51 protein-coding genes and 1 riboswitch (2 of these 52 cut by a window edge) are annotated in these 55,186 nt (G+C 69.4%); of the genes, 21 read left to right on the top strand and 30 right to left on the bottom strand.

The genetic code is table 11. The features are described from left to right. The 3 genes from AVAK2825_RS10435 to AVAK2825_RS10425 all read right to left on the bottom strand — a co-directional run. Positions 1–121: the start of a PepSY domain-containing protein gene (locus AVAK2825_RS10435; RefSeq protein ID WP_284397673.1), read on the bottom strand. Its footprint begins 2,477 nt before the window's first position; only the first 121 of its 2,598 coding nucleotides appear in the window; its start codon is at positions 119–121; its stop codon lies beyond the left edge, outside the window. Positions 122–549: 428 nt separating this feature from the next. Next, complete coding sequence (locus tag AVAK2825_RS10430; protein WP_092742468.1) at positions 550–1,104, bottom strand: adenine phosphoribosyltransferase; 555 nt, start codon at positions 1,102–1,104, stop codon at positions 550–552. Positions 1,105–1,235: 131 nt separating this feature from the next. After that, positions 1,236–3,221 carry a monovalent cation:proton antiporter-2 (CPA2) family protein gene (locus AVAK2825_RS10425; RefSeq protein ID WP_284397626.1) on the bottom strand — a complete coding sequence of 662 codons (1,986 nt, stop codon included), beginning with the start codon at positions 3,219–3,221 and terminating at the stop codon, positions 1,236–1,238. A gap of 58 nt (positions 3,222–3,279) precedes the next feature. Between AVAK2825_RS10425 and AVAK2825_RS10420 the strand changes: the two genes are divergently transcribed. From AVAK2825_RS10420 to AVAK2825_RS10405, 4 genes are read left to right on the top strand one after another with little or no spacing between them, the layout of a single operon-like run. Next, positions 3,280–4,281, top strand: coding sequence for a KpsF/GutQ family sugar-phosphate isomerase (locus AVAK2825_RS10420; RefSeq protein ID WP_284397622.1), 1,002 nt, complete (start codon positions 3,280–3,282; stop codon positions 4,279–4,281). Next, entirely contained in the window at positions 4,281–4,892 is a 612-nt protein-coding gene (locus AVAK2825_RS10415) for a KdsC family phosphatase (RefSeq protein WP_284397619.1), read from the top strand. The genes AVAK2825_RS10420 and AVAK2825_RS10415 overlap by 1 nt, the downstream gene beginning before the upstream one ends. Further along, the gene (gene lptC, locus AVAK2825_RS10410; protein WP_284397617.1) at positions 4,889–5,506 is read left to right on the top strand and encodes an LPS export ABC transporter periplasmic protein LptC; all 618 of its coding nucleotides are present in this window, start codon (positions 4,889–4,891) and stop codon (positions 5,504–5,506) included. The genes AVAK2825_RS10415 and lptC overlap by 4 nt, the downstream gene beginning before the upstream one ends. A gap of 47 nt (positions 5,507–5,553) precedes the next feature. Beyond that, positions 5,554–6,345, top strand: a complete 792-nt coding sequence (locus AVAK2825_RS10405) for an SDR family oxidoreductase (RefSeq protein WP_284397614.1) — start codon at positions 5,554–5,556, stop codon at positions 6,343–6,345. A gap of 126 nt (positions 6,346–6,471) precedes the next feature. Here AVAK2825_RS10405 and rbp (AVAK2825_RS10400) read toward each other — a convergent pair whose 3' ends face one another. Both rbp (AVAK2825_RS10400) and rbp (AVAK2825_RS10395) read right to left on the bottom strand, forming a co-directional pair. Then, positions 6,472–7,041, bottom strand: coding sequence for an RNA-binding regulator (rbp, locus tag AVAK2825_RS10400; RefSeq protein WP_284397612.1), 570 nt, complete (start codon positions 7,039–7,041; stop codon positions 6,472–6,474). 250 nt (positions 7,042–7,291) lie between these two features. Further along, positions 7,292–7,675 (bottom strand): RNA-binding regulator, encoded by a 384-nt coding sequence (gene rbp / locus AVAK2825_RS10395; RefSeq protein WP_284397609.1) that lies wholly within the window; start codon positions 7,673–7,675, stop codon positions 7,292–7,294. A 229-nt stretch (positions 7,676–7,904) separates the two neighbouring features. Next, a riboswitch (yybP-ykoY riboswitch) is annotated at positions 7,905–8,097 on the top strand. Positions 8,098–8,106: 9 nt separating this feature from the next. Here rbp (AVAK2825_RS10395) and AVAK2825_RS10390 point away from each other — a divergent pair. The 7 genes from AVAK2825_RS10390 to AVAK2825_RS10360 all read left to right on the top strand — a co-directional run bounded on the left by AVAK2825_RS10390 (position 8,107) and on the right by AVAK2825_RS10360 (position 16,970). Continuing rightward, positions 8,107–8,673: a TMEM165/GDT1 family protein gene (locus AVAK2825_RS10390; RefSeq protein ID WP_272566381.1), complete on the top strand. Its 567-nt coding sequence runs from the start codon at positions 8,107–8,109 to the stop codon at positions 8,671–8,673. A 160-nt stretch (positions 8,674–8,833) separates the two neighbouring features. Further along, on the top strand, positions 8,834–10,033 hold the full coding sequence (gene metX, locus AVAK2825_RS10385; RefSeq protein WP_284397605.1) for a homoserine O-acetyltransferase MetX: 1,200 nt from the start codon (positions 8,834–8,836) through the stop codon (positions 10,031–10,033). Continuing rightward, positions 10,030–10,614 carry a methionine biosynthesis protein MetW gene (gene metW, locus AVAK2825_RS10380; RefSeq protein WP_284397602.1) on the top strand — a complete coding sequence of 195 codons (585 nt, stop codon included), beginning with the start codon at positions 10,030–10,032 and terminating at the stop codon, positions 10,612–10,614. The genes metX and metW overlap by 4 nt, the downstream gene beginning before the upstream one ends. A 373-nt stretch (positions 10,615–10,987) precedes the next feature. Beyond that, positions 10,988–12,964 (top strand): methyl-accepting chemotaxis protein, encoded by a 1,977-nt coding sequence (locus AVAK2825_RS10375; protein ID WP_284397600.1) that lies wholly within the window; start codon positions 10,988–10,990, stop codon positions 12,962–12,964. 160 nt (positions 12,965–13,124) lie between these two features. After that, complete coding sequence (locus tag AVAK2825_RS10370; RefSeq protein ID WP_284397597.1) at positions 13,125–14,345, top strand: GGDEF domain-containing protein; 1,221 nt, start codon at positions 13,125–13,127, stop codon at positions 14,343–14,345. 79 nt (positions 14,346–14,424) lie between these two features. After that, a complete protein-coding gene (locus tag AVAK2825_RS10365) occupies positions 14,425–15,921 on the top strand; it encodes a M20 family metallopeptidase (protein WP_284397595.1) in 1,497 nt (498 codons plus the stop codon). Between the two features lie 152 nt (positions 15,922–16,073). Then, a complete protein-coding gene (locus AVAK2825_RS10360) occupies positions 16,074–16,970 on the top strand; it encodes an alpha/beta hydrolase (RefSeq protein WP_284397593.1) in 897 nt (298 codons plus the stop codon). A gap of 60 nt (positions 16,971–17,030) precedes the next feature. On the opposite strand, the gene AVAK2825_RS10355 is transcribed toward AVAK2825_RS10360, so the two are convergent. The 8 genes from AVAK2825_RS10355 to AVAK2825_RS10320 form a co-directional block, all read right to left on the bottom strand. Then, complete coding sequence (locus AVAK2825_RS10355; protein WP_284397590.1) at positions 17,031–17,786, bottom strand: SOS response-associated peptidase; 756 nt, start codon at positions 17,784–17,786, stop codon at positions 17,031–17,033. Continuing rightward, positions 17,783–18,874, bottom strand: coding sequence for a GGDEF domain-containing protein (locus AVAK2825_RS10350; RefSeq protein WP_284397671.1), 1,092 nt, complete (start codon positions 18,872–18,874; stop codon positions 17,783–17,785). Before AVAK2825_RS10350 ends, AVAK2825_RS10355 begins: the two co-directional genes overlap by 4 nt. Before the next feature lie 297 nt (positions 18,875–19,171). Further along, positions 19,172–19,615, bottom strand: coding sequence for a GNAT family N-acetyltransferase (locus AVAK2825_RS10345; RefSeq protein WP_284397588.1), 444 nt, complete (start codon positions 19,613–19,615; stop codon positions 19,172–19,174). A gap of 14 nt (positions 19,616–19,629) precedes the next feature. After that, on the bottom strand, positions 19,630–22,464 hold the full coding sequence (locus AVAK2825_RS10340; protein WP_284397585.1) for an ATP-binding protein: 2,835 nt from the start codon (positions 22,462–22,464) through the stop codon (positions 19,630–19,632). A gap of 23 nt (positions 22,465–22,487) precedes the next feature. After that, positions 22,488–23,168 (bottom strand): hypothetical protein, encoded by a 681-nt coding sequence (locus AVAK2825_RS10335; RefSeq protein ID WP_284397582.1) that lies wholly within the window; start codon positions 23,166–23,168, stop codon positions 22,488–22,490. Between the two features lie 8 nt (positions 23,169–23,176). Next, positions 23,177–24,589 carry a hypothetical protein gene (locus AVAK2825_RS10330; protein ID WP_284397579.1) on the bottom strand — a complete coding sequence of 471 codons (1,413 nt, stop codon included), beginning with the start codon at positions 24,587–24,589 and terminating at the stop codon, positions 23,177–23,179. Positions 24,590–24,613: 24 nt separating this feature from the next. Next, positions 24,614–25,348 carry a 16S rRNA (uracil(1498)-N(3))-methyltransferase gene (locus tag AVAK2825_RS10325; protein ID WP_284397576.1) on the bottom strand — a complete coding sequence of 245 codons (735 nt, stop codon included), beginning with the start codon at positions 25,346–25,348 and terminating at the stop codon, positions 24,614–24,616. Positions 25,349–25,407: 59 nt separating this feature from the next. Beyond that, on the bottom strand, positions 25,408–26,550 hold the full coding sequence (locus tag AVAK2825_RS10320) for an aminoglycoside phosphotransferase family protein (RefSeq protein ID WP_284397573.1): 1,143 nt from the start codon (positions 26,548–26,550) through the stop codon (positions 25,408–25,410). Between the two features lie 82 nt (positions 26,551–26,632). Here AVAK2825_RS10320 and AVAK2825_RS10315 point away from each other — a divergent pair, with 82 nt between their 5' ends. From AVAK2825_RS10315 to rsmA, 3 genes are read left to right on the top strand one after another with little or no spacing between them, the layout of a single operon-like run. Further along, complete coding sequence (locus AVAK2825_RS10315) at positions 26,633–29,101, top strand: LPS-assembly protein LptD (protein ID WP_284397571.1); 2,469 nt, start codon at positions 26,633–26,635, stop codon at positions 29,099–29,101. Positions 29,102–29,120: 19 nt separating this feature from the next. After that, entirely contained in the window at positions 29,121–30,542 is a 1,422-nt protein-coding gene (locus tag AVAK2825_RS10310; RefSeq protein WP_272566365.1) for a peptidylprolyl isomerase, read from the top strand. A 37-nt stretch (positions 30,543–30,579) separates the two neighbouring features. Continuing rightward, positions 30,580–31,347, top strand: coding sequence for a 16S rRNA (adenine(1518)-N(6)/adenine(1519)-N(6))-dimethyltransferase RsmA (rsmA, locus tag AVAK2825_RS10305; RefSeq protein WP_284397523.1), 768 nt, complete (start codon positions 30,580–30,582; stop codon positions 31,345–31,347). Between the two features lie 112 nt (positions 31,348–31,459). Here the strand turns inward: rsmA and AVAK2825_RS10300 are convergent, their stop codons facing one another. From AVAK2825_RS10300 to AVAK2825_RS10250, 11 genes are all read right to left on the bottom strand, one after another. Further along, positions 31,460–31,672: a hypothetical protein gene (locus AVAK2825_RS10300; protein ID WP_217640151.1), complete on the bottom strand. Its 213-nt coding sequence runs from the start codon at positions 31,670–31,672 to the stop codon at positions 31,460–31,462. Continuing rightward, positions 31,651–32,076 carry a barstar family protein gene (locus tag AVAK2825_RS10295; RefSeq protein WP_092742419.1) on the bottom strand — a complete coding sequence of 142 codons (426 nt, stop codon included), beginning with the start codon at positions 32,074–32,076 and terminating at the stop codon, positions 31,651–31,653. Before AVAK2825_RS10295 ends, AVAK2825_RS10300 begins: the two co-directional genes overlap by 22 nt. Before the next feature lie 137 nt (positions 32,077–32,213). Next, on the bottom strand, positions 32,214–32,618 hold the full coding sequence (locus AVAK2825_RS10290; RefSeq protein ID WP_272566361.1) for a guanyl-specific ribonuclease: 405 nt from the start codon (positions 32,616–32,618) through the stop codon (positions 32,214–32,216). A 156-nt stretch (positions 32,619–32,774) separates the two neighbouring features. After that, positions 32,775–35,087 (bottom strand): NADP-dependent malic enzyme, encoded by a 2,313-nt coding sequence (locus AVAK2825_RS10285; RefSeq protein ID WP_284397513.1) that lies wholly within the window; start codon positions 35,085–35,087, stop codon positions 32,775–32,777. 188 nt (positions 35,088–35,275) lie between these two features. Continuing rightward, positions 35,276–36,745 carry a M81 family metallopeptidase gene (locus tag AVAK2825_RS10280; RefSeq protein WP_284397510.1) on the bottom strand — a complete coding sequence of 490 codons (1,470 nt, stop codon included), beginning with the start codon at positions 36,743–36,745 and terminating at the stop codon, positions 35,276–35,278. Continuing rightward, complete coding sequence (locus AVAK2825_RS10275) at positions 36,742–37,995, bottom strand: Zn-dependent hydrolase (protein ID WP_284397668.1); 1,254 nt, start codon at positions 37,993–37,995, stop codon at positions 36,742–36,744. The genes AVAK2825_RS10280 and AVAK2825_RS10275 overlap by 4 nt, the downstream gene beginning before the upstream one ends. A gap of 62 nt (positions 37,996–38,057) precedes the next feature. Continuing rightward, positions 38,058–38,762 (bottom strand): ABC transporter ATP-binding protein, encoded by a 705-nt coding sequence (locus tag AVAK2825_RS10270; RefSeq protein WP_272550174.1) that lies wholly within the window; start codon positions 38,760–38,762, stop codon positions 38,058–38,060. Beyond that, positions 38,759–39,532, bottom strand: coding sequence for an ABC transporter ATP-binding protein (locus AVAK2825_RS10265; RefSeq protein WP_284397504.1), 774 nt, complete (start codon positions 39,530–39,532; stop codon positions 38,759–38,761). The genes AVAK2825_RS10270 and AVAK2825_RS10265 overlap by 4 nt, the downstream gene beginning before the upstream one ends. Further along, on the bottom strand, positions 39,529–40,524 hold the full coding sequence (locus tag AVAK2825_RS10260; protein ID WP_284397501.1) for a branched-chain amino acid ABC transporter permease: 996 nt from the start codon (positions 40,522–40,524) through the stop codon (positions 39,529–39,531). The genes AVAK2825_RS10265 and AVAK2825_RS10260 overlap by 4 nt, the downstream gene beginning before the upstream one ends. An 8-nt stretch (positions 40,525–40,532) precedes the next feature. Then, positions 40,533–41,393, bottom strand: coding sequence for a branched-chain amino acid ABC transporter permease (locus tag AVAK2825_RS10255; protein WP_284397499.1), 861 nt, complete (start codon positions 41,391–41,393; stop codon positions 40,533–40,535). Between the two features lie 91 nt (positions 41,394–41,484). Further along, positions 41,485–42,690 (bottom strand): ABC transporter substrate-binding protein, encoded by a 1,206-nt coding sequence (locus tag AVAK2825_RS10250; RefSeq protein WP_284397495.1) that lies wholly within the window; start codon positions 42,688–42,690, stop codon positions 41,485–41,487. A 243-nt stretch (positions 42,691–42,933) separates the two neighbouring features. Between AVAK2825_RS10250 and AVAK2825_RS10245 the strand changes: the two genes are divergently transcribed. From AVAK2825_RS10245 to AVAK2825_RS10230, 4 genes are all read left to right on the top strand, one after another. Beyond that, positions 42,934–43,743, top strand: coding sequence for a FadR/GntR family transcriptional regulator (locus AVAK2825_RS10245; protein ID WP_284397492.1), 810 nt, complete (start codon positions 42,934–42,936; stop codon positions 43,741–43,743). 214 nt (positions 43,744–43,957) lie between these two features. Next, positions 43,958–44,539: a hypothetical protein gene (locus AVAK2825_RS10240; RefSeq protein WP_284397489.1), complete on the top strand. Its 582-nt coding sequence runs from the start codon at positions 43,958–43,960 to the stop codon at positions 44,537–44,539. Continuing rightward, entirely contained in the window at positions 44,530–45,018 is a 489-nt protein-coding gene (locus tag AVAK2825_RS10235; RefSeq protein ID WP_284397486.1) for a hypothetical protein, read from the top strand. The genes AVAK2825_RS10240 and AVAK2825_RS10235 overlap by 10 nt, the downstream gene beginning before the upstream one ends. Before the next feature lie 77 nt (positions 45,019–45,095). Beyond that, positions 45,096–45,563 (top strand): OmpA family protein, encoded by a 468-nt coding sequence (locus tag AVAK2825_RS10230; protein WP_272566442.1) that lies wholly within the window; start codon positions 45,096–45,098, stop codon positions 45,561–45,563. Between the two features lie 100 nt (positions 45,564–45,663). Here AVAK2825_RS10230 and AVAK2825_RS10225 read toward each other — a convergent pair whose 3' ends face one another. Continuing rightward, on the bottom strand, positions 45,664–47,190 hold the full coding sequence (locus AVAK2825_RS10225) for a CoA-acylating methylmalonate-semialdehyde dehydrogenase (RefSeq protein WP_272566443.1): 1,527 nt from the start codon (positions 47,188–47,190) through the stop codon (positions 45,664–45,666). Positions 47,191–47,281: 91 nt separating this feature from the next. Beyond that, entirely contained in the window at positions 47,282–48,643 is a 1,362-nt protein-coding gene (gene aptA, locus AVAK2825_RS10220) for an omega-aminotransferase AptA (protein WP_284397480.1), read from the bottom strand. Between the two features lie 174 nt (positions 48,644–48,817). Here aptA and AVAK2825_RS10215 point away from each other — a divergent pair, with 174 nt between their 5' ends. Beyond that, positions 48,818–49,840 carry a LysR family transcriptional regulator gene (locus AVAK2825_RS10215; RefSeq protein ID WP_502870524.1) on the top strand — a complete coding sequence of 341 codons (1,023 nt, stop codon included), beginning with the start codon at positions 48,818–48,820 and terminating at the stop codon, positions 49,838–49,840. Between the two features lie 124 nt (positions 49,841–49,964). After that, a complete protein-coding gene (locus tag AVAK2825_RS10210; RefSeq protein WP_284397477.1) occupies positions 49,965–50,498 on the top strand; it encodes a HEPN family nuclease in 534 nt (177 codons plus the stop codon). Between the two features lie 106 nt (positions 50,499–50,604). On the opposite strand, the gene AVAK2825_RS10205 is transcribed toward AVAK2825_RS10210, so the two are convergent. From AVAK2825_RS10205 to araD, 3 genes are all read right to left on the bottom strand, one after another. Next, positions 50,605–51,579: a Bug family tripartite tricarboxylate transporter substrate binding protein gene (locus tag AVAK2825_RS10205; protein ID WP_284397474.1), complete on the bottom strand. Its 975-nt coding sequence runs from the start codon at positions 51,577–51,579 to the stop codon at positions 50,605–50,607. An 89-nt stretch (positions 51,580–51,668) separates the two neighbouring features. Then, entirely contained in the window at positions 51,669–52,379 is a 711-nt protein-coding gene (locus AVAK2825_RS10200) for a ribonuclease activity regulator RraA (RefSeq protein WP_284397471.1), read from the bottom strand. Positions 52,380–52,396: 17 nt separating this feature from the next. After that, complete coding sequence (gene araD, locus AVAK2825_RS10195) at positions 52,397–54,142, bottom strand: L-arabinonate dehydratase (protein ID WP_284397465.1); 1,746 nt, start codon at positions 54,140–54,142, stop codon at positions 52,397–52,399. An 81-nt stretch (positions 54,143–54,223) separates the two neighbouring features. Here araD and AVAK2825_RS10190 point away from each other — a divergent pair, with 81 nt between their 5' ends. Continuing rightward, positions 54,224–54,916, top strand: coding sequence for a GntR family transcriptional regulator (locus tag AVAK2825_RS10190; protein ID WP_284397462.1), 693 nt, complete (start codon positions 54,224–54,226; stop codon positions 54,914–54,916). 93 nt (positions 54,917–55,009) lie between these two features. Here the strand turns inward: AVAK2825_RS10190 and AVAK2825_RS10185 are convergent, their stop codons facing one another. Then, positions 55,010–55,186, bottom strand: the 3' end of a protein-coding gene (locus AVAK2825_RS10185) for a DUF5666 domain-containing protein (RefSeq protein WP_284397459.1). 1,062 nt of this gene lie beyond the right edge of the window; the window shows 177 of its 1,239 coding nt (coding positions 1,063–1,239); its start codon lies beyond the right edge, outside the window; the stop codon is at positions 55,010–55,012.

Raw genomic sequence — 55,186 nt, 5'->3', positions numbered from 1 at the left:
CCAGGATTTCCTCATGGAAGGACAGCAGCGCCCCGGACAGGCCGATGGCCACGAGCACGGTCCCCGCCGTGATGCCCAGAAACCAGTGCACCTGGAACCACGCCTGCCGCAGCGACGGCAGCGCCAGCCGGCGCCATGGAGCACGCCGGGCCTCCGATGCCCCGCCCTGCGGCTGGCAAGCCCCGTCAGGGGCCAACGCACCAGCGCTCTGGGCCAGCGGCTGGGATGTGGCGCCGTCGCGGTTCACAGGCCTGCCCCTTCGCCAGGTCCGGCATGCGCCAGAGCCTGGCCGGGGGCGGAAAGAGAGACAGCCCGCAGGCCGGAGCGGCGCGGGTCGAACGGGACAAGGCGGGACATAGCGGACGGAACCCAGGAAAGAAGCGAACGAGAAAAGCCATTCCATCTGCAGCAGCGCCAACGCCCCACGCCGCGGCGGTCTCCAGCCGAACGCCGGAACGAATCCGCCGGATGAGAATGATTGCTAATTTTATCGCGCCTGCCCACCCAGGGGCCGTGGCGGGCCCGGCCAGCGGCTTTCCGTCCCCGCGCTCAGTGGCCGGCGAAGTCCACCAGCGTGTACAGCGGCAGGCCCGCGTCCCGCAGACGCTGCGAGCCACCCAGCTCGGGCAGGTCCACGATGGCCGCGCCCTCGGTCACCGTCGCGCCCAGCCGCTCCAGCAGATTCTTGCCCGCCATCATCGTGCCGCCCGTGGCGATCAGATCGTCGATGAGCAGCACGCGATCGCCCGGCTTCACGGCATCGGCATGCAACTCCACGGTGGCGCTGCCGTATTCCAGTTCGTAGGTTTCCTCGACCGTGGTGAAGGGCAGCTTGCCTTTCTTGCGGATCGGCACGAAGCCCACGTTCAGCTCGTAGGCCACGACCGCGCCCAGGATGAAGCCGCGCGCATCCAGCCCGGCCACCACATCGGGTCGCAGGGCCCGGTCCATGTAGCGGTGCACGAAGGCATCGATGAGCACGCGGAACACCTTCGGGTCCTGCAGCAGCGGGGTGATGTCCCGGAACTGCACGCCCGGCGCGGGCCAGTCGGGCACCGTGCGGATGTGCTGGCGAAGGTATTCGTTGACGCTGAGGGCTTGCATGGCGCGGAGAAGAAAGCTGGAAGGAAAAGGCCGCCCGCACACGGCCGCACAGGAGCCGCCAGGCCGGGGGAGGGAAAGAAGGGAAGGAATGCAGTGTATCGGCGGGGCAGCCGCTTGCGGCTGCCAGGCGTTCACACCCGCAGCAAGGCGTCTTCCGCCAGCGCCAGCGCCGTGGGGTGGCCCGAGAGCACCAGCGTGTCGCCTTCGGCCAGCACCATGGCATCGTCCGGCTGCGACATGCGGCCGTCCTTGTGGCGCAGGTTCACCACCCGCACGCCCATCGCATGCAGGGCCAGCGGCCCCAACGCCTGGCCCAGCGGCCGCACCCCGGGGGGCAGCGTGATGGACGCCAGCCGCTCCTGGTCGCGCTCGGACACGGTGTCGTCGTCCGCCCCGTGGAAGTAGCCGCGCAGCAGGTTGTAGCGGGCATCGCGCTGATCCTGCACCAGGCGCAGCACGCGCCGCATGGGCACGCCGACCAGCGCCAGCGCATGGCTGGCCAGCATCAGCGAACCTTCGATGGCCTCGGGCACCACCTCGGTCGCGCCCGCGGCCTGCAATTTGTCGAGGTATTGGTCGTCCTGCGTGCGCACCACCACCGGCACCTGCGGCGCGTGCTCGCGCGTGTTGGCCAGCACCTTGAGCGTGGCGGGAATGTCCAGGTACGTCACCGCCACGGCACTGGCGCGCACCAACCCGGCCGCCATCAGGGCCTGCAGCCGCGTGGCATCGCCGTACACCACGGAATCCCCGGCCGCCGCGGCCTGGCGCACCCGGTCGGGGTCCAGGTCCAGCGCCATGTAGGGAATGCCTTCGCGCTCCAGCATCCGCGCCAGGTTCTGGCCGCAGCGCCCATAGCCGCAGATCAGCACGTGCTTGCTGGTGTTGATCGACTTGCGTGCGATGGTCGTCATTTGCAGCGACTGCTGCAGCCAGTCGCTGGCGACCAGCTTCATCACGATGCGGTTGCTGTACAGGATGAGGAACGGCGTCGCCAGCATCGACAGCACCATCGCGGCCAGGATCGGGTTCATCAGCGCGGGCTGCACCAGCCCGTGCTCCTGCGTGAGCGAAAGCAGCACGAAACCGAACTCCCCCGCCTGCGCCAGATACAGCCCCGTGCGCAGCGACACGCCCGTGGTGGCGCCCATGCCGCGCGCCAGCACCAGGATCACGCCGGCCTTGACCAGCAGGGGCACCACCAGGAGCAGCAGCACCAGCGCCCAGCGCTCCAGCAGGATGTGCCAGTCCAGCATCATCCCCACGGTGATGAAGAACAGGCCCAGCAGCACGTCGTGGAAGGGCCGGATGTCCGTGCCCACCTGGTGGCGGTATTCGGTTTCGGACACCAGCACGCCGGCGATGAAGGCCCCGAGCGCCAACGACAGCCCCGCCGTCTCGGTCAGCCAGGCCAGCCCCAGCGTGATGAGCAGCAGATTCAGCATGAACAGCTCGTCGCTCTTGCGGCGCGCCACCAGCGTGAGCCACCAGCGCATCACCCGCTGGCCACCCGCCAGCAGCACGCCCACCAGTACCGTGGCCTTGAGCAGCGCCAGGCCCAGCGCGACGAACAGCTGGTCCGGCCGGGAGCCGAGCGCCGGGATCAGCACCAGCAGCGGCACCACGGCCAGGTCCTGGAACAGCAGGATGCCCAGGACGCGGCGGCCGTGCTCGCTCTCCAGCTCCGCCCGCTCGGCCATCAGCTTGACCACGATGGCGGTACTGCTCATCACCAGCGTGCCGGCCAAGGCCAGCGCCGTCTGCCAGCCCATGTCCCAGATGCCGCCCACGTAGCGCGACAGCAGCAGCACGCCCGCCATGGTGACCGCCATGGTCAGCGCCACCTGCATCAGCCCCAGGCCGAACACGAACTGGCGCATGGCGCGCAGCTTGGAGAGGCTGAACTCCAGGCCGATGGCGAACATGAGGAACACCACGCCGAACTCGCCCAGATGGCGCACGCCTTCGGAGTTCTGGGCCAGCGCCAGCGCATGGGGCCCGATCAGGATGCCCGCCGCCAGGTAGCCCAGCATCGGCGGCAGCTTGAGGCTGCGGCACGCCACCACCCCCAGCACGGCAGCCAGCAGGTAGAGCAACGTCAAGGCAAGTGAGGACATGCACGGATGCTAGCCCAGGCGCGGCGCAGGCGCATGGTCCGGCCGATAGAATCCGCGCATGCTTTCCGCCCCCGCCGCGCCTGCGCCCTTCCATGCCGACCAGGCGCTGCGCCTGGCCCGCGAAACCTTCGATATCGAGGCCGCCGCCCTGGCCGGCCTGTCGGCCCGCGTGGACGCGAGCTTCGCCAGCGCCGTCGAGCGCGTGCTCGCCACCACGGGGCGCGTCGTGGTGATGGGCATGGGCAAGAGCGGCCACATCGGCCGCAAGATCGCCGCCACCCTGGCTTCCACCGGCACGCCCGCCTTTTTCGTGCACCCTGCGGAAGCCAGCCATGGCGACCTGGGCATGGTCACGCCGGGCGATCTGGTCCTGGGCATTTCCAACAGCGGCGAAAGCGCCGAGCTCACCGTGCTGCTGCCCGTGCTCAAGCGCCTGGGCGTGCCGCTCGTGGCCATGACAGGGGGGCTTCAGTCCACCCTGGCGCGCCATGCCGATCTGGTGCTGGACTGCAGCGTGGACCGCGAGGCCTGCCCGCTCAACCTGGCCCCCACCGCCAGCACCACCGCGCAGCTGGCCATGGGCGACGCCCTGGCCGTCGCCCTGCTGGACGCCCGCGGGTTCCGGCCCGAAGACTTCGCGCGCTCCCACCCCGGCGGGGCCCTGGGCCGCAAGCTGCTCACGCACGTGAGCGACGTCATGCGCTCGGGCGAGGAGATCGCGCGCGTGGCGCCCGGCGCATCGTTCAGCGAACTCATGCGCGAGATGAGCGCCAAGCGCCTGGGCGCCTCGGCCGTGGTGGACGGTGCGGGCCGCGTGCTCGGCATCTTCACCGACGGCGACCTGCGCCGGCGCATCGAAGCCGGCGCGGAACTGCGCGGCGCCACCGCGGGCGAGGTCATGCACCCCGGCCCGCGCACCATCGCCCCCGACGCGCTGGCCGTGGACGCCGCCGAAATGATGGAGCGCCACGCCATCACCAGCGTGCTGGTGGCCCATCCGGACGGCCTTCTCGTCGGCGTGGTGCACATCGGCGACCTGATGCGCGCGAAGGTCATCTGATGGACCAGCCCCTCACCCGCGCCACGGCCGGTGCGGCAACGCCCGCCATCCAGCCGCTGCCGCCTCTGCGGCCCGCCCTGCAGTTCGATGCGCAACTGCTGCTGCGCGCGCAGGGCGTGCGCGTGGCGTTTTTCGACGTGGACGGCGTGCTCACCGACGGCGGCCTGTACTTCAGCGAAGCCGGCGAGACGCTCAAGCGCTTTCACACGCTCGACGGCCACGGCATCAAGCTGCTGCAAAAGGCCGGAATCACCCCCGCCGTGGTGACGGGTCGCGATGCCCCCGCGCTGCGCCTGCGCCTGAAGAACCTGGGCGTGGTGCATGCCCGCTTCAGCACCGAAGACAAGCGCCCGGCCGCCGAATCCATCCTGGCCGAACTGGGACTCGACTGGGCACAGGCCGCCGTGATCGGCGACGACTGGCCCGACCTGCCCCTGATGCGCCGCTGCGCCCTCGCCTGCGCGCCCTGCCATGCCCACATCGAGGCCCGTGCGGTGGCCCACCACGTCACCGCCGCAGCGGGTGGGGCCGGCGCGGCGCGCGAGTTCTGCGACCTGCTGCTGGTGGCCAGTGGCCGCTATGCCCAACTGCTGGAGGCCTATACCGCATGATCGCCACGCTGCGCCGGGGCTGGGACCGGCTGTCCATCTACCTGCCTGTGGCCCTCATGGGGCTCATGGCGCTGGGCACGTGGTGGCTGGTGCGCAACGCGCCCACGCCGGTCAAGCCCGTGCAGGAGCGCCCGCCGACGCACGAGCCGGACTATTTCATGAAGACCTTCTCGGTCAAGAGCTTCGATGCCACCGGCCGGCTGCAAAGCGATGTCCGCGGCGACTTCGCGCGCCACTACCTGGACACCGACACGCTGGAGATCGACAAGGCCCACATGCGCTCGGTCGCGCCCGATGGCCGCCTGACCATCGCCACGGCCGACCGCGCGCTCACCAATGCGGACGGCTCCGAGGTGCAGCTGTTCGGCAACGCCATCGTCACCCGCGAGCCCCTGGTGCGGCCCGGGCGCGAGCCGCTGCCGCGCCTGCAGTTCCGGGGCGAGTTCCTGCACGCGTGGCTCAACGACGAGCGGGTGCAGTCGAACCAGCCGGTCACGCTGACGCGGGGCAAGGACCAGTTCACCGCCGACACCATGGACTACAACAACCTCAGCCAGATCATGCAGTTGCAGGGCCGCGTGAAGGGCATGCTGATGCCGCCACCCGGCAAGTGACCGGCATTGGACGGCGCACGATGCCTAACCATCCCTCAGGAGCCCCCATGCCTTCCAGCCCCCTGGTGTTCATCACCGGCGCATCCAGCGGCATCGGCCAGGCGCTCGCCCTGCGCTTTCACCGGGCCGGCTACCGGCTCGCGCTGGTGGCCCGCCGCACGGCAGAGATGCAATCGTGGGCCAGCACAAGCAACATCCCGGCAGGTAGCTATCAAATTTATAGCGCCGATGTGGCGCAGCCCGACAGCATCGTGGCGGCGGGCCAGGACTGCATGGCCCGGCAAGGGGTGCCCGACGTCGTCATCGCCAACGCGGGCATCAGCGTTGGCATGGACACCGCCGTGCGCGAGGACATCGACGTGATGGCACGCACCTTCGCCACCAACAACATCGGCATGGCGGCCACGTTCCAGCCGTTCGTGGATGCGATGGCCCAACGCGGCAGCGGGGCGCTCGTGGGCATCGGCAGCGTCGCCGGCATCAGGGGCCTGCCCGGCCACGGCGCCTACTGCGGCAGCAAGGCGGCGGTCATCAGCTACTGCGAAAGCCTGCGGGGCGAATTGCGTTCGTCGGGGGTGCGGGTGGTCACGCTGTGCCCTGGGTACATCGACACCCCGCTCACCCGGCAGAACCGCTACGCCATGCCTTTCTTGATGCAGCCCGGGGACTTTGCCGACCGCGCGTTCGCCGCGATCCGTGCGGGCGCGAGCTACCGCGTCATTCCCTGGCAGATGGGTGTGGTGGCCAAGCTGCTGCGTGTGCTGCCGAACGGGCTTTTCGACCACCTGCTGTCGGGCCGCCCGAGAAAGCACCGACAAAAAAACGGCGCCCCGCACTGACCGGGCACAGGGCCCGCCTCGGGGTTCCAGCCGGCGGCGCCCACAAAAAAGGCCCCTGACAAGGGGCCTTTTTTTGTTGCGCGAGAAGCCTTCACGGATGGGAAGGGCTCTCGCTGCGGGAGAGGATCAGTAGCCGCCATTGCCGCCACCACCGTAGCCGCCACCGCCACCACCGCTGCGGCCACCGCCGCCGCCATTGCGCGAACCGGAGCCGTAGGGGCTGCGGAAACCGCCATCGCCGCGACCACCGCCGCCGCCATAACCACCACCGCCGCCTTCGCCGCGGCCACCACCACCGTAGCCACCGCCGCCGCCATCACTGCGGCCGCCACCGTAGCCACCGCCACCGCTGCGACCACCGCCGCCGCCGTATCCGCCGCCGCCACCACCGCCGTAGCCGCCACCACCACCGCCGCCACCAAAACCGCCGCTGCGGGGGGGACGGGGTTCCATGGGACGCGCCTCGTTCACCACGATGCTGCGGCCGCCCAGAAGCTGGCCGTTCATGCCCTGGATGGCGGCTTGCGCTTCAGGGTCGCTGCCCATCTCGACGAAGCCAAAGCCCTTCGAGCGGCCCGTGTCGCGCTCCATCATGACTTTGGCGCTCGTCACGGCTCCGAATTGGCCGAAGGCCTGCTCCAGGTCACTGTCACGCACCGAGTACGGCAAATTGCCGACGTACAGTTTGTTGCCCATTACGGGACTCCTCAAAAACACATTGATAAAGCGATGGAGTCCCGAAAACGCAGCCAGTGAATCACAAAGATGTCCCATGCGCGAAACTGACGGATCCCCGCAAACGTCGACGCGAAAAATATCTCGCCGATGCATTATGGGCCATAAATTCCGCAAAAAAGCAAGGTGCCGGACACGGGCCAAACGCGCTGGCTCAGCCATGAAAAAAGGGCCCCGAAGGACCCTTTTTTGGAATGCTGTCAGCGTGAGCTTAGTAGCTGCTGCGGCCACCGCCGTAGCCACCACCGCCGCCGAAACCACCGCTGCGGCCGCCACCACCGCCGTAGCCGCCGCCACCGCCGTTGCCGCCACCGAAGCCGCCGCCACCGCTGCGGGGGGGACGGGGTTCCATCGGACGGGCTTCGTTGACCACGAGGTCACGGCCGCCGAAGTTTTGGCCATGCGCGCCTTGGATGGCGGCTTGCGCTTCGGCATCGCTGCCCATTTCGACGAAGCCGAAACCCTTGGAGCGGCCGGTGTCACGTTCCATCATGACCTTGGCGCTTTGCACGGCGCCGTACTGGCTGAACGTTTGTTGCAGGTCGTCGTCGCGGAAAGAATAGGGCAGGTTGCCCACGTAGAGTTTGTTGCCCATGAAGGACTCCTAAAAAAACAAGAAAACGCGATGGAGCCCGACGCAATCAACAAACCTGTGACGACTTCAAAGACGCGAAACCGACCAATCACCGCTACTTGCGTTCCTGCTTGGCAGAAAGGCAAGGCCCATTATTAACCATCTATTCGGGGTCCAAGCACGAAAATTGGCGCGTCTGCAACGTTTTCGTTGGGTATTTACCCGAAGGCTGGAAGCGCATCGTTACAATCGGCCCGTCTTTGGGGAGTAGCCCGCCCGGCGCACAGACCGCACGGGGGCATGCATCAACAAACTCGGGCCTGCGCGGCCTGTGGTGCATGCGGTTCCATCGGAACTGGGCGAGACCATTGACTGCACACCGATCCCAAAGGCCGGCGTCGGGGTGCAGTCAATGTTCTGCGACCTGTCCGGCCGGACAACTCCCTGCCCCCATGGAAGCCTTTTTCGTTTCGACCGCTATCGTCGCCCTCGCGGAGATGGGCGACAAGACCCAACTCCTTTCCCTCGTTCTCGCGGCGCGTTTTCGCAAGCCCTGGCCGATCGTGCTCGGCATCCTGGTCGCCACGCTGGCCAACCACGCGCTGGCCGGCGCCGTGGGCGCCTGGGTGACGACCGTCGTGGGCCCGCAGGTGCTGCGCTGGGGTCTCGGGCTGTCGTTCATCGCGATGGCGGTGTGGATGCTCATCCCCGACCGGCTGGACGACGACGCATCGGGCGGCGCACCGCGCTTTGGCGTGTTCGGCACCACGCTGATCGCGTTCTTCCTGGCCGAGATGGGCGACAAGACCCAGGTCGCCACGGTGATGCTGGCCGCGCGCTACAGCGCCTACTGGTGGGTGGTGGCCGGCACGACGCTGGGCATGATGCTGGCCAACGCGCCCGTGGTGTGGCTGGGCGAGCGCATCACGCGGCGGGTGCCGATCCGCGCGGTGCACATGGTGTCGGCGGTGATCTTCCTCGCGCTGGGGCTGATCGCGCTTTTCGCACCCGCGGCCTGAACGCGCACGGGCCCATGGCCGGCGGGCCCGGGCTTTGGTATAGTGCCTCTCGCGCCGATTTGCATAGCTTGCGGGCGCTTTATAAATACCGCTAAAGACCCGTCCGCCAAGTGACAGACACACCGACCCGGCCTCGTTTTTAGCGACGCCGGGTTTTTTCATGTCCTTCATTGCCACGCCCCAGTCCCTGCATTTCGCCGACGCGCTGCCGCTGCAGGGCGGCGGTGCCATCCGCGACTACACCCTCGCCTTCGAGACCTACGGCACGCTCAACGCCGACCGCTCCAACGCGGTGCTGGTGTGCCATGCGCTGAACGCCTCGCACCACGTGGCGGGCGTGTACGAGGGCCAGCCCAAGAGCGAGGGCTGGTGGAACAACATGATCGGCCCCGGCAAGCCGGTGGACACGAACCGCTTCTTCGTGATCGGCATCAACAACCTGGGCTCGTGCTTCGGATCGACCGGCCCGATGGACACGCACCCGGACACCGGCGAGGTGTACGGCGCCGACTTCCCCGTGGTCACGGTGGAGGACTGGGTGAACGCGCAGGCCCGCCTGCTGGACCGCATCGGCGTGCAGCAGCTCGCGGCGGTGCTGGGAGGCAGCCTGGGCGGCATGCAGGCGCTGTCGTGGACGCTGCAGTACCCCGAGCGCGTGCGCCATGCGGTCGTGGTGGCCAGCGCCCCCAATCTCACGGCGGAGAACATCGCCTTCAACGAGGTGGCGCGCCGGGCCATCGTGACCGACCCGGACTTCCACGGCGGGCACTTCTACCGGCACGGGGCGATCCCGCAGCGCGGCCTGCGCATCGCGCGCATGATCGGCCACATCACGTACCTGTCGGACGACGTGATGAACGAGAAATTCGGCCGCCAGCTGCGCCAGACGGTGATGGAGGAGACGCTGCCGGCAGGCACCGCCGGCGGTGCACCGGCCGCCCCAGGCACGCCCGGCGCGGGGCCGGGCTACCGCTACAGCACGCAGGACATCGAGTTCCAGATCGAGAGCTACCTGCGCTACCAGGGCGACAAGTTCAGCGAGTATTTCGACGCCAACACCTACCTGCTGATCACCCGCGCGCTCGATTACTTCGACCCCGCGCTCGCCTACGGCGGCAACCTCACGCTGGCGCTGGCGCGCGCGACGGCCCGGTTCCTGCTGGTGAGCTTCACCACCGACTGGCGCTTTTCGCCCGCGCGCAGCCGCGAGATCGTGAAGGCGCTGCTCGACAACCGCCGCGACGTGAGCTACGCCGAGATCGACGCACCGCACGGCCACGACGCCTTCCTGCTCGACGACGCCCGCTACATGGGCGTCGTCGGCTCGTATTTCGACAGCATCGCCAAGGAGTTCGCATGACCGAGAAAGCCACCATGCATGCGATTTCCCGGCTGGTGCCGCACGGCGCACGGGTGCTGGACCTGGGCTGCGGCGACGGCGCGATGCTGTCGTACCTGCAGCGCGAGCGCGGCTGCACGGGCTACGGCATCGAGATCGACGACGCCAACGTGCTCGCCTGCGTGCGCCGCGGGGTGAACGTGGTGCAGCTCAACCTGGAGGAGGGGCTGGCGATGTTCGGCGACAACTCGTTCGACCTGGTGCTGCAGATCGACACGCTGCAGCACCTGCGCAACACCGAGGTGATGCTACGCGAGACGGCCCGCGTGGGCCGCGCGGGCGTGGTGGCGTTTCCCAATTTCGCGCACTGGCCCAACCGGCTGTCGGTACTGCGCGGGCGCATGCCCGTCACGCGCCGGCTGCCCTACCAGTGGTACGACACGCCCAACATCCGCGTGGGCACGTTCAAGGATTTCGAGGTGCTGGCGCACAAGAACGCCCTGCGCGTGATCGACGCTTTCGGCCTGCAGGACGGCCGCGAGGTGCGTTTTCTGCCGAACGCCCTGGCGGGCACGGCGGTGTTCCACTTCGAGCACGCCTGACGGGCACGGGGCTGCGGCCCGGCGGGCGACTTGCCGAGGCATGGGGCTGCGTCGGGCGCTGTCCCATGTGCCCGAGGCTTCCCTGCACCGGGTGGCCGACACCGCAGAAGTGTCACAAGTGCTACAAAACGCACGAAAATCCGATTGCTATTATTTATATAGCAATATGCCCTAGAAGAAAATGCGCTGAAGGCATCTTTCGCTGCCGAAAGCGCTGCTGCCAGGCAGGCTAAATCCTTCAATACATAGGGTTTTCCCTTAAAGGAATGCCTTCATCCTGCCAAAGTTACGGTTGCTTACGATGGGGCCGGCGTCTTCCGCAGCGCATCCGCCCCTGCTCCCTCCCCTGCGACCGAACCCGAAAAAAACCGCCATGACCCCATCTGTCCGCACCCGATCGGTTGCCCGCCGTGTCACCCTGCTGGCGTTGGCGCTCGTCGCCCTCGCCCTGATCGCGGTGAGCATCGCGATCTCGGTCATCACGACGAAAGCCGCGCGCACCCAGATCACCGAAGGCGTGCGCGATGCGGTCGATGCCGTGGGCCAGTCGCTCAACGCGGTGGACGAGGCCAACCGCGAGCTGGTGCGCCGCTCGGCCCAGGCGTTCCAGCGCGGCTTCGATCCCGGCATGCAGCTGGACGAGGCCAGCGGGCAGCTGACGAGCTTCGGCATCGCGGTGAACGCCGACTACGGCACGGTGGACAAGTTCAGCCAGGACACGGGCGGCGTGGCCACGGTGTTCGCGAGGAAGGGTGAGGACTTCATCCGCATCACCACCTCGGTGAAGAACGAAAAGGGCGAGCGCGCCCAGGGCACGCTGCTCGACCGCGCCAGCCCCGCCTACCCGCCCATGCTCGCGGGCCAGCCGTACACGGGCCGCACCATGCTGTTCGGCAAGCCCTACATGGCGCACTACGCGCCGGTGAAGGATGCGGCGGGCAAGGTGATCGCCATCCTGTTCGTGGGCAACGACCTGTCGGCCTTCCAGGAGCAGATGCAAAAGCAGGTGGCCAGCATGCAGTTCTACGAGCACGGCGGCATGTACGTGATCGATCCGCGCAAAGGCCCGCAGGATGCGGTGTTCGTCGCGCACCCCACGGCGCGCGGCAAGAAGGTGCTGGAGGCCTATCCGGGCGCGGCCGATTTCCTCGCCGCCCTGAACACCAGCGCCGACGGATTCGTGCCGCAGGCCGCCGCGCTGCTGCCCGCCCAGGGCGCGGACCCGTGGGCCATGAGCCTGCGGACCGGCTCGGGCTGGCAGGTGGTGGCCGAGGTGTCCGACCACGAGGCGCTGGCCAGCCAGCGGCGTGCGATGGGCGCGGTGTGGCTGGTGATGGCCGTCGCCCTGGCGGTGGTGGGCGCGGGCATCTTCGCGATGGTGCGCCGCGGCGTGAGCGAGCCGCTGCGCGAGCTGACCGGCGCCGTGACGCTGGTGGCGCAGGGCGACCTTACCCAGGCGTTCGAGACGCGCCGCGCCGACGAAATGGGCGCCCTGGTGCGCGAGGTGGAAGGCATGCGCCAGCGCTACCTGCAGGTGCTGCAGCAGGTGCGCACCGCGGTGGACAGCATCACCACCGCCAGCGCCGAGATCGCCACCGGCAACCAGGACCTGTCGGCGCGCACCGAGAACGCCGCCAGCAGCATCGCCCAGACGGCGCAGAGCATGGAGCAGCTGACGGGCACGGTGCGCCAGTCGGCCGATGCGGCGCGGCAGGCCAACCAGCTGGCCGGATCGGCCGCCGAGGTGGCCCAGCGCGGCGGGCGCGTGGTGGGCGAGGTGGTGTCCACCATGGCCGACATCGACGCCAGCTCGCGCAAGATCGCGGACATCATCGGCGTGATCGACGGCATCGCCTTCCAGACCAACATCCTCGCGCTGAACGCGGCCGTGGAAGCCGCCCGTGCGGGCGAGCAGGGCCGGGGCTTCGCCGTGGTGGCGAGCGAGGTGCGCTCGCTGGCCGGGCGCAGCGCCGAGGCGGCGCGCGAGATCAAGGCGCTCATCGGCAACTCGGTGGCCCGGGTGGAGGCCGGCACGCGGCTGGTGGAGGACGCCGGGCGCACCATGGGCGAGATCGTGGGCTCGGTGCAGCGGGTGGGCGACATCATCGGGGAGATCACCGCCGCCGCGTCCGAGCAGTCGGACGGCATCGTCACGGTCAATACGGCCGTCAATCAGCTCGACCAGATGACGCAGCAGAACGCCGCGCTGGTGGAGGAATCGGCCGCGGCGGCACAAAGCCTGCGCGACCAGGCGTCGCAGCTGGCGGATGCCGTGCAGGTGTTCCGCCTGACCACGGCGCAGGCCGCGCCGCTCGCCCGGCCCGCGCGCCCCGCCCTCGCCGCGGGCTGAGCGGAACACACCCCCGCGCCAAGCGGCGCGCCAACGGCGGCGCCGCTCGCGCAGCGCTGCCGCGCCCATTCACCCTACCCGGGCCAACCGGCCGGCCGGTGCGGTGGTATATGCTGCGGCCCCCGAGCTGCCCTGGCCGGCACGCCCCACCGCACCCGACATGCCCACTTTTGCCATCGATCTGCCCACGCTGCTGGCAATGACCGTCATCGGTTCCGTCGTCATGGCCGCCTGCCTGGTGCTGGTAGGCCACGAGCGCCGCCGCGACGGCCTGGGCCTGTGGGCCGCCGCCCTGGTGCTGCAGTCGCTGGCCTACGTGCTGCTGGCCCTGCGCGGCCGCGTGCCGGACATGCTCTCCATCGTGGTCGCCAACGGCCTGCTGTCCAGCGTGTTCGCCTGCCTGCTGGCGGCCGTGTGCCAGTTCCACCGCCGCCCGCTGCCCTGGGGGCGGCTGATCGGGCCGGTCGTGCTCACGCTGGCGCTCTTCCTGGCGTTCCTGCAGGACTACGAAATGCGCCTGGTGCTGGCGGGCGTGGTCTTTCCCGCGCAGCTGGCCCTGGTGCTGTGGACGCTGTGGCGCTTTCCATCGCCCGGGCGCGGCGCCGGCCTGGTGGCGCTGGGCATCGTGCTGCAGATGTCGGTGCTGGTGGTGCGCGCCGTGGCCGCGGCCACGGGCGCCATGCCGCTGAACGGGCTGCTGCAGGGCGGCTGGCTGCAGCACGCCACGTTCCTGTCCACCTTCATCGCCGTGCAGGCCTCGTCGTTCGGCTTCATCTTCATGGCGCGCGACCGCGCCGACGACACCAACCGCCGCATGGCCGCGCGCGACCCGCTCACGGGCGTGGCCAACCGCCGCGCGGCCATCGCCGCGCTGGACCGCGACATCGCCCGGGCCATCCGCACGCGCGAGCCGCTCTCGCTCATGATGGTGGACATCGACCACTTCAAGCGCATCAACGACGGGCTGGGCCACCTCGTGGGCGACCAGGTGCTGTGCCGCGTGGTCGATGCCATGGGCGAGCGCCTGCGGGCGCAGGACATGATCGGGCGCTACGGCGGCGAGGAGTTCCTCGTGGTGCTGCCCGACACGCCGCTGCACGGCGCGCGGCAGCTGGCGATCCAGCTGTGCCGGGCGATCGAGCAGACGCGCTTCGACCTGGGCGGGCACACCGTGCCGGTCACCCTGAGCATCGGCGTGTTCGGCGGACGCATCGAGGAGGGCGACAGCTGGGACATGCTGATCGCCGCCGCCGACCGCGCCATGTACGAGGCCAAGCGCAGCGGCCGCAACCGCGTTGCCGTCGCGGGCGATTTGCGCGGGGTGGTGCCCGCCTCCGCACTGCACGACAATCCGGAAACCCTTCCTCCACCGGAGCGGTGAACTGCAACGCACCGGCGCGCCCGCCGGATGCCGCGGCCGGTGGCAGGATCTTTTCCTGGACCGCCCCCGAGGAACCGCCATGAACGCCCGCACCGCCCCCGACCTCCTGCAACCCGCCGAAGCCCTGGCCCACGTCAGCCGCCAATGGGACGGCGACATCCTGCGCCAGCTCACCGAATACATCGAGATCCCCGCCAAGTCACCCGGCTTCGCCCCCGACTGGGAGCAGCTCGGATACCTGGACCGCGTGTTGCGCAATGCCGCGAACTGGGTCGAAGCGCAGAAGGTGGCGGGCCTCACGCTCGAGATCGTGCGCCTGCCCGGCCGCACGCCGGTGCTGTTCTTCGAGGTGGCCGCCACGCAGCCCCAGTCGAGCCAGACCGTGCTGATGTACGGCCACCTGGACAAGCAGCCCGAGTTCGAGGGCTGGCGCAAGGACCTGGGGCCCTGGACTCCCAAGTACGAGGACGGCAAGCTCTACGGCCGCGGCGGCGCCGACGACGGCTACGCGGTGTATGCCAGCATCGCCGCCGTGCAGGAGCTCAAGCGCCAGAACGTGCCGCACCCGCGCATCGTCGGCCTGATCGAGACCTGCGAGGAAAGCGGCTCAGGCGACCTGCTGCCCTACATCGACCTGCTGCGCAGCCGCTTAGGAAGCGTGGCCCTGGTGATCTGCCTCGATAGCGGCGCCGGCAACTACGACCAGCTGTGGCTCACCACCAGCCTGCGCGGCATGGCCAGCGGCACGCTCAAGGTGGAGATCCTCACCGAGGGCATCCACTCGGGCGATTCGTCAGGCCTCGTGCCCTCGTCGTTCCGCATCATGCGGCAGGTGCTGGACCGGCTCGAGGACAGCGCCACCGGCCGCCTGCTGCCCGCCAGCTTCCACTGCGACGTGCCCACCGACCGCCTGGCGCAGGCCCGCGCCACCGCCGGCATCCTGGGCGAAGAGGTGTACAAGCGCTTTCCCTGGGCGCACTACGACTGCGGCGGCTCCACCACCTTCGCGCTGCCCACCACCACCGACCCGGTGCAGGCCCTGCTCAAGCGCACCTGGGAGCCCACGCTCAGCGTGACCGGCGCCGAGGGCTTTCCGGCCCTGAAGGACGCGGGCAACGTGCTGCGCCCCTACACCGCCTTCAAGCTCAGCCTGCGCCTGCCCCCGCTGGTGGACGCCGCGCAGTGCGTGCAGGAGATGAAGGCGCTGCTGGAGGACAACGCGCCCTACCAGGCCAAGGTCACCTTCGAGGGCGGCGGCGCGGCCAGCGGCTGGAACGCGCCGAACACCGCGCCGTGGTTCGAGGGCGCGCTCAACGCCGCCAGCCAGGCCCACTTCGGCGCGCCGTGCGGCTACATCGGCCAGGGCGGCACCATTCCGCTCATGAACATGCTGAGCCAGGGCTTCCCGAAAGCGCAGATGATGGTCTGCGGCGTGCTGGGCCCCAAGAGCAACGCGCACGGCCCCAACGAGTTCCTGCACGTGCCCTACGCCAAGAAGCTCACCGCCGCCGTGGCGCAGGTCATCGCCAGCCTGCCGCCCGCCGGCGCGCAGGACAGCCCGGCCGCGGCCGCCTGAAGCCGCTGCCCGCCGCCACCGTGGCCGCGGCCATCGCCAGAACCCGCCCGCGCCCCGGCGCGGGGCGCACGGGCTGACGCCGGCCGCGCCCATCCCCTTTCCCGCGCGCGCCACCATGGCGCGCCTTTTCCGACAAGCCCCCGCCCCATCGCATGGTCGATCCCGACGCCCCCTCCACCCTCAGCCCCTTCACCGCCGCCGATGGCGAGAACCTCGCCCTGCAGGACTGGCCGCTGCCCCATGCCGACGCGCGCGCCACCGTGCTGCTGGTGCACGGCCTGGGCGAACACGTGGGCCGGTACAACCGGCTCGCCCGGCGGCTGAACGCCTGGGGTTTTGCCGTGCGCGGCTACGACCAGTACGGCCATGGCGAATCGGGCGGGCTGCGCGGCGCCCTCACGCCCCCGAACCGGCTGATGGTGGACCTGGCCGACATCGTCGATGCCACCCGGGCCCGCATGCCACCCGGCCAGCCGCTGGTGCTGCTGGGCCACAGCCTGGGCGGGCTGGTGGCGGCGGACTTCGTGGCGCAGGCGCTGCGCCCCGTGGATGCGTTGGTGCTTTCCTCCCCCGCGCTGGACCCGGGCCTGAGCTGGACGCAGAAGTTCCTGGTGGCCACCCTGCCCCGCGTGCTGCCGAACCTGCGCCTGGCCACCGGGATCGACCCCGCCCACCTGTCCCACGACCCCGCCGTCGTCGCGGCCTACCGCGCCGACCCGCGCTGCCACGACCGCGTCGGCGCCGGGCTCGCGCGCTTCATCGCCTACACCGGCCCGGCCGTCGTGGCCCGCGCCGCGCAGTGGAGCGTGCCCACGCTGCTGATGTGGGCGGGCGCCGACCGGCTGGTCAATCCCGCCGGCAGCCGGGCCTTCGCCCGGGCCGCCCCGCCGGGCGTGGTGCACGCGCAGGAGTTCGCCCTGGCGTACCACGAGCTGTTCAAGGAAAGCCCGGAGCACGCCGCGCCGGTGTTCGCGGCCTTGCAGCAATGGCTGGACGCCCGCTGCCCTCGCGCCAGCGGCTTGGCGCAAAATCGGGCTCCAGCACAATAACCACTAGGGCATATTGCTATGTTTTTAATAGCAATCTGCAGAAACCGCGGCGGGGCCGGGTCACAGGAAAGCGGGAGGTCCCTTGTCGGCCTTGCTTTCCACCGGGTTGGCCAGCAGCCAGTTGGCCGGGTACTGGCGCATGAACTCCCGCGCCTTCTCCGGCCGGGCCGACAGCCAGGCACCGTAGGCGCCCTCGTTGAGCAGGGCCGGCATGCGCTTTTCGCTGCCGGGCGGCTGGTAGCGGTGGATCAGCGCATGGCTGTTGGCGTTCACGGTGAGCACGGTGTAGCTGACCAGCTCCTCGCCCTCGGGGCCGGTCCAGCGGGCCCACAGGCCCGCCGCGGCCATCGGCAGGCCATCGACGCGCGCGATGCGCGTGGGCACGGCCTTGCCGCTGCGCCAGTCGTCCTCGAAAAACGCCGCCATGGGCACGATGCAGCGCTGGCCTTTCAGCCACGCCTCGCGGAACGGCGTGGCGGTGGAAACCGTCTCGGAGCGCGCGTTCACCAGCTTGGGGGCGCGCAGCCGCCCGTCGGAGGCCGATTTCACCCAGTGCGGCACCAGCCCCCACTGGGCGTGCACCAGTTCGCGTGCCAGCCGGGGGGCGCCGTCCGCATCGGGAGCGGCATCGGAACCGGCATCGGGATCTGCCCCCGCCGCCGATTCGGTATCGCCCGGCGGGGGCGCCACGGCGCGGATGAAGAAGCCGGGCTTGCGGGGCTTCACGTAGCGTTCACCGCGCGTGTCCGGCGGCTCCACGCCGAAGGCCTCGCGGTAGGTTTCGGGCAGGGGCAGGGTCTCGTAGCGCGTGGTCATCCGGGGATCGTACCTGCGGCCCCGGCCGCCCCCGCCCCTTCCTCGCACGGGGCCGCCCAGACCGCCCGGTCGCGCCCCTGCGCCTTGGCCGCATAGAGCGCGCGGTCCGCCCGCTCCAGCGTCTGCTCGATCGACTCGCCCACCACGTGCTGCGCCAGGCCGATGGAGACGGTCAGGTGGATCGGCGCCGACCCCGGGTGCGTGAGCCGCAGCGCCGAGACGGTGCGGCGCACCCGCTCCAGCAGCGCGCTGGCATCGGCCGGCTGGGTGTTGCACAGCATCAGCACGAATTCCTCGCCGCCCCAGCGCGAGAGCACGTCGGAGTCGCGCACGCTGGCTTTCACCGAGCGGGCGAAGGCCTGCAGCGCGCGGTCGCCCGCCGCATGGCCGTGGGTGTCGTTGATGGCCTTGAAATGGTCCAGGTCCAGCTGCACGAGCACCAGCGAATGCCCGCTGCGCGCGGTGCGGCGCTGCTCCAGCCGCATCAGCTCGATCATGTGGCGGCGGTTGAGCAGCCCGGTCAGCTCATCGTGCGTGGCCAGCTCGCGGATGTGCTCCAGCGCCTCGGCCAGATCGTGCTTTTGCTGGCGCAGCTGCTGGCGCGTGGCCTGCACCCGCGTGGTGAGGAAGGTGCTGCCCACCAGCACCACGAGGATCATGATCGCGTAGGCGGCGGCCATCGCGGGGCCCTGGTGCAGGTCCTCGCGCAGTTCCAGCAGCACGCCCCCGGCCCCGAACGCCGCGAGCGAATAGAACAGCACCCCCACCATCTGCCGCGTGGACAGACCGAAGATCCCGAACATCAGAATCACCGCCAGGATCGGCAGCGTGATGCCCCGCGCCGGCCCCGCGATCACGAAGGCGGCGGCGTTGCAGGCCACGGCATAGAGCATCTGGAACAGCGTGAGCGAAGGGTCGCGAAAGCGCCGCGACACCCCGCTGCGGATCAGCGCGAACACCCCGATCAGGCCCGAGATGCAAAACAGCGTCCACCAGCGGACCCATTGCGCATCCGCGATGCCCGCCCGCGCCACGATGTGCATCGCCACCACGCAGCACAGCATGAGCAGCCCCGCCAGTCCCGCCATGGCCGATCGCACGCGCAGGCGCCGTTCCGTGCCCAGCAGCCCATCGAGCACGCGGGACGGGGTCGGGAACAGGGCGCGGTCGCGCCATCTCGCAAGCCGTGGCGGCAAGGGGTCTCCTTGGAGTGGGTCGCAGGCCAGGCCGGCCATCGGGCGGCCCACGGCGCCGCCGGGTGGGCCAGCACCGATGGTGCCTGCGGAATTCTAGGAGTCCTGTCGCCCGCGCGCCCACCCGCCATGGGAGGGTTTACACCCATCCCTCTGGCCCGGCCTTGCCACGCGGGCCCTGCCCTGTCGCTGTCAGGGGACGGCCGCGAGCCGTTTCTTCATCGACGGTGCGGGGTGCAGCGCATAGCCCCCGCGCTCGTAGAACGCGATGGCCTCGGGCCGCGCGTCCAGGAACACCAGGGCCATGGCGCGTGCCTGCGCATCGGCTTCGGCGTAGGCCATCAACGCCCGGCCGGCGCCGCTGCCCCGCACGGCGGCATCCACCACGAGGTCATCGACATGCAGGTAGGCCCCGCGCGCCAGGGTCTGCACGGGCCGCATTCCCATGACCCCGACCAAGGCGCCGCCCTGGTAGGCGCCCACGAGTTCATAGCCGGCGCACGACTGCTGGCGCACGCGCCGCAGGAACTCGGCCTCGTCCAGCGCGCGCAGTTGCGCCATCACCGGATGGGCGTCCTTCCACTGCGCAGGCAGAAGCCTTTGGATTTGCAGGGCATCGGCGGGGTCTTGGGTCATGGCAATGGCATCTTTCATGCGGGCACCGGCTCCAGCACCGGCACGCCGCGCCGCTTGGCCACGGCGATGGGTGGGGCCCAGCGCGAGCCCTGGGGTTTCTTGCTGGTCACCAGGGTGATCTCGGCGGGCTCGAAGACTTCCAGGTTGTGGGTGATGGGCGTGGTCAGCACGTATTGCGCCTGGGTGGAGCGCAGAAAGTGGCCGACCAGCTGGATGTTGCGCACGTCCAGGTGGGCGAAGGGCTCGTCGATGAACACGAAGCCGCCCGAGCCGCTTTCCTCGTCCTTGAGCAGGCCCACGAGCAGGATGAGCGACTTGATGACCTGCTGGCCGCCCGAGGCCTCGCCGTCGTTCATGCCGATGCTGCCCTTGCCGTCGAACGCGAAGTGCACCTTCAGGCCCGCCTGCGCGAGCACGGTGTCGTCGTTCTCCAGCAGCGGCAGGTCGGCCGCCACCTCCACGCCAGCGAGGGCGCCCAGCTCCTGGATGTTCTTGCGGTAGCGGCGCACGGTGCTGCGCAGCACCTCGATGTAGCTCTCGCGCGCGTTGTGCACGGCGGTGCCGGCCTGGGCATTCTTGGCCTGGTGGTCCGACAGGCTCAGGGTCTGCTCGCGCACGGTGGTCTCCATGCGGCGGTGGCGCTCCTCCACCGTGGCGTCCTGCTCCCAGGTGTTGTGTTCCAGCTCCTGCTCCACGGACTGCAGCCGCAGGCGGGCCTGGGTGTCGTTGACGTATTCGTCCACCAGGGCCTCGCGCGTGGCCGGGGCGATCCAGCGCGGCGGAAAGCCGTGGCGCTGGCGCTGGCTGTGCCCCGCCGCGGCCACGTGGTTGCGCCGGCGGGCGGTCCATTCGTGCGCGGCGCGGTCGCTGTCGCTGCGGGCGCGCTGCAGCTGCTGCTCCAGCCGCTGGTGCTCGTCGGCGAAGGCGCGGTGGCGGTCGTGGGCGCGGGTGGCTTCGGTGTCCAGGCGCTGCCAGCGCTGGGCGGCGGCGATGCGTGCCTGCCTGGCCGCGGGCAGCACCTCGCGCGCCTGGGCGAACTCGTCGCTGCGGCGCGCCAGCTCTTCGGCGGCGCTGTGGCCTTCGAGCGCGCGGCGGGTGTCGGTGATCTGCCGCTTGAGCGCCAGCACGCGGTCCAGCACGGGCGCGAGCTGCGCATCGATCTGGGCCGCGTCGCGCTCGGCGGCGGCGCGGCGGGCGTGCACGGCGGCGGCGCCGAACTGGTGCTCGCGCGGTTCCACCCACATGGAACGGGCGCCGCGCCCGTCGTGCATGTAGGCCTGCGGCGTGATCCAGGTGCCGCCCAGGCGCTTGCCCTCGCGCGGATCGGCCACGCAGCGCAGCTGCTGCATCTGCTGCACCAGCCAGCGCGGCACGGGCGCGGTGAAGCGCACGTGGGACAGCAGCGTGCCCGGATCGCCCTTCAAGGCCTTCTCGCCCGGGCCGACGAGGTAGTGGCGGTAGCGCTCGCGCTCGCCGATCTCGTAGGCCTCGGCCAGGTCGCTGTCCTTGTCCAGCAGCACCACCCAGCGGTGGCCGCGCAGCACGCCTTCGATGGCGGCGCGCCATTGCTCGTCGGCCACCTCGACCACCTCGGCCACGAACCGGTGGCCGATGCCCTGAGCCACCAGGCGCTTGCGGAACTGCTGCACCTCGTGCGGCAGCGGCGGCAGGTGCTGGCCTTCCAGGGCCTGGAGGGCCTGCTGCGCGAGCTTGCGCCGCTGCTGCAGGGCCGACCGCTCGTCCTGCGCCTCGGCCTCTTCGGCCTGCAGCCGGGCCAGGTGGGCCTGCAGCTCGTCAGCGTTGCTGCCCTTGTCCACCAGCGCCAGCAGCTCCTGTTCGCGCTTGGCGAGTTGCTCCAGGGGCGATTCGTGGCGCGTGGCGTCGTCCAGCGCGGTGCGGGCCTCGTCGCGCTCGGCCAGCAGCCGGGTGGCGTCGGACTGGGCGCGGGCGCTTTCCTCGATGAGGGTGAGCAGGCGCTTGTTCTGCACGGCCTGGTCGGCCAGGGCGCTGCGGTGCTGGGTCTTTTGTCGGCGCAGCTCGCGCGCCTGCTTGGCCAGGGCCTCGCGCTCGCCGTGCCAGGCCAGCACGGGCAGCACTTCGGTGGCCAGGCGCTCGCGCTCGGCCACCTTCATTTGCCAGCTCTGATAGCTGGCCACGCGGTTCTGCAGCTCGGCCAGTTGCGCGCGGCCGTGGTCGAGCTCGCGCTCGGCCTGGGCCATCTCACGCACGAGCTGCTGCTGGTGCTCGCGCGCCTGGTCGTAGGCATCGAGCACCTGCTGGTCGCCGAACACGTCGAACACCAGGCGCAGCAGCTCGCGCGGGCTGAATTCGCACAGGCGGTCGGTCTGGCCCTGCTCCAGCGAGAGCACGCGGGCGATGGCGGGCGACAGGCCCGCCGCGCCCAACACGCGGCCCCAGGCCTCCACGCCCATGAACCCGAGGTCTTTCTCGGGCGTGTCGCGCAGCTGCTCGATGCCCACGTCGCCGTCGAGCAGGCAGTAGCGGCGCTGCCAGTCGCCGCCGTTGCGGTCGATGCGGCAGGCGAGCGTGACCTGGTCGCCGTACAGCAGGCGCCGCGCGAACGGGCGGCTGGAGGTCTGGCGGCCCTGGGGCCGGTTGTCCACCACGGCGCGCAGCCAGGCGGTCTGCGCGCCGGCGTGGCGCGCGTAGGTGCGGTAGTCGCGCGGGGCGGAGCAGCGCAGGCCCAGCAGGGTGCGCATGGCATCGAGCAGCGTGGTCTTGCCCGAGCCGTTGGGCCCGGCGATGGTGATGATGGACGCATCGAGCGGCAGGGCCACGCGCTGGCAGTAGTCCCAGTGGACGAGTTCGAGGGTTTGCAGGTGGAACATGGGGGCGCGGGGTTCGTCGTCGGTCAGGCGGCGGGCGCCGGGGTGGGGTCCGTGGCGGGCGCGGCAGCGGCGGCCTCGCTGCGCTCGCGCGCCAGCACGTCGGCCAGGGCGCCGTCGAGGATGCGTGGGGCCATCACGTCGTAATCGAGCAGCACGTCCAGCAGCGGGCCTTCGGCGATCTCGTCCTGGCGGCGCAGGATGAAGCCGTGGCGCTCCAGCAGCTTGAGGTTGGCATCGAGCCGCATCTTCTTGCCCAGCTGGTTGCCGTAGTCCTCCAGCAGGGTCTTGTACGACAGCACGGGGCTCACCAGCCGCGCGGACGGCAGCGGCTTGGCGCCGGGGAACATGTCGTTCTGGCCCTCGTCGGCCTTCTCCACGCGGCTGGTCTGGCGCTCGCGTTTCGGTAAAACGATCAGCGCCCACAGCACCACCAGCAGCGCCTGCGCGTCGCGCGGCAGGTCGAGGTTGTTGTTGGCGTTGACGCCGGCCTCGCCCAGCACGGCGGTCTGCGCGGGCGGCAGCAGGGCCACGCTCACGTGGTCGGCGTAGATGCTGTCCATGAAGCGCAGGCCCACCTGGGCCAGGCGCTGCTCGACCAGGGCGAAGAGTTCGGCATCGACCAGCGCGCGCTTGACGCGCGGGTGGCTGCGCGGCAGCCAGCGGCGCGTGAGGAGTTCGGCAATCAGCAGGGCGGCATCGTCCATGGGGGTCCTCAAGGGGTCTCGGGGCCGGGGTTCGGCGAAGGATCGGGCGCGGTGGCGGCCTTGGCAGGTGCGTCGGCCGGCACGGCGGTGGCGGGCACCATGCGGCCCTGGCTCAGCAGCTCCACCTGGGGATGGTCGATGGCCTCGGTGGCGGCCTCCCATTGCACGCGCCAGGGCAGGCGCGCCAGCGCGCCGGTGGCGCCCGGCAGCACGCCGGCCTGGGGGTCGCCCAGCAGGGGCAGCAGCTGGGCCTTGTAGGCCACCTGGGCGTAACGGGCATCGGCGGGCGTGGCGCCCAGCAGCGCCGCGGCCACGCCGTGCGGCGCTGCCTCGCCGTCCCCTTCGATCGACCAGGCCTGCAGCAGGGCCGACAGGTCGCCCAGCTCGCTCGGCAGCGCCACGGCGGTGAGGTTGCCGGCCGGCGCCGGCTGCGCGCCGGGCAGTTCCTCGGCCGGGCCGGCGACGGGGCGGTCGCGTTCGAACTCGGCCTCGGTCACGTCCAGCAGTTCGTGCGGGGCCAGGGCCGACAGGCCGGCAGGCACGCCCAGGGCGCCGTCCAGCAGCGCATGGGGCGAGCGCACGGTCTGCAGCCAGCGCTTGACGTCGGTGCTGGTGATGCCGGTGGTGCCCAGGGTCACGCGCTGGCGGTCCACCTGCTGCAGCGCGCGGTTGAACTGGCTGGCCATGGCCAGCAGCCGCGACTGGGCCTGCCCAAGCCCGCGCGCGGCGCGCTCCAGCGCGATGTGGCCGTGCGCGTGGCCGATGATGGCGGTGATGGCCTCGGAGGCGCGGTCGATCAGCACCGCCGCGCGGTCGTAGCGCTGGCGCGCGGCGCGCAGGCGGAACTCCGACCCGCTGGCGATGGCATCGGCGAACTCGCCGTGCAGCCGGGTGAGCTGCGCCTGCAGCAGCTGCACCTGGCCCGCATCGAGCGCGCCGAGCTGGTTGGCGCCCACCACCTGGCCGAGCAGCGCGGCCAGCTCGCCGCCATCCTCGTCCCCGCCGCCGTCGCTGGCCAGGGGCGCCAGCAGGCCGGCCACGCGCTGCGCGAGCGGCGGCAGCGCATAGGTGCGGGCGCTGTCGTCCCAGGCCAGCAGGCCCACGTCGCGAAAGCGCTTGAGCACGGTGTCCAGCGCCTCCGGGCGCAGGGCATGGAAGATCTCGTCGATGCGCTCGCGCGCCAGCGTGGCCTCGCCCTGGCGCGCCAGTTGCAGGAAGGCCCACAGCCGCAGTTGCACCAGCGCCGCCGGGCCGTGGAACAGCCCGCTGAGCGCCTGGGTGACGGCCTGCTCGCGCGCAATGCGCCACAGCAGGGCGGAATCGCCCGCCGCATCGGCATCCCGGAAAAAGTCGAACAGCCCGCCCTCGTTCTCCGCCCCTCCAGGCCACGGCGCCTCGGCCGCCAACACAGTGCTCTCCATGCCGTCCTGTTCAGTGTTCCGTCGTCATTCGAAGGCCAGTTGCGCCAGCGCGGCGACCGAAGCGGTCTCGGCCCGCAGAACACGCGCGCCCAGACTGGCCGGCGCGAAGCCGTGGGCCAGCGCCAGGTCTTCCTCCTGCGCGGTCAGCCCGCCCTCGGGGCCGTGCAGCACCTGCACGCGGCCGGCGCTGCCGACCGCCTCGCGCAGCGGTCGCGAGCCGTCCCGCAGCGACAGCACGAGGCGCGCCAGGCCGCCCTCCGCCGTATGGACCTGGGCCGCCTGCGCGCGCAGCCAGTCGGCCAGGGCCAGCGGGGCATGCACCTCGGGCACCCGGTTGCGCCCGCACTGCTCGCAGGCCGCCACGGCGATCGCCTGCCAGTGGGCCTGGCGCTTTTGCGCGCGCTCGCCCGACAGTTTCAGCACGCTGCGCGCGGCGGCCACCGGCTGGATGCTGGCCGCGCCCAGTTCGGCGGCTTTCTCCACGAGCCAGTCCATGCGCTCGTTGGCCGGCATGCCCACCACCAGGTGCACGGCGCGCGCGGCCTCGCGCTCCACGGGGTCGTGCGCGCCGACCTCCACGTCCACATCGGAGCGGCCCATGCGGGTGATGGTGGCGGCGTATTCGCCCCCGCGCCCGTCGAACAGCGTGATCGCGTCGCCGGGCTGCAAGCGCAGCACCTGCACGTGGCGCGCGGCCGAGGGCGGCAGCGCCAGCGCGGCGCCGCCCGCCAGGGGCAAGGGGCAATGGAAACGGGGCATTTGCTACTATTTTTATAGCTACACGCCCTAGTACTGATTGCGGCGGTAGCGGTTTTGACTCAAACTCTTCCGAAAGCGAAGCCGGTGGCTTCCTGCGTGCCTTCGATCTCGTCCACCAGCCGCAGCAGCGGCTTGAGCTCGCGGTAGCGGCTGGCTGTCGAGCGGATGTAGCCGATGAAACGCGGCGTGTCCGCCAGGTACTTGGGCTTGCCGTCGCGCAGCGTGATCCGCGCGAAGATGCCGGCCACCTTCAGGTGCCGCTGCAGGCCCATCCATTCGACCGCGCGGTAGAACTCGCCGAAGTCCGCGCCCCAGCCGCTGGCGCTCGCCGCACCGACCAATCCCGACTTTCGCGCCTTTTCCCAGTAACGCACGGTAATGTCGATGACGAAATCCTCTTCCCAGCTGATGAACGCATCGCGCAGCAGACTGGCGATGTCGTAGGTGATGGGCCCATACACGGCGTCCTGAAAATCCAGCACGCCCAACGGCCCGCCCGCCGGGGGCGCCATGAGGTTGCGCATCATGAAGTCGCGGTGCACGAACACGCTGGGGGCTTCCAGATTGTTGGCGACCAGCACGTCGAAGGTCTTGGCGAGCACGCCCTGCTGCGCCTCGGTGAGCGCCACGCCGCGGTGGCGCGCCAGGTACCAGTCGGGAAAAAGGGCCAGTTCGCGCCGCAGCAGGGCCTCGTCGTAGAGCGGCAGCACGCCGGGGCGCGAGGCCTGCTGCCATTGCAGCAGCACGTCGCTGGCCTGCAGGTACCAGGCGTGCGCCGCCTCGGGCGCCGTGGGGTCGAGCCGCTCGATAACCGTCTGCGCGCCCAGGTCGGACAGCAGCATGAAGCCGTGGGCCTCGTCCCAGGCCAGCACCTCGGGCACGTGCAGGCCCGCGTCGGCCATCAGGCGCTGCACGTGGGCGAAGGGGCGGCAGTCCTCCTTGTCCGGCGGGGCATCCATCACGATGCGGCTGGTGCCGTCGGCGGCGTCAATGCGCAGGTAGCGGCGAAAGCTCGCGTCCGCCGAGGCGGGGCGCAGGCTCGCGGGGCGCAGGCCGTGCGTGGCGGCCAGCGGCGCCAGCCAGGCCTCGAACGCGGTGCGGCGGGCGGCGTCGGGCCAGGCGACGGCGGGAAAGGCGGGAGCGGCAGCCGCAGCGCCGGCCGGGGCCGGATCGGCCACGATGGGGGAAGGAGGGTGGCTCATGGATAATCCGATTTTACAAACCCGGCCTGCCCGGACCGGGTGGCCTGCGGTGCCTGCTCCGCGCCGCCGACCGGCTGATTCCATGGACATCCCTTCCTTGCCCGATCCGTTCCGACCGACGCCCCCCTTCCTGCCCGCCCGCCGCGGCGCTGCGGCCCGCCGTCCCTCGGCGCCCGCGTTCGAGCGCCGCGCGGTGGCCCGCCTGATCGCCTGGATGCTGTGCGGCGCGCCCCTGGCAGCGCTCGCCCAGTCGGAGGCGGAGCCCGGCGCGCCGGCCGTGCCCGAGGCGGCGCCCGCCCTGCGCGCCAGCCCCCTGCTGCAGGAAAAGATCCCCGAAGCCGTGCGCCCGCAGCTGCCGATCTTCGTGAAGGGCGACAGCGTGACCGGCCAGCCGGACATCAACGCCATCGTCGAAGGCAATGCCGAACTGCGCCGCGGCGACACCATCATCCACGCCGACCGGCTGGAATACGTGGTGCCCGACGACCTCGCCAAGGCGCGCGGCCAGGTGCGCATCAACCGCGCGGGCAACGTGTACGAGGGCTCGGAGCTGGAACTGCGGGTCGACGCCTTCTCGGGCTATTTCGATGCCGCCAACTACCGCTTCCTGATGAACGGCGCCCACGGCGAAGCCAGCCGCGTGGACTTCATCGACCGCGACCGCTCCGTGGTGCACAACGCCACCTACACCACCTGCCAGAAGAACGACGAAGCCACCTGGCAACCCGACTGGGTGCTGCGCGCGCGGTCGATCCGCATCGACAACGAAGAGCAGGTGGGCACGGCCGACGGCGCGGTGCTGGAGTTCAAGGGCCTGCCCATCCTGCCCATCCCGCACATCACGTTCCCGCTGTCCGACCGCCGCAAGTCGGGGCTGCTGCCGCCCACCGTGGCCATCGACAACGTGAGCGGCGTCGAGTACGCCCAGCCCTACTACTGGAACATCGCACCCAACCGCGACGCCACCATCACGCCCACCGTCATGTCCAAGCGCGGCGTGAACCTGGGCGGCGAATTCCGCTACCTGGAGCCCACCTACCGGGGCGAGTTGCGCGGCGATTACATGCCGGCCGACAAGCTGCGCGACCGCGACCGCTGGGGCTACGGCCTCAAGCACAGCGGCACGTTCGACACGCCGCTGGGCGGCCTGAACTTCAACATGGACGTGAGCCGGGTCAGCGACGACAACTACTGGCGCGACTTCACGCGCAACGTGACCGGCATGACCCAGCTCACCCAGCGCCTGCTGCCCGGCGACGCCACGCTGTCCTGGGGCAAGGACGACATGTCGCTCAGCCTGCGCACGCTCAAGTGGCAGACGCTGCAGGACGTGAGCGCGCCCATCGTGCCGCCCTACGACCGCATGCCGCAGCTGCGCTGGGGCTACAACCCCACCATGCTGCCCTACGGCCTGGATGCCAGCGTGGAGGCCGACTACACCAGCTTCCATGCGGACCGCTCCCTGACCGGCCAGCCCAACGCCCAGCGCAGCTACGCCATGGCGCAGATCAGCCGGCCGTTCCTCGCGCCGGCCGGCTTCGTGACCCCGCGCGTGCAGCTGCACGCCACGCAATACCAGTTCGACAGCCCGCTGGCCAACGGCCAGCGCAACGCGCAGCGCACGCTGCCCACGTTCAGCCTGGACAGCGGCCTGGTGTTCGAGCGCGATGCGCGCTACTTCGGCCGCAACTTCCTGCAGACGCTGGAGCCGCGCGCCTTCTACACCTACACGCCCTACCGCGACCAGAGCCTGCTGCCGGTGTACGACACGGCGGCGAACGACTTCAACTTCGCCACCATCTACACCGAGAACGGCTACGGCGGCAACGACCGCCTGGCCGACAACAACCTGCTCACCCTGGGCGTGACCACGCGGCTGCTGGACCCGGACGACGGCGCCGAGGCGGCCCGCTTCGGCATCGCCCAGCGGGTGCGGTTCTCCGACCAGAAGGTCGTGCTGCCCGGCGAGTCCACCGTCAGCGAACGGCTGTCGGACGTGCTGCTGGGCGCGGGCCTGAACTGGACGAAGCAGTGGGGTTTCGACTCCACGGTGCAGTACAACCCCAAGACGGGCCGCTCCATCCGCTCCACCGTGGGCGCGCGCTACAACCCCAGCGCCTACCGCGTCATCAGCGCCGCCTACCGCCTGCAGCGCGGCACCAGCGAGCAGATCGACGTGGGCTGGCAATGGCCCATCAACGACCTGTGGGGCGACAAGGGCCAGGACCTCGGCCCGGGCCGCGGGCAGGGCCCCGGCCGCTGGTACACCGTGGGCCGCCTGAACTACAGCATGCAGGACCGCAAGCTGGTGGACACCGTGGTGGGCTTCGAATACGACAGCTGCTGCTGGGTCGGCCGTGTGGTGCTCGAGCGCCTGCAAAGCAGCGTGACCACGGCCAACACCCGGCTGCTGTTCCAGATCGAGTTCGTGGGCTTTTCCCGCCTCTCGCTCGGCTCCAACCCCCTCACCAGCCTGAAGCAGAACATTCCGCGCTACCAGTACCTGCGCGAGCAGACCAGCACGCCCAGCCGCTTCACCAATTACGACTAACCCGACACCTGCCAACCACATGAACCATCGCGCTTTCACCCTGGGCCTGGTGTGCCTGGCCACCCTGGCCTCCCTCGCACCCGCGGGCGCCTCCGCGCAAGGACTGCGCGCCTCGGGCGCTGCCAGCGGCACCGGCGGTACCGGGCTGTCCTCGCGCGCCCTGCCGCCCGTCACCGTGCCGGACGCCCGCACCGGCGCGGACCGCAGCGGCATCCGCCAGGCCGACTACATCGTGGCCGTGGTCAACACCGCCCCCATCACCAACAACGAGGTGCAGACCCGCGTGGCCCGCGTCGAGCAGCAGCTGGCCGCCCAGGGCGGCGAGCGGCCGTCCCGGGACGTGGTGGCGCGCGAAGTGCTCGAGCGCGTGATCAATGAAAAGATCCAGGTGCAGATGGCCAACGAGAGCGGCATCAAGGTGGACGACATCGCCGTCTCCCAGGCCGAACAGTCGGTGGCGCGCCAGAACAACGTGAGCCTGGAGGAAATGCACCGCCGCCTCGCGATCGACGGCATCAGCAAGGACCGCTTCCGCGAAGAACTGCGCAACCAGCTGCTGGTGCAGCGCCTGCGCGAGCGCGACGTCGAAGCCCGGGTGCGCGTGAGCGACCTGGACGTGGACCAGTACCTGCGCGAGCAGCAGTCCGCCTCCGATCCCGCCAAGGTCGAACTCAACCTGGGCCACATCCTGGTGCTCGTGCCCGAGAACGCCAGCCCCGAGGTCGTGGAGCAGCGCCGTCTGCGCGCGCAGCAGGCGGCCGACAAGGTGCGTGCCGGCGACGATTTCGGCAAGGTGGCGCGCGAGTTCTCCGATGCGGCCGAGGGCGCCTCCGGCGGCCTGCTGGGCCTGCGTCCGGCCGACCGCTACCCCGAGCTTTTCGTGCGCTCGACCCAGCAGACGCCCGTGGGCGGCATCGTCGGCCCCGTGCGGTCGCCAGCCGGGTTCCACGTGCTGAAAGTGGTGGAAAAGACCAATGCCGCCGCCCCCACCGTGGCGGTGCAAAGCCATGCGCGGCACATCTTGCTGCGCGCCAATCCGCAGCTGACCGAGACCGCGGCGGCCGCACGGCTGGCCGACTACCGCCGGCGCATCCTGGCGGGCCAGGCGGACTTCGCCACGCTCGCGCGCGAGAACTCGCAGGACGGCAGCTCCAAGCAGGGCGGCGACCTCGGATGGGCCAGCCCGGGCCGCTACGTGCCCGAGTTCGAGGAAGCGCTCAATGCGCTCAAGCCCGGCGAGATCAGCGAGCCCATCGTCACGCGGTTCGGCGTGCACCTGATCCAGTTGCTGGAGCGCCGCGAGGCCAAGCTCACCCAGCGCGAGCAGCGCGACATGGTGCGCGACGTGGTGCGCGAAAAGAAGCTGGACGAGGCCTACGCCACCTGGGCCCAGGAAGCCCGGGCCCGCGCGTACGTGGAATACCGCGATCCGCCGCAATGACGCGCCGCCTGCCTACGCGCCTTCGCCGCGCAGCGCCATGAAGCACATCCCGCGCAAGCGCTTCGGCCAGCATTTCCTGTCGGACCACGGCATCATCGATGCCATCGTGCGCGCCATCGGCCCGGAGCCGGGCCAGCCCATGGTGGAGATCGGCCCCGGCCTGGCCGCCCTCACGCAGCCGCTGGTCGAGCGCCTGGGGCGCCTCACCGTGATCGAGCTGGACCGAGACCTGGCAGCGCGGCTGCGCCTGCACGGCCAACTGGACGTGATCGAATCCGACGTGCTGAAGGTGGACTTCGCCCAGGTCGCCCAATCGCTGAACGCGCCCAAGGTGCGCGTGGTCGGCAACCTGCCGTACAACATCTCCACGCCCATCCTGTTCCATTTGCTGGAGCAGGTGCATGTCATCGAAGACCAGCACTTCATGCTGCAAAAGGAAGTGATCGACCGCATGGTGGCGAGCCCCTCCACGGGCGACTACGGGCGGCTGTCGGTCATGCTGCAGTGGCGCTATGCGATGGAGGATGTGCTGTTCGTGCCGCCGGAAAGCTTCGATCCGCCGCCGCGCGTGGACAGCGCCGTCGTGCGCATGGTGCCCTATGCCTCGCCGGCCGCCGTATCGCCGGCGCTGCTGTCGGAACTGGTGCAGGTGGCCTTCAGCCAACGCCGCAAGCTGCTGCGGCACACGCTGGGCCGCTGGCTGCAGGAGCGCGCCTTCCCGGGCACCTTCGATACCCAGCGCCGGGCCGAGGAAGTGCCGGTGCATGAGTACGTGGCCCTGGCTCAGTCACTGCACCCTGCCTGAGCGCAGGCGGTGCAATGCGGGGACCGGGCCACCCGGCCCCCTGCACTGAAAAGGGTCAAGCGCGGCAAGCATTGGCCTGAGGGCCTCGCCTGCTGCGCACTACCGCCTGGGATCAGGCGGCGGCAAGCCAATAACCCGCGTTGAACGGGCTGCTCATGCGCAGCGCCAGGGGCGATACGTCGACGAGCTTGTCGGTCGGCATTTTTTCCGCGGAAGGATCGACTGCAATTTCAATGGGCTGCGCTGCGGCGGTCTCGTTAGCCTCGTTCGCCCGTTCTGCCTGGCTGGTGGATGCAGAACGGGCTACAGAAAAGAATAGAAACACCGGAACGGTATCTTTCGATCGCTCCAGTAGTCCGCCGCTTCCCGGAAGATGTCGAGCAACTGCTCGCGTGCTTCCTTGTCGAACTTCACCGTGGTCGGGATCTGCTCCAGCACCACGATGAAGCCCGGTTGCGGGCCCGATTTATGCAATGGGTCCGTCATGCAGTCGTACAGCGCGTCGAAATTCTTTCCGAAGTGCGCCGGGAACATGAACTGGCCTGCGATCAGGTCCAGCACGTCCTGTTTGGTTTGTGCGTGTGCAAGGTTGGCGTACAGGAAGTGTTGGCCGAGCGCCTTGGCCGACTCTTGCAGGTCTTGCACGCGAAAAGCGCGAATAGACTGCACGATGTTGGGGCGCACGCCACGCAATGGGTTTTCCTGATCGTTACGAAGTGGCATTTCCATCTCCGCTGCTCTTTCTTTATGTAGTCACCAATGAGGAATATCCGGAAGTTCGGTCCAGCGGCCCGCCACCAAGGCGGGGGGCCGACAGGCGGGCAACCGATCGCGGCAATGCCGGCGAGCGCTTTTGGCGTCCAGCGTCATTCAACAATTTTTCGAAAGCTCGCGTAGTGGTCGCCGGTGTAGTAGCAGGCATCGGGAACGCGGGGCGCTCCTCCGCACACGATGCGCCGGGCACCACGGTTTTTCGCACCCGGCGTTCTGACGGTGTATTCGCGGTAATAGCCCCGTTTTTCCGGGGGCAGCAACCGTTCGCGATTGCCGAACACCGAACCATCCTTGTCGTAAGGAAATGGTCCACCTTCGCGGATGAGCCCGTAGGTTGCCCGCCCTTGCGGGGGCAACTCGGCCAGTGCGATGGTGGTCACTCCGTCGGAAGACGGGGGTTTTCGGGCCTGTCCCGTGGTCGGAACCAGAACGAACGCGGCACCCAGTACGCACGCAAGACCTGTCTTGTACGCCTGGATGGCGATAGCCTTCAGCATCAACTACACCTTTCAGAAACTACGGGTTTACCCGAAATTTCGAGCCGTTAGTTTGACTTAATCGCCCCCAAAAAGCAAGCGCCTGCCCAATAAATGGGCAGGCGCTTTCAAGGCCAAACGCGTCTAAAAGTTAGCGCTTGCTACGTCATCACCGCTCTACCGGGAGGCATTTGCATCAGCCACCGTGAGTGCCGTCATGTTGACGATGCGGCGCACGGTGGCGCTGGCTGTCAGGATGTGCACCGGTTCCGCCGCGCCCAGCAGCACGGGGCCGATGGCGATGCCGCCGCCGGCCGCCGTCTTGAGCAGGTTGTAGGAAATGTTGGCCGCATCGATGTTGGGCAGGACCAGCAGGTTGGCACTGCCGGCGAGCGTGCTGTGGGGCATGACCATGGCACGCTGGGCCGCATCCAGGGCGACATCGCCGTGCATCTCGCCATCCACTTCGAGCCACGGCGCCTGGATGCGCAGCAGGTCGAGGGTCTGGCGCATCTTGACGGCGCTCGGCTGGTTGCTGCTGCCGAAGTTGGAGTGCGACAGCAGCGCGGCCTTGGGCTTGATGCCGAAGCGCATCATCTCTTCGGCCGCCATGACGGTGATCTCGGCCAATTGCTCGGCCGTCGGGTCGTAGTTGACGTGCGTGTCTACCAGGAACACCTGCCGGTCGGGCAGCAGCAGGCCGTTCATGCAGGCGTAGGTGTTCACGCCGGCGCGCTTGCCAATCACCTGGTCGATGTAGTTCAGGTGCAGCGCCGTGTGGCCCCAGGTGCCGACGATGAGGCCATCGACCTCGCCCTTGTGCAACAGCATGGAGCCGATCAGCGCCAGGCGGCGGCGCATCTCGATCTTGGCGATGGGCACCGTGATGCCCTTGCGCTCGGTCATGCGGTGGTAGGTCTGCCAGAAGTCGCGGTAGCGGTGGTCGTTCTCGACGTTGACCACGTCGTAGTCCACGCCTTCCTTCAGGCGCAGGCCGAACTTCTCGATGCGCTGCGCGATGATGGACGGGCGCCCGATGAGCGTGGGCCGTGCGATCTTTTCGTCCACCACGATCTGCGCGGCGCGCAGCACGCGTTCTTCCTCGCCCTCGGCATAGGCCACGCGCTTCTTGGCAGCCGTCTTGGCGGCGGTGAAGATGGGCTTCATCGTGGTGCCGGAGGCATACACGAACGTCTGCAGATGGTCGCGGTACGCGTCCATGTCGGTGATCGGGCGCAGGGCCACGCCGCTGTCGGCAGCGGCCTGGGCCACGGCCGGGGCGATCTTCATCATCAACCGTGGGTCGAACGGCTTGGGGATCAGGTATTCGGGGCCGAAGGCCAGCGGCTCGCCCACGTACGCGGCGGCCACCACCTCGCTCTGCTCGGCCTGGGCCAGCTCGGCGATGGCGTGCACGGCGGCGATTTCCATCTCCAGCGTGATCGTCGTCGCGCCGCAGTCCAGCGCGCCGCGGAAGATGTAAGGGAAGCACAGGACGTTGTTGACCTGGTTCGGGTAGTCCGTGCGGCCGGTCGCCATCACGACGTCGCCGCGCACGGCGTGGGCGTCTTCGGGCGTGATCTCGGGATTGGGGTTGGCCAGCGCGAAGATGACCGGGCGCGCGGCCATCTTGGCCACCATGGCGGGCTTGAGCACGCCGCCAGCGGAGAGGCCCAGGAACACGTCGGCGCCCTCAATGACTTCGGACAGGCTGCGGGCTGCGGTCTTCTGGGCGAACAGGATCTTGTCCTCGTCCATCAGCTCGGTGCGGCCCTCGTAGACCACGCCGGCCAGGTCGGTGACGAACACGTTCTCGCGCTTCAGGCCCACCTTCAGCAGCAGGTTCAGGCAGGCGAGTGCTGCGGCACCCGCGCCCGAGGTGACGAGGCGCACGGAACCGATGTCCTTGTTCACCACCTTCAGGGCGTTGAGCATGGCGGCGGCCACCGTGATGGCGGTGCCGTGCTGGTCGTCGTGGAAGACGGGGATGTTCAGCCGCTTGCGCAACTCGCGCTCCACGTAGAAGCACTCGGGCGCCTTGATGTCTTCCAGGTTGATGGCGCCGAAGGTCGGCTCCAGCGCGGCGATGACCTCGACGAGCTTGACCGGGTCCTTCTCGTTGATCTCGATGTCGAACACGTCCACGCCGGCGAACTTCTTGAACAGGACGCCCTTGCCTTCCATGACGGGCTTGGAAGCCAGCGCGCCGATGTCGCCCAGTCCGAGAACCGCCGTGCCGTTGGTGACCACGCCCACCAGATTGCCGCGGCTCGTGTACCTGAAGGCGGCGTTGGGGTCCTTGACGATCTCCTCGCAGGGGGCGGCGACGCCGGGCGAGTAGGCCAGGGCCAGGTCGTGCTGGTTGACCATCTGCTTGGTGGCGGCGATCGCGATCTTGCCGGGCTTGGGAAACTCGTGGTACTCGAGGGCGGCACGCCGCAGCAAAGCACGTTTGTCGGGCGTCGGGTTCACCGGTGGGGTCTCGGACATCAAGGTCTCCAGCTCTGGAAGAGTGCCAGGCCGCGCCGCCAGGGCGCTTCGGGGCGGTTGTAGGTTCTTAGGGTGTGCGATTGTAGTCAGCCCGCCATCCAGACCCTGGTACGCAATTGTGCTTAATCCGGGTGAAACACCCGTGACCTGCGCCGCCCCGCCGCCCGTCCCCAAACGCAGCGCGCCGCTCAGGCCGGATCGAGCGGGAACACCGGCCGGCGCACGTTCCTGAACGGGAACAGCGCGTAGTTGGAGCTCGTCACCCCCGTGGGGCTGTCGCACTCGACCAGCGCGTGCGACAGCGGCACGAACACCGGGCGGCAGTACATGCGCGACTTGAGCAGCACGAAGCGGTGGGCCGTGGGGTCCAGGCCCACGCAGGAGAACACGCCCAGGTCCCACGGCTCGTGCGTGCGCTCGGTCACCACGATGCGCGCCGCGCCGGTATCGAACAGCACCGTGCGCCCCATGGCGCAGCGCTGGCCGGTGTAGATGGGGCCGGTCACGGTATATTCGCCATCGCTGATGGCCACCACCGTGCCCTCGACTGCCACGGGCGCCTTGGCCACGCCGAGCTGCGTGAGCGGCACCTTGTTGCCCAGCCGCACGGCGACGCGCGCGCCGACGCCGGCCGCCACCAGCTCGGCGACCGCCTCGGGATCGCACAGCGGGCCCACGGCGATGTCCTCCAGGCCGTTGGCGAGCGCCGCCTGCAGCACGTCCATCGCATCGCAGGTGCCGCCGGACATGCAGTTGTCGCTGTGGTCCAGCAGCAGCACCGGGCGGTCCGCGCCCACGGCCAGGGCCTGCGCGCGCTGCAGGGACTGGTCTAGCGGCTCGCTGTCGTAGACGAACTCGGCGCGCTCGCTCCAGATGGCGGCGGCGATGCGGTCGGCGGCCGCCTGGGCCGGTTCGGGATCGTCGGCCGGGGCCGTGACCACCACGCTCATGCACGGCGCCTCGATGTCGGCGAGCGAAAAGCCGGCGAACACCGTCACCGCCGGAATGCCGCCCCCCTCGGCCGCGCGGGCCGCGTCCACCGCGCGCAGCATGGCACCCTGCAGCGTGGTGCTGCGCAGCGTGTGGCCCATCATGGGCAGCGGGTGCCAGCGCACGGTGTAGCGCGCCTGGCCGTGCAGCATGGCCAGCAGCAGGCGCCCGGCGTGTTCGCCGGTTTCGTACATGTCGATGTGCGGGTAGGTCTTGAAGCCCACCATCACGTCGGCGTTGGCGACCATCTTGGGTGTGATGTTGCCGTGCAGGTCCAGCGCCACGCCGACGGGCACGCCAGGTGCGGCGGCCCGCACGCGCTCCAGCAGGTCGCCTTCGCCGTCGGGGCTGTTCTCGGCCACCATGGCGCCGTGCAGGTCCAGCAGGATGGCATCGCAGCCCGGGGCGGCATCCACGATGCGGCGGGTCAGTTCGTCGTAGGCCGCGGCATGCACCGGCCCGCTGGGGTTGGCCATGGCCGACACGGGCGTGACCAGCGTGGCGCCCAGCCCCTTGGCCAGATCGATGAACGCCGCCATGGCCGTGCGCATGCCCTCGTTCTCCTGCAGCGCCTGCGCGCCATAGGCGAGCGAAAAGGCCTCCAGCGGCGTGGGCACGGGCGAGAAGGTGTTGGTCTCGTGGTTGAGCCGCGCGATCAGGATCTTCATGCCGCCACCCCCGCGCTGCGCAGCATGGCCTGCAGCAGCACGTTGCAGCCGGCCTCCAGGTGCTCGGGCTTGGCGTCTTCGATCTCGTTGTGGCTGATGCCGTCCGCGCACGGCACGAAGACCATGGCGGTGGGCGCCAGGCGCGCCAGGTACACGGCGTCGTGCCCGGCGCCGCTCACCACGTCCATGGCGGTGTAGCCCAGGGCCTGGGCGTCGGCGCGCACGCCCTCGACCAGCGCCGGTGCGAAGGGCTGCGGCGGAAAGTACACGACCTGCTCCACGGCCACCGGCGTGCGGTGGGCCGCGCCGATGCGCTCGCAGGCGGCGCGCAGGGCCGCATCCATCTGCTGCAGCACCGCGTCGTCGGCGGCACGCAGGTCCACGGTCATGCGCACGCTGCCGGGGATGACGTTGCGCGAGCTGGGGAAGACGTCCAGCACGCCCACCGTGCCCCGCGCATGCGGGGCGTGGTCGAGGGCGATGCGATTGACCTCGGCCACCAGGCGACTCGCCGCCAGCAGCGCGTCGCGGCGCAACTCCATCGGCGTGGGACCGGCGTGGGCCTCCATGCCCTGCACGGTCACGTCGTACCAGCGCTGGCCCAGCGCGCCCTGCACCACGCCGATCACGCAGTCGTTGGCCTCCAGCACCGGCCCCTGCTCGATGTGCGCCTCGAAATACGCGCCCACCGCGGGCGTGGGAGCCGGCGTGCCGGCGTACCCGATGGCGGCCAGCGCCTCGGCCACGCTGGTGCCCTGTGCATCGCGCTGGGCCAGTGCATGTTCGAGCGTGAAGGCCCCGGCGAACACGCCCGAGCCCATCATCACGGGCACGAAGCGCGAGCCTTCCTCGTTGGTCCACACCGCCACCTCAATCGGGGCTTCGGTCTCGATGCCCGCATCGTTGAGGCTGCGCACCACCTCCAGGCCGGCCAGCACGCCGTAGTTGCCATCGAACTTGCCCCCCGTGGGCTGCGTGTCGATGTGGCTGCCGGTCATCACCGGGGGCAGGGCATCGTTGCGGCCCGCGCGGTGCGCGAACAGATTGCCGATGGCGTCGATGCGCACGCTGCAGCCGGCCTCGCGCGCCCAACGCACGAAGAGGTCGCGGCCTTCGCCGTCCAGCGCGGTGAGCGCCAGCCGGCACACGCCGCCCTTGGGGGTAGCGCCGATGCGCGCCAGGTCCATCAGCGATTGCCACAGGCGCACGCCGTTCACACGGGGCTGCAGGGCAGGAGAGAGGGTCTTCATGTCCACGGTGGTGATCCTGAAAGAGAAAGCAGAAGCAGAAAGCCGGTTTCGAACAGGCAGGCTCAGGCCAGGCCCACGCCCAGGTAGCGGTCCTTGGTGGCCTCGTCGGCCAGGAACGCGGCGTTGCCGGCCTCGTGCACGATGGCGCCCTGTTCGATGATGTAGTGGCGGTCGGCCAGTTGGGTGCAGACCTCCAGGTTCTGCTCCACCAGCAGGATGGCCACGCCCGCGGCCTTGATGGCTTGGAGCTGCGCCACGATCTCCTCGACGATCACGGGGGCCAGGCCCTCGACGGGCTCGTCGAGCATGAGCAGGCGCGGCGCGTTCATCAGGGCGCGGCCGATGGCCAGCATCTGCTGCTCGCCGCCCGACAGCTGCCCGCCGCCGTTACGGCGCCGCTCCTTGAGGCGCGGAAAGATGCGGTAGATGTCGGCCAGTTGCCAGGGCGACTGCTTGCGCAGGCCCAGCAGCAGGTTTTCTTCCACCGTCAGCAGCCGGAAGATGCCCCGGTGCTCCGGCACCAGGCACACGCCGCGCTGGGCGATGCGGTGCGCGGGCAGGCCCTGCACGTCGTCGCCCATGAAGCGCACGCGCCCCTGGCTGGGCGGCACCACGCCGCAGATGGCCTTGAGCGTGGTGGTCTTGCCCGCGCCGTTGCGCCCGAGCAGCGTGACCAGTTCGCCATCGTTCACGTGCAGGTCCACGCCCTGCAGCACATGGCTCTTGCCGTAGTGGGCGTGCAGCCCTTCGATCTGCAGGATCGTCATGCCTTGCCCCCGGTGATCATGTTGCCCAGATAGGCGCTGCGCACCCGCTCGTCGCTGCGGATGGCGTGCGGGTGCCCCTCGGCCAGCACGCGGCCCTGCTGCATCACGGTGACGGTGTCGGAGATGTCCATCACGATGTTCATGTTGTGCTCGATGAGCACCACGGTGTGCTCGTCCTTGAGGCCCTGGATCAGCCGCTTCATGTCGTCCAGGTCGTCGATGCCCATGCCCGAGGTGGGCTCGTCCAGGAAGATGGCCTTCGGCCCCGCCGCCAGCGCCATGCCCACCTCCAGCCGCCGCTGCTGCCCGTGCGAGAGGTTGCCGACCGGCGTGTCCGCATGGCGCTCCAGGCCCAGGCGCGCCAGCACACTGGCCGCCACGTCGGCGCGGGAGCGAACGCCCACGGGTGCGCTCCAGCAGTTCATGGCCTGCGCGGGCGCGGTGCCCTGCGCGGCCAGGCGCAGGTTCTCGCGCACAGGCAGGGTGAGGAACAGGCTGGTGACCTGGAACGAGCGGGCCATGCCGCGCTGCACGCGCCGGTGGTCGGGCTCGCGCGTCACGTCGTGGCCGTCGAACACGATGCGACCACCGCTCACGCCCTTGGTGCCGGTGAGCATGTGGAACAGCGTGGTCTTGCCCGCGCCGTTGGGGCCGATCACCGAATGCACGGTGTTCGCGCGCACCTTCAGGTCCACGCCCGAGAGCGCGGCGAACTTGTCGTAGCGCTTTTCCACGCCGATGGCTTCCAGCAGGATGGGTGCGGCGGTCATGCTTTGTCTCCCGTGCCGGCGGTGGTGGCGTTCGCGCCGCCCTGAAGGCCGCGCAGGCGCCCCCATGCGGATTCCAGCAGGCCCCACAGGCCGCGCTGCATGCCCAGGCTCACCGCCATCAGCACCACGCCCAGCAGCAGCAGCCAGCGCGGCCACAAGGTGGAGAGCCAGTCGCCCACGATGAGGTAGAAGGCCGAGCCCAGCAGCGAGGCCAGCAGGTTGCCGGTGCCGCCGATCACCGTCATCACCAGGATCATCTCGCTCGTGTGGTATTCGGCACTCGCCAGCGGGGCGATGCCGGTCATCATGGCGTGCAGCGCGCCGGCCAGGCCCGTCACTGCGCCCGAAATCACGAACGCCTGCAGCTTGAGCAGCCGCAGGTTGTAGCCGATGGCGCCCGCGCGCTCCTCGTTGTCGCGCACGGCCAGCAAGGTGCGCCCGAAGATCGACGCCGACACCTTCTGCAGCAGCCAGAAGGCCAGCAGGAACACCACCGCCACGAAGCCATAGTACTGCCAGGGCGACTGCAGCGGCCACAGCGTGAACCCGCCCACGGCCAGCGAGGGGCGCGGAATGTCCATCAGGCCGTTGTCCCCGCCCGTGAGACTGGGGAGGGAATAGGCCAGGAAATAGAACATCTGCGCGAACGCGAGCGTCAGCATCACGAAGTAGGTGCCGCGCTGGCGGATGGCCACCCAGCCCACCAGGGCCGCGCCCAGCGCGCCCGCCGCCACGGCGAGCGCCAGCGCGAGCGGCATGGGCAGCGGCCACCGCGTGAGCGTGAGGGCGATGGTGTAGCTGCCCAGCCCGAAGAAGATGCCCTGCCCGAAGGACAGCAGCCCCGTGTGGCCCAGCAGCAGGTTGCAGCCCATGGCCGCCAGGCCGTAGATCAGCACCTCGCTGGCGAGCGAGCCCGACTGCATGGTGAGCGGCATCGCCAGCACGAAGGCCAGGGCCAGCAGCAGGTGGAAGTGTTTGCGCAAGATCGTCATGGCGGTGTTCATCCTTTGCGGCCCAGCAGGCCATGCGGGCGCAGCAGCAGCACGGCGGCCATGGCGATGTAGATCATCAGGCGCGCGCCTTCGGGCCACACCGTGCTCATCACGCTCTGCACGATGCCGATCAGCAGGCCGCCGACCAGCGCGCCGCCGAAGCTGCCCATGCCGCCCACCACCACGACCACGAAGGCCACGCCCAGCGCCTCGATGCCCATGAAGGGCTCGGCGCCGCGGATCGGCGCGGCCAGCACGCCCGCGATGGCGGCGGTGGCCGCACCCAGCGCGAACACCAGGCTGAAGATGCGGAACACGTTGATGCCCAGCAGCGACACCATCTCGGTCGATTCGCTGCCCGCGCGCACCGCGCTACCCAGGCGCGTGCCTTCGAGCACCCACCACAGGCCCACGGCCAGCACGGCGGTGAAGCCGATCACGAACAGGCGGTACTTGGGATACACGAAGCTGCCCCACATCACCACGCCCTGCAGCAGGTCGGGCACCGCCACGCTGTCGCCCAGCGGCCCCCACTGCAGGATGACCAGCTCCTGGATCGCCAGCGCCAGGCCCACGGTGACCAGGATGTGGAACTCGTGCGGCTTGGCGTAGACGTGGCGAAGCACGAGCTTTTCGGTCAGCCAGCCGAGCGCGCCCACCACGAGCGGCACCACGGCCAGCGCGAGCCAGAAGCTCAGCCCCCAGCGCGTCATCTGGTAGCAGAAATACGCGCCCAGCAGGTAGAACGCGCCGTGCGCGAAGTTCACGAAGCGCAGCAGGCCGAACACGATGGACAGGCCGACGGCCAGCAGGAAATACAGCATGCCGATGCCGATCCCGTTGATGACCTGTAGCAGGTAGATGCTCATGGAAGTGGGGCAGTCAAGGCTTTGGCCCCGCGGCTGCGGGGCGGACGGTGAAGGGCCAAGGCGCGGGGCGCAGGAAGGCGGGAGCGAGCGGTCAGCCCAGCTTGCAGCCGGTCTGGTCCAGCGGCAGGAACGACTTGCCCGAACTCACCACGTCCACGTAGTCGTCCTTGTTGGCCATCCTGGCCTTGGGCTTGCCCTTGAGCAGGTAGTAGTTCTTGAGCACCTGGTGGTCGCCCTTGCGGATCTCTTCCTCGCCCGTGAGGCCCGCGTACTTCATGCCCTCCAGCGCAGCGATCACCGCCTTCTGGTCCACCGTGCCGGCCTTGAGGATGCCGTCGATCAGCAGCTTGGTGCAGATGTACGAGCCCGCCAGGCTGTAGTTGGGGTTGGACTTGAACTTGTCGTTGCTGCGCTTGACCAGCTCCAGGTTCAGCGGGGCGTCGGCGGTGTGCCAGTACTGCGCGCCGAAATACACGCCGTCGCACAGGTCCGCGCCCAGCGACTCGAACTGCTCCAGCCCCGAGGCCCAGGCGATCAGGATGGTCATGTTCTTGTGCATGCCGAAGCTCACCGCCTGGCGCAGCGCATCCGACGACTGCGAGCCGAAGTTCAGCAGCAGCAGCACGTCGGGCTTGGCAGCCATGGCGTTGGTCAGGTAGCCGCTGAACTCCTTCTCGGCCAGCGAGTGGTAGCTGTTGCCCACGTGCTCCAGGCCCTTTTCCTTGAAGACGTTCTTGGCGGCCGACAGCAGGCCGTCGCCGAACACGTACTGCGGCGTGATGGTGTACCAGCGCTTGGCCTTGGGCAGCGCGTCGGCCAGCGGGCGCACCGTCTGCTCGATGGCCCCGAAGGTCGGCACCGACCAGCGGAACGTGGCGCTGTTGCAGTCCTTGCCGGTGATCTCGTCGGCCCCGGCCGTGGTGATGAAGATGCCGCCCGCCTTCTCGGCCTCCTTGCCCATGGCCAGCGATTCGGACGACAGGATGCCGCCCGCGAAAAAGCGCGTGCCCTGCTGCTGCGACGACTCCTGCACCTTGCGCACGGCCGTGGCGGGCTTGCCCTCGGTGTCCAACACCGTGTAGGCCAGGGGGCGCTTGAGGGCCGAGCCGTACTGCTCGATGGCCAGCTTCATGCCCAGGTCGGCGAACTTTCCGTTGGCGGCGAAGGCGCCCGACATGGGCACCGGGCAGCCGAACTGGATGGCGCCGGCGGACTGCGCCCAGGCGCTGTGCGCCAGGCCCAGCGATGCGGGCAGCGCGCCCAGTGCGGAGAGTTGCAAGAGTTGACGACGGTGCATGAAGGGGCTCCTGTGGGGGTTGGGTCGGCCGGCCTGCAGGCCAGGGCACGGCTTTTTGCAAAGCACGCGGCGTGCCACGTGTTTTTCCTATTTATAGTTATAAATAGAACAAATCGCGTGCACGTAAACCCTGCCCGAACCGCCGCTGCACGGCCCTGGTGCATACACTGCACCACGGAAGCGACAGCCGGGTGCCAGGCACCGCGCTGCGCCTTGCCCCGTCTTCAACCCAGCAACGCACCCATGGCCACGAAACCGCCCGCCGGCAAGCCGATCAAGCCCCTGAAGCGCCCCGACCTGGTGGCGCAGGAGATCAAGCGGCTCATCACCGAAAAGAACCTGAGCCCGGGCGACCGCCTGCCGCGCGAGAGCGAGTTGCAGGCGCAGTTCGAAGTGAGCAAGGGCACCATCCGCGAGGCGCTCAAGTCGCTGGAGGTGCAGGGCCTGGTGACCATCTCCACCGGCCCCTCGGGCGGCGGCACCATCGCCGAGGTGTCGCTGGACCGCACGCTGCAGTTCCTGCAGAACTACCTGTTCTTCCAGGACGTGACGATCGACAACATCTACGCCGTGCGCCAGTTCCTGGAGCCCGAGCTGGCCGCCGGCGCCGTGCCGCACCTGACCGAGGCCGATTTCGAGGCGCTGGAGCACAGCATCGCCTGCTGCGACCCCAACTCCAGCAGCGAGGACCTGCTGAGCCAGCGCCGCGAGGACGTCAACTTCCACGACATCCTGGCCGCGGCCAACCCCAATCCGTTCCTGCGCTTCACCTGCGAGCTGATCAACGAGATGCTGCGCCAGCTCATCGTGTACGGCAACCGCACCCCGAAGTCCGAGCACCGGCGCTTCGGCGAGGCCAACGCCAACTTCCATCGCGAGATCGTGCAGGCGGCGCGCGCCCGGGACGCAGAGAAAGTGCGCGAACTCATGGCCCGGCACATGCTGGATGCGGCCAGCAGCGTCAAGCGCATGAAAGGCCGCATCCAGGGGCGCCTGATCCTGGACGCCGACACGCTGCGCAGCCCCCGCTCGGCCCACGTCCGCAGCCGTTGACCGAGACGCCGGACTCCCCAAATCCCCAAAAGTTGGTGTTGGGGCGTGTTATTTTTGAATCAATTGGTATCTTCGTGAACCTTTGACATCGATTTCGCGGCTTCCGCGGCGACACTTCGCGCCTGCGGGCCCCCAATGGCCGGGAAAGCGCGACCGGGAGGGCGCGGCCGGCTCGGGCACCCGATACATTCCATTTCCATTCTTTGATGCACCCATGAACGCAGTTCTTCCGTGGGCCGGCTGGCTGGCGGCCGCCATGCTGTCCGCCGCGGTCCACGCCGGGGCGAAACCCCCCATGGCGCTCGATCCCGCCCAGTGCCAGCCCCCCGACGCGGACCTGTCGCTGCCGGCGGCCTGGGAGCCCTACCGCGACGCGGTGCGCGCCTGCCCGCTGGTGCAGGGCGGCGCCGCCGGGAATGCGCCGGCCAAGGCCGCCAAGGTGCGCCTGCTGGCCGTGTTCACCGACGCCCACTACCGCGGCCTGCCGCCCGATGCGCCGTGGGAGCGCTTTCCGCTGCCCCTGCTGATGGACGACACCGGCCGCTGCGTCGGCAAATTGACCCACCTCTTTCCCGCGGACCCGCCCGAGGAACTGGACGTGGTCCCCGGCCGCTGGCGAGACGGCGTGCCGCACGAGATCCAGCTCCAGGTGCGCTCGCCCGCCGTGGGCGGCGACTACCACCTGCCCACCCTGCGGTGGGATGCCAAGAACCGCCTGTACCGGCCGGCAGCCTCCGGGCCTGCTTCCGCCAACCCCCCGACGCCCCCGGACCAGGACAAGACCCCATGCCCGTAGACGCCACCGCGGTCGCCAAGCTGAAGCAGGCCTGCGACCAGGCCGCCGACCTGCATCCCAATTCGTGCAGCCACGCCGTCTGGCACGTGATCAAGCAGTACCTGCCCGACCAGCCCTACATGAGCGCCAACGCGCTGATGGACCACCTGCAGGGGCAGCGCCACTGGCGCTCCGTGCCCGCTTCGCAGGTGGGCGATCTCGCACGCGGCGGCGCGGTCATCGTCGGGGGCAAGAAGGAGTCGGGCCACGGCCACGTCATCGTGGTCTACCCGGGCCCCGACAAGGCCGCCGGCGGCTATGCCTACACCCGCGGCGGCAAGACCGAAACGCTGCGCACCCGCGGCAGCTACCCGCCCGCGATGTCCACCTCGCTGGGCAACTGGGAAGGCGCCCGCAGCAAGGGCGACAAGACCATCTGGGACCCCTGGGCGAGCGACGCCAAGTTCGCCAGCGTGACGTTCTGGCAGCTGGTGCAGTAAGCCCTTCGCCGCCCGCCGCCCCGCACGGCCCTTCCCTCCCGATCCGTTTTTTTCATTCACAGCAACAGGTGATCTCCATGGCCTCTCACAGCAAACTTCTGGGTCTTCTTTTCAGCGCCGCGCTCCTGGGCGGCTGCGCCAACACGTCCAACACCGAAGCCAGCACGGCGGCTGCGGACGCATCGGCCCAGGCGGCCGCAGCGCCCGCCCCGGCGCCCGTCGCGCCCCCGCCAGCCCCCGAACCCGAGCCGCTGCGCATTCCCGAAGACGGCACCGTGGCCGAGTTCTCGGGCCTGGAGACCGAACTGCCGGCCGACACGCCTGCGCTGCTCGACATCCTGACCGCCGACAAGGCCGGCAACCAGCGCTGGGAGATCAAGGGCTACGCCGACCGCAAGACCGCCAAGAACGCCCGCGAGGTCGCCCTGGCCCGTGCCCTGGCCGTGCGCAAGGAACTGGTGTCGCGCGGCGTGCCGGCGAAGAACCTGCGCGTGATGTTCAGCACCGACCAGGCCCGCAACGCGGTGACCGTGCTGCCGCGCTGATCGCGCGCGCATCCGTCGCCTGCCCCGGGGCCATCGCCCGGGCAGGCCACCCGGCGGCCCGGGCGCCTTGCGCGCCCCGGGCCGCTGTGCTTTGTGGGGCTCAGCGGCTGCTCGGGAAGGCGAACACCGCGCCTTCGCGCACGCCGGCCGAGGGCCAGCGCTGCGTGATGGTCTTGCGCTTGGTGTAGAAGCGCACGGCGTCGGGACCGTAGGCATGCAGGTCGCCGAACAGGCTGCGCTTCCAGCCGCCGAACGAGTGGTAGGCCACGGGCACCGGCAGCGGCACGTTCACGCCCACCATGCCGACCTGGATGTGGTCGGTGAAATAGCGGGCCGCCTCGCCGTCGCGCGTGAAGATGCAGGTGCCGTTGCCGTACTCGTGGTCGTTGATGAGCTGCATGGCTTCCTGCAGCGTCTTCACGCGCACCACGCCCAGCACGGGGCCGAAGATCTCTTCCTGGTAGATCTTCATGCCGGGCTTCACATGGTCGAACAGGCAGGCGCCCAGGAAGTAGCCCGCCTCATGGCCGGCCACCTGCATGCCGCGGCCATCGACCACCAGCGTCGCGCCTTCAGCCACGCCGCTGTCCACATAGGCCTTCACCTTCTCGAAGTGCGCCTGGGTAACGAGCGGGCCCATGTCGTTGCCGCCGTTGTCGGTCTGGGTGCCGGGGCCGACCTTCATCTTGGCGATCTCGGTCTTCAGGCCGGCGATCACCGCGTCACCCACGGCATCGCCCACCGCCACCAGCAGCGGGATCGCCATGCAGCGCTCGCCGCACGAGCCATACGCCGCGCCCATCAGGGCGCTCACGGCGTTGTCCACGTCGGCATCGGGCATGAGCACCGCATGGTTCTTGGCGCCGCCCAGGGCCTGCACGCGTTTGCCGTGCTTGCAGCCTTCCGAATAGATGTACTCGGCGATCGGCGTGGAGCCCACGAAGCTCACCGCCTTCACGCGCGGGTCGCGCAGCAGCGTGTCCACCGCCGTCTTGTCGCCGTTGACCACGTTCAGCACGCCGGGCGGCAGGCCGGCTTGCAGCGCCAGCTGGGCGATGAACAGCGTGCTGCTCGGGTCGCGCTCGGACGGTTTCAGCACGAAGGTGTTGCCGCAGGCGATGGCCATGGGCCACATCCACAGCGGCACCATGGCCGGAAAGTTGAACGGCGTGATGCCGGCGGTGACGCCCAGCGCCTGGAACTCGCTCCACGAGTCGATGTTCGGGCCCACGTTGCGGCTGTGCTCGCCCTTGAGCAGCTCGGGCGCGTAGCTGGCGTACTCCACGTTCTCGATGCCGCGCTGCAGCTCGCCGTGCGCGTCGCTCAGCACCTTGCCGTGCTCGGCGGTGATGAGGGCGGCGATTTCATCGGCGTGCTCTTCCAGCAGCACCTTGAGCCTGGACATCACGCGGGCGCGCTTGAGCGGCGGCGTGTTGCGCCAGGCCGGAAAGGCTGCCTCGGCCGAAGCGATGGCCTGCTCCACCGTCGCCTGCGAGGCCAGCGCCACGCTGGTGGACGACTGGCCCGTGGCCGGATTGAACACGGGCTGCGTGCGGACGGTGTCGGCCACGATCTGGCCGTCGATCAGGTGGCCGATGGTGGCGGTGACGTTCTGGTCTTGGTGCATGGGAATGGAGTTCAGGGTAAAAAGTGCCCCCAGTGCATATTCCACTAGGGCATACAGCTACAAAATGAATAGCAAACGCTGGCAGCGAGGCTCAAGCCGTCTCGGCCAGCGCATCGCCCAGGGCGCTCACCAGCCGGTCGATCTCGGCACGTTCGCTGATGAACGGCGGCGCCAACTGGATCGTGTCGCCGCCGTAGCGCACGTAAAAGCCCTTCTTCCAGCAGTTCATGGCGATCTCGTAGGGCCGGCGGGCCGGCTCGCCCGGCAGCGGCGCGATGGTGAAACCCGCGGCCAGACCGTAGTTGCGGATGTCCAGCACATGCTGCGCGCCTTTCAAGCTGTGCACCGCCTGCTCGAAGTACGGCGCCAGCGCCTTGGCGCGGCCGGGCATGTCTTCCTTTTGCAGGATGTCGAGCACCGCCAGGCCGGCGGCGCAGGCCACGGGGTGGGCCGAGTAGGTATAGCCATGCGGGAATTCGAGCATGTACTCGGGCCCGCCCTGCGCCATGAAGGTGTCGTAGATCTCCTTGGAGGCCACCACGCCGCCCAGCGGCTGCGCGCCGTTGGTCACCTGCTTGGCGAAGTTGAGGATATCGGGCGTCACGCCGAAGGCCTCCGCCCCCGTCCACGCGCCGCAGCGGCCGAAGCCCGTGATGACCTCGTCGAAGATCAGCAGGATGTTGTTCTGCGTGCAGATCTCGCGGATGCGCTCCAGATAGCCCTTGGGCGGAATCACCACGCCGGCCGAGCCCGAGAACGGCTCCACGATCACCGCCGCGATGTTGGAGGCGTCGTGCAGCGCGATCACGTCCAGCAGCTTGTCGGCCAGCGCCCGGCCGCCTTCTTCGGCCATGCCACGGACGAACGAGCCCATCGCCGGCTGCGTGTGCGGCAGGTGGTCCGCCTCCACGCCCTGGCCGAAGGTCTTGCGGTTGCCCACCATGCCGCCCACCGAGATGCCGCCGAAGTTCACCCCGTGGTAGCCCTTCTCGCGGCCGATCAGGCGCGTCTTACCGGCCTGGCCCTTGGCACGCCAGTAGGCACGCGCCATCTTGAGCGAGGTGTCGGCCGACTCCGAGCCCGAGCCGGTGAAGAACACGTAGTCCAGCCCCGCGGGCGTGAGCTCCTTGATCTTGTTGGCCAGCGCGAACGACGCGGGATGGCCGAACTGGAAGGCCGGCGAATAGTCGAGCGTGGCCGCCGCCTTGCCGATCGCCTCGGCGACGTCCTTGCGGCCATGGCCCAGCCCCGCGCACCACAGGCCCGAGAGGCCGTCGAAGATCTTGCGGCCTTCGGAATCGGTGTAGTAGGCGCCCTGGCCCGAGACGATCATGCGCGGCGCGGCCTTGAACTGCCGGTTGGCGGTGAAGGGCATCCAGTGCGCATCCAGCCAGGCCGCGTCCATGCGCGGCGCGGAGGCTTCGGGAGCGGAGTCGAGGACGGAGAAGCTCATGGTCGGTCCAATCACAAAGAAAACAAAAGGGGCGCAAGGCGCTGCCGCACAGGCCGCGGGTGGCCCTGCCAGCGGGCGGGTGACCCCATTGTTCCGGCGGTCGATAATCCCTCCAATGGACAAATATCAATGTTTACTTGACGATTCATGCAAGTAAAGCCCACCCCGCTCGCCATGCCCGACGACACCACGCCCCCCGCTTCGCCCACGCTGCCGTCCCCGGCGTCCCCGGCCGCGCGCGAACGCGCGGTGCTCGGCCAGCTGAGCGACATGGACCTGCGCTTGCTGCAAGTCTTCAAGAGCGTGGTCGATTGCGGCGGCATGGCCGCGGCCGAACTGGAACTGAACATCGGCACCAGCACCGTCAGCCGCCACGTGAAGGACCTCGAAACCCGCCTGGGGCTGACCCTGTGCCGGCGCGGCCGGGCGGGCTTCGCGCTCACCCCGGAAGGCCAGCGCGTGTACGACGAAACCCTGCGCCTATTGGCCGCCGTGCAGGGCTTTCGCGACAGCGTGGACGGCATCCACTCGCGCATGGGCGGCCAACTGGCCGTCGCCGTCTTCGACAAGACCGCCAGCAACCCGGCCGCGCGCATCGGCGAGGCCATCGCCGCCTTCACCGCCCAGGCGCCGGACGTACACCTGCAGATGCACGTGGGCTCGATCAACGCCATCGAGCGCGGCGTGATCGACGGCACCTACCAGGTAGGCATCATCCCCGCGCACCGCGCCTCGCAGAGCCTGCTGTACACCGACCTGTTCGGCGAGACCATGCTGCTGTACTGCGGCGCGGGCCACCCGCTGTTCGGGGCGGACCACTCGGCGCTCGACTGGGACGCCGTGCGCACCCACCCGTTCGCCGGCCTGGGCTACCACTCGCCCAACATGGAGCTGAGCCACCAGGCCCGCCTCACCCGCTCCGCCACAGGCTTCGACCAGGAATCCATCGCCACGCTGGTGCTCTCGGGCCGCTACCTGGGCTTCCTGCCCGACCACTACGCCGAAGCCTTCGAGCGCAGCGGCCGCCTGCAGGCCGTGCGGCCCGAGGCGCTGCGTTATGACTGCCAGTTCGTGAGCCTGCTGCGAAGGTCGCCCGAGCCGCCGAGGGCGGCGCAAGCGTTTCAGCGGTGTTTGGTGGGGGCGCATGCTTGCGGCGGGAGTGCTGGCCCACAAGGCTCCGCGGACCATGGGGATTGAAGCCAAGCGTTTTTTTACTCCCCTGCTCAATGCACCACAATGCCCTCGTTCAAGGAGGCGGCCTTTTACCTGAGGACGGCCACACCGTTAACCAAAACAAAACGCACCCGGGAGGAGCGAAAAGATGGAAAAACAGGACGAACTGCTCATCGCCAGTTACTACGCACTCACTTGGTGGGCCGAAACACTCAACCAGCGGCACTTCGAATCCCCGGCGTTCGACGCCATGCCTTTTCGCGATGCGTTCGTCAAATCCAGGCTGCAGTCCGGCGAAGGCCCCATTGCTTTGCTGATGCCGAGCTTGTATGTCGCCCTCGTGCTGCCCCGGGAAACCATATTCGATCAATACGCATCGGACTTTGAGGCGATCGATCGGCAGCTTGGTCGATTCGCCTGCAATGTACAGACCACTTATAAAAAGGAGCAGGAAGGGAAAATCGCATTCACCCGGCACATCCGGAATGCGGTTTCACACGCCCGCACGGAGTGGATGGGCGATGGCGCGCGTTTTCATGACGAGAACACCAAAACCAGCGAGGCGTTCAGCGCGGAAATTGGTATCCAGGGCCTGAACTGGCTCATGTCGGCACTGCAGCAGATCGTGCTCAAGCGGGTTCGCGACATCCAGAACCGGCAGGCTTCGGACAACAACGCCTGACATTGCAGACTGGGCTCCGGCCCCAGCCCACCGCGAAAGCGGCATGAAGCCACGCGTGGCCGTCATGGGACAGGCCATGCTGTTGCAAAGCGGGCACCAGAAAAACTCAATCTGCCGAAGCCCCCGACTTCTTCACCAGTTCCGCCCAGCGCGGAATCTCCTTGGCCATGTGCGCCGCCAGCGCTTCCGGCGTGCTGCCCACGATGTCCATGCCCAGCTGCGTGTGCAGCTTGTCCACCACGTCGGGCTGCTTGAGGGCCTTGACGATCTCGGCGTTCAGCCGCTGGACCACGGCCTTGGGCGTGCCCTTGGGGGCGTACACGGCCTGCCAGGACGACATCTCGAAGCCGGCCACGCCCGATTCGATCATGGTGGGCAGCTCGGGCGCGAGGGCGATGCGCTGGCCGGTGGTCACGGCCAGCAGCTTCACGCGGCCGGCCTTGGCCAGGGGCAGGGCGGCGGTCATCTGGTCGAACATGAACGACACCTGGCCGGCGGCCACGTCGGTGAGGGCGGGCGGCGTGCCCTTGTACGGCACGTGGGTGAGCTTCACGCCGATCAGGTCGCCGAACATCTCGCCCGCCAGGTGGGTGGAGGTGCCCGCGCCCGACGACGCGAACATGCGTTTGGACGGATCTTTCTTGAGCAGCTCGATCAGTTCCTTGACCGAGTTCACGCCCAGCGCGGGGTTGACGATGAGCACGTTGGGCAGCGTGGCCACCAGGGCCACGGGCTCGAAGTCCTTGACCGGGTTGTACGACAGGTTCTTGTACAGGCTGGCGTTGATGGCGTGCGTGCTGATGGTGCCGCCGAAGAGGGTGTAGCCGTCCGGCGGGGCCTTGGCCGCGAACGAGGCGCCGATGCCGCCGGCCTGGCCGGGCTTGTTGTCCACCACCACCGATTGCTTGAGCGCCTCGCCCAGCTTGTTGGCGAGCACGCGGCCGATGATGTCGGTGGAGCCGCCGGGCGTGAACGGCACGACGTAGGTGATGGGCTTGGCGGTGGGCCATTCCTGGGCGCCCGCAAGGAATGGGGCCAGGGCCAGGGCGGCCAGCAGGGCGGTGTGTCGGATGAATCGCATGGGGTTTGTCTCCGGGTGTCGTTGTGGTGCTGCGATGTGGGGAAGGGGGAAAAGCGGAAAAAAGCGGTGCGGGCGGTGTGTGCCGGGTGTCAGCGGCCTTTCTCGGCGCGCCAGGCGGCGAAGTCGCCGTGGGTGGCGGGGTCGGTGGGCGGGTACAGGCCGATGATCGAGCGGCCTTCCAGCACCTTCTCGGTCACGAAGTCTTCGAAGGCGGTCATCTCGGTAGCTTCAGCGGCGATCTCGTCGGCCAAGTGCGCGGGGATGACGATGACCCCCTCGCCATCGCCCACCAGCACGTCGCCGGGAAACACGGCCACGTCGCCGCAGGCGATGGGCCCGTTGATGTCGATGGCCTGGTGCAGCGTGAGGTTGGTGGGCGCCGAGGGGCGCTGGTGGTAGGCCGGCATGTCGAGCGCGGCGATCTCGGGCGTGTCGCGAAAGCCGCCGTCGGTGACCAGCCCGGCCACGCCGCGCTTCATGAGGCGCGAGGCGAGGATGGAGCCGGCCGATGCGGCGCGCGCGTCCTTGCGGCTGTCGATGACCAGCACGGCGCCGGGCGGGCAGTCTTCCACGGCCTTGCGCTGCGGGTGGTCGGGGTTCTTGAACACGTCGATGGTGTTCAGGTCTTCGCGCGCCGGGATGTAGCGCAGCGTGAAGGCCTCGCCCACCATGTTGGCGCGGCCGGTGCGCAGGGGGTGCACGTTCTGCAGGAACTGGTTGCGCAGCCCCTTCTTGAAGAGGGCGGTGCACAGCGTGGCGGTGCTGACGTGGGCGAGGCGGTCGCGGGTGGCGGGGTTCAAGGGCATGTCTCCGGGGGTCAGAAGATGTCGGGCTCGGGCACGGGGGCGCCGAAGCCGGTTTCGAGGAAATCGAAGTCGCAGCCCTGGTCGGCCTGCAGGATGTGGCGGCTGAACATCCAGCCGTAGCCGCGCTGGTAGCGGGCGGGAGGCGGCGTCCAGGCGGCGCGGCGGCGGGCGAGTTCTTCGTCGCTCACCTCCATGTGGATGCGGCGCGCGGGCACGTCCACGGTGATGAGGTCGCCGGTTTTCACGAGCGCCAGCGGGCCGCCGATGTAGGCCTCGGGCGCGGCGTGCAGGATGCAGGCGCCGTAGCTGGTGCCGCTCATGCGCGCATCGGACAGGCGCAGCATGTCGCGCACGCCCTGCTTCACCAGCTTCGCGGGGATGGGCAGCATGCCCCATTCGGGCATGCCGGGGCCGCCCTGGGGGCCGGCGTTGCGCAGCACCAGGATGTGGTCGGCCGTCACGTCGAGGTCGGGGTCTTCCACCGCGGCCTTCATGCTGGGGTAGTCGTCGAACACCAGCGCCGGGCCGGTGTGCTGCTGCAGGTGCGGAGCGCAGGCGCTGGGCTTGATGACGGCGCCGTCGGGCGCGAGGTTGCCGCGCAGCACGGCGAGCGCGCCCTCGGCGTAGATGGGGTTGTCCAATGGGCGGATCACGTCGTCGTTGAACACGGCGGCGCCTTCGATGTTCTCGCCCAGCGTGCGGCCGGTGACGGTGCGCGCACCGAGGTGCAGGTGCTGCGGCATGCGCGACATGAGGCCGGGCAGGCCGCCGGCGTAGTAGAAGTCCTCCATCAGGTAGGTGTCGCCGCTGGGCCGCACGTTGGCGATCACGGGCACGTGGCGGCTGGCGGCGTCGAAGTCATCCAGCGTGACGGCGCAGTGCGCGCCCGCGCGGCGCGACATGGCCACCAGGTGGACGATGGCGTTGGTGGAGCAGCCCACGGCCATGGCCACGTTGATGCCGTTCAGGAACGATTCGCGGCTCAGCAGCTTCGCCGGGGTTTCGTCCTGCCAGACCATCTCGACGATGCGGCGGCCGCTCTCGGCGCTCATGCGCACGTGGTTGGCGTCCGGCGCGGGGATGGACGAGGCGCCCGGCAGCGTCATGCCGATGGCCTCGGCAATCGCCGTCATGGTGCTGGCCGTGCCCATGGTCATGCAGGTGCCGTGGCTGCGGGCGATGCCGCCTTCCACGCCGAGCCACTGCGTCTGCGTGATCTGGCCGGCGCGGCGCTCGTCCCAGAGCTTCCACGCGTCCGAGCCCGAGCCCAGCACCTGCCCGTTGTAGTTGCCGCGCAGCATGGGGCCGGCGGGCACGAAGACGCAGGGCAGGCCCATGCTGATGGCGCCCATCAGCAGGCCGGGGCCGGTCTTGTCGCAGCCGCCCATCAGCACCGCGCCATCGACCGGGTGGCTGCGCAGCAACTCTTCGGTCTCCATGGCGAGCATGTTGCGGTAGAGCATGGTGGTGGGTTTGACGAAGGCCTCGGCCAGCGAGATGGCGGGCAGTTCGATGGGAAAGCCGCCCGCCTGCAGCACGCCGCGCTTGACGTCTTCCACCCGCTGCTTGAAGTGGCCGTGGCAGGGGTTGATGTCCGACCACGTGTTGACGATGGCGATGATGGGCTTGCCCACCCAGTCTTCGGGCGCGTAGCCCATTTGCATGATGCGGGAGCGGTGGCCGAAGGAGCGCAGGTCGTCGGGGGCGAACCAGCGTGCGCTGCGCAGGGACTCGGGGGTACGGCGGGTCGTCGTCATAGGCTCCATCACAGGTTTCGGTGCATTAAAGCACTAATATATTAGTACGTCAAAATCGTGCAGTGCGACAATCCGCCGCCTATGAACGTGAGAGACAAAGTCCGCCTCGACCGGTCGCGCCACGCGGCGCCGCAGATCTTCGAAAAGCTGCGCGCGGCCATCGTGTCGCTGGACCTCACCCCCGGCACCGTGCTGGCCCGCGCCGAACTGGCCGAGCGCTTCGGCATCAGCCAGACGCCCGTGCGCGATGCGCTGATGCGGCTGGGCGAAGAGGGGCTGGTGGACATCTTTCCGCAGCACGCCACGGTGGTGAGCCGCATCGACGTGGCCGCCGCACGGCAGGCCCACTACCTGCGCCGGTCCATCGAGCTGGAGGTGGTGCGCACGCTGGCGCTGCAGGGCGGCGAGGCCGTCGCCCGGCGCCTGCAGGCCCAGATCGGCGTGATGCAGGCCGCGGCCGAGCCCCTGGAGCCCGAGGCGTTCTCGCAGGCCGACCTGGCGTTCCACCGCCTGATGTACGAAGCTGCCGAGGTGCCGCGCCTGTGGGAGCTGGTGCGCAGCCACTCCGGCCATGTGGACCGTCTGCGCCACCTGCACCTGCCCAGCGCGGGCAAGGCCGCGTCGGTACTGGCCGACCACCGCCGCATCGCCGAGGCCATCGCGCAGGGGGACGCGCCTGGCGCCCAGGAGGCGCTGCGCACGCACCTGTCGGGCACGCTCAGCCAGGTGGACGAGATCTGCGCGCGCCATCCGGACTACGTGCACGCCGACTGAGGCATGCCGCGCGGCGCTGGCCTCGGGCCAGCCGGATCGGCCTTCAGACCAATGAGTACTAGGGCATATTGCTATTTAATTTATAGCAAATGTTCAAGCGACGAACCGGATGGTCTGCGCCACCAGGCCGAAGGTGCCGGCGGCCACCTGCGCCTGGATCTCCACGGAGCGGTTCTCGGCCAGATCGGACGCGGTGCCGCCCTCGAAGCGGGCGCTGGCGTAGTGGACCGGCACGCTGCGCACCACGATCACCGAGGCCGCCGGGATCAC

The organism is Acidovorax sp. SUPP2825, from assembly GCF_030158995.1.
Taxonomy (GTDB): domain Bacteria; phylum Pseudomonadota; class Gammaproteobacteria; order Burkholderiales; family Burkholderiaceae_C; genus Paracidovorax.
This window is presented reverse-complemented; position numbering and strand designations above follow the sequence as displayed.

What these genes read in the sequence shown, in the direction of transcription:
- AVAK2825_RS10430 (WP_092742468.1), bottom strand. Translation starts at nt 1,104, where the DNA reads ATGCAAGCCCTCAGCGTCAACGAATACCTTCGCCAGCACATCCGCACG.
- AVAK2825_RS10425 (WP_284397626.1), bottom strand. Translation starts at nt 3,221, where the DNA reads ATGTCCTCACTTGCCTTGACGTTGCTCTACCTGCTGGCTGCCGTGCTG.
- AVAK2825_RS10420 (WP_284397622.1), top strand. Translation starts at nt 3,280, where the DNA reads ATGCTTTCCGCCCCCGCCGCGCCTGCGCCCTTCCATGCCGACCAGGCG.
- AVAK2825_RS10415 (WP_284397619.1), top strand. Translation starts at nt 4,281, where the DNA reads ATGGACCAGCCCCTCACCCGCGCCACGGCCGGTGCGGCAACGCCCGCC.
- lptC (WP_284397617.1), top strand. Translation starts at nt 4,889, where the DNA reads ATGATCGCCACGCTGCGCCGGGGCTGGGACCGGCTGTCCATCTACCTG.
- AVAK2825_RS10405 (WP_284397614.1), top strand. Translation starts at nt 5,554, where the DNA reads ATGCCTTCCAGCCCCCTGGTGTTCATCACCGGCGCATCCAGCGGCATC.
- rbp (WP_284397612.1), bottom strand. Translation starts at nt 7,041, where the DNA reads ATGGGCAACAAACTGTACGTCGGCAATTTGCCGTACTCGGTGCGTGAC.
- rbp (WP_284397609.1), bottom strand. Translation starts at nt 7,675, where the DNA reads ATGGGCAACAAACTCTACGTGGGCAACCTGCCCTATTCTTTCCGCGAC.
- AVAK2825_RS10390 (WP_272566381.1), top strand. Translation starts at nt 8,107, where the DNA reads ATGGAAGCCTTTTTCGTTTCGACCGCTATCGTCGCCCTCGCGGAGATG.
- metX (WP_284397605.1), top strand. Translation starts at nt 8,834, where the DNA reads ATGTCCTTCATTGCCACGCCCCAGTCCCTGCATTTCGCCGACGCGCTG.
- metW (WP_284397602.1), top strand. Translation starts at nt 10,030, where the DNA reads ATGACCGAGAAAGCCACCATGCATGCGATTTCCCGGCTGGTGCCGCAC.
- AVAK2825_RS10375 (WP_284397600.1), top strand. Translation starts at nt 10,988, where the DNA reads ATGACCCCATCTGTCCGCACCCGATCGGTTGCCCGCCGTGTCACCCTG.
- AVAK2825_RS10370 (WP_284397597.1), top strand. Translation starts at nt 13,125, where the DNA reads ATGCCCACTTTTGCCATCGATCTGCCCACGCTGCTGGCAATGACCGTC.
- AVAK2825_RS10365 (WP_284397595.1), top strand. Translation starts at nt 14,425, where the DNA reads ATGAACGCCCGCACCGCCCCCGACCTCCTGCAACCCGCCGAAGCCCTG.
- AVAK2825_RS10360 (WP_284397593.1), top strand. Translation starts at nt 16,074, where the DNA reads ATGGTCGATCCCGACGCCCCCTCCACCCTCAGCCCCTTCACCGCCGCC.
- AVAK2825_RS10355 (WP_284397590.1), bottom strand. Translation starts at nt 17,786, where the DNA reads ATGACCACGCGCTACGAGACCCTGCCCCTGCCCGAAACCTACCGCGAG.
- AVAK2825_RS10350 (WP_284397671.1), bottom strand. Translation starts at nt 18,874, where the DNA reads ATGGCGGGACTGGCGGGGCTGCTCATGCTGTGCTGCGTGGTGGCGATG.
- AVAK2825_RS10345 (WP_284397588.1), bottom strand. Translation starts at nt 19,615, where the DNA reads ATGACCCAAGACCCCGCCGATGCCCTGCAAATCCAAAGGCTTCTGCCT.
- AVAK2825_RS10340 (WP_284397585.1), bottom strand. Translation starts at nt 22,464, where the DNA reads ATGTTCCACCTGCAAACCCTCGAACTCGTCCACTGGGACTACTGCCAG.
- AVAK2825_RS10335 (WP_284397582.1), bottom strand. Translation starts at nt 23,168, where the DNA reads ATGGACGATGCCGCCCTGCTGATTGCCGAACTCCTCACGCGCCGCTGG.
- AVAK2825_RS10330 (WP_284397579.1), bottom strand. Translation starts at nt 24,589, where the DNA reads ATGGAGAGCACTGTGTTGGCGGCCGAGGCGCCGTGGCCTGGAGGGGCG.
- AVAK2825_RS10325 (WP_284397576.1), bottom strand. Translation starts at nt 25,348, where the DNA reads ATGCCCCGTTTCCATTGCCCCTTGCCCCTGGCGGGCGGCGCCGCGCTG.
- AVAK2825_RS10320 (WP_284397573.1), bottom strand. Translation starts at nt 26,550, where the DNA reads ATGAGCCACCCTCCTTCCCCCATCGTGGCCGATCCGGCCCCGGCCGGC.
- AVAK2825_RS10315 (WP_284397571.1), top strand. Translation starts at nt 26,633, where the DNA reads ATGGACATCCCTTCCTTGCCCGATCCGTTCCGACCGACGCCCCCCTTC.
- AVAK2825_RS10310 (WP_272566365.1), top strand. Translation starts at nt 29,121, where the DNA reads ATGAACCATCGCGCTTTCACCCTGGGCCTGGTGTGCCTGGCCACCCTG.
- rsmA (WP_284397523.1), top strand. Translation starts at nt 30,580, where the DNA reads ATGAAGCACATCCCGCGCAAGCGCTTCGGCCAGCATTTCCTGTCGGAC.
- AVAK2825_RS10295 (WP_092742419.1), bottom strand. Translation starts at nt 32,076, where the DNA reads ATGGAAATGCCACTTCGTAACGATCAGGAAAACCCATTGCGTGGCGTG.
- AVAK2825_RS10290 (WP_272566361.1), bottom strand. Translation starts at nt 32,618, where the DNA reads ATGCTGAAGGCTATCGCCATCCAGGCGTACAAGACAGGTCTTGCGTGC.
- AVAK2825_RS10285 (WP_284397513.1), bottom strand. Translation starts at nt 35,087, where the DNA reads ATGTCCGAGACCCCACCGGTGAACCCGACGCCCGACAAACGTGCTTTG.
- AVAK2825_RS10280 (WP_284397510.1), bottom strand. Translation starts at nt 36,745, where the DNA reads ATGAAGATCCTGATCGCGCGGCTCAACCACGAGACCAACACCTTCTCG.
- AVAK2825_RS10275 (WP_284397668.1), bottom strand. Translation starts at nt 37,995, where the DNA reads ATGAAGACCCTCTCTCCTGCCCTGCAGCCCCGTGTGAACGGCGTGCGC.
- AVAK2825_RS10270 (WP_272550174.1), bottom strand. Translation starts at nt 38,762, where the DNA reads ATGACGATCCTGCAGATCGAAGGGCTGCACGCCCACTACGGCAAGAGC.
- AVAK2825_RS10265 (WP_284397504.1), bottom strand. Translation starts at nt 39,532, where the DNA reads ATGACCGCCGCACCCATCCTGCTGGAAGCCATCGGCGTGGAAAAGCGC.
- AVAK2825_RS10260 (WP_284397501.1), bottom strand. Translation starts at nt 40,524, where the DNA reads ATGACGATCTTGCGCAAACACTTCCACCTGCTGCTGGCCCTGGCCTTC.
- AVAK2825_RS10255 (WP_284397499.1), bottom strand. Translation starts at nt 41,393, where the DNA reads ATGAGCATCTACCTGCTACAGGTCATCAACGGGATCGGCATCGGCATG.
- AVAK2825_RS10250 (WP_284397495.1), bottom strand. Translation starts at nt 42,690, where the DNA reads ATGCACCGTCGTCAACTCTTGCAACTCTCCGCACTGGGCGCGCTGCCC.
- AVAK2825_RS10245 (WP_284397492.1), top strand. Translation starts at nt 42,934, where the DNA reads ATGGCCACGAAACCGCCCGCCGGCAAGCCGATCAAGCCCCTGAAGCGC.
- AVAK2825_RS10240 (WP_284397489.1), top strand. Translation starts at nt 43,958, where the DNA reads ATGAACGCAGTTCTTCCGTGGGCCGGCTGGCTGGCGGCCGCCATGCTG.
- AVAK2825_RS10235 (WP_284397486.1), top strand. Translation starts at nt 44,530, where the DNA reads ATGCCCGTAGACGCCACCGCGGTCGCCAAGCTGAAGCAGGCCTGCGAC.
- AVAK2825_RS10230 (WP_272566442.1), top strand. Translation starts at nt 45,096, where the DNA reads ATGGCCTCTCACAGCAAACTTCTGGGTCTTCTTTTCAGCGCCGCGCTC.
- AVAK2825_RS10225 (WP_272566443.1), bottom strand. Translation starts at nt 47,190, where the DNA reads ATGCACCAAGACCAGAACGTCACCGCCACCATCGGCCACCTGATCGAC.
- aptA (WP_284397480.1), bottom strand. Translation starts at nt 48,643, where the DNA reads ATGAGCTTCTCCGTCCTCGACTCCGCTCCCGAAGCCTCCGCGCCGCGC.
- AVAK2825_RS10215 (WP_502870524.1), top strand. Translation starts at nt 48,818, where the DNA reads ATGCCCGACGACACCACGCCCCCCGCTTCGCCCACGCTGCCGTCCCCG.
- AVAK2825_RS10210 (WP_284397477.1), top strand. Translation starts at nt 49,965, where the DNA reads ATGGAAAAACAGGACGAACTGCTCATCGCCAGTTACTACGCACTCACT.
- AVAK2825_RS10205 (WP_284397474.1), bottom strand. Translation starts at nt 51,579, where the DNA reads ATGCGATTCATCCGACACACCGCCCTGCTGGCCGCCCTGGCCCTGGCC.
- araD (WP_284397465.1), bottom strand. Translation starts at nt 54,142, where the DNA reads ATGACGACGACCCGCCGTACCCCCGAGTCCCTGCGCAGCGCACGCTGG.
- AVAK2825_RS10190 (WP_284397462.1), top strand. Translation starts at nt 54,224, where the DNA reads ATGAACGTGAGAGACAAAGTCCGCCTCGACCGGTCGCGCCACGCGGCG.